We start from the raw sequence: 56035 nt of genomic DNA on the forward strand, positions 1-56035 counted from the left end.
ATCTGGTCGGCGGCGGCGTGCGTGATTTGCTGCTGGAAAAGAAACCCAAAGATTTTGATATCACCACCAACGCCACGCCGGATCAGGTTCGCAAACTGTTCCGCAATTGCCGCCTGGTCGGTCGTCGTTTCCGCCTGGCACACGTGATGTTCGGGCCGGAAATCATTGAAGTCGCGACCTTCCGTGGTCACCATGAACAGCTGGAAGAAGAGCCTGAAGACAAGAACTCCTCCCAGCAGGCCGTTAACGGGATGCTGCTGCGCGACAACATTTTCGGCACTATCGAAGACGATGCCCAGCGCCGCGATTTCACCATCAACAGCCTGTACTACGGCGTTGCCGATTTCACCGTTCGTGATTACACCGGTGGTCTGCGTGATCTGGAGAACGGCATTATCCGCCTGATTGGCGACCCGGAAACCCGCTACCGCGAAGATCCGGTGCGTATGCTGCGCGCCGTGCGTTTCGCCGCAAAACTGGACATGAAAATCAGCCCGGAAACGGCTGAGCCGATCCCGCGTCTGGCGACCCTGTTACAAGAGATCCCGCCCGCCCGTCTGTTTGAAGAGTCGCTGAAATTATTGCAGTCCGGTTATGGTCATCAGACCTACCTGAAACTGTGCGAATACCAGTTGTTCCAGCCGCTGTTCCCGCTGATTGCCAGCCAGTTCACCGAGCAGGGCGACAGCCCGATGGAACGCATTCTGATTCAGGTGCTCAAAAACACTGACTTCCGTCTGCAAAACGATCAGCGCGTCAATCCGGCATTCCTGTTCGCCGCCATGCTGTGGTATCCGGTGATTGAACATGCGCAAAAGCTCGCGCAGGAAGGCGGTCTGACCTATTACGATGCGTTCTCGCTGGCGATGAACGACGTGCTCGACGAGCAGTGCCGCTCACTGGCCATCCCGAAACGTATTACCACGCTGGTGCGTGACATCTGGGCGCTGCAACTGCGTCTGTCCCGCCGTCAGGGTAAACGTGCGCACAAGCTGATGGAACATCCTAAGTTCCGCGCCGCCTTTGATTTACTGGCGCTACGTGCAGAAGTGGAACAGCATCGTGAACTGCAAAGCCTCACCGAATGGTGGAGCGAGTTCCAGGAAGCGACACCGGCGTCGCAGAAAAACATGCTGGGTACGCTGGGCGATGATGTCGCGCCACGCCGCACCCGCACGCGCCGTCCGCGCAAACGGGCCCCCCGTAAGGAAAGCGGCGAATGATCCGGGTCTACATTGCGCTCGGCAGTAATCTTGCTAAGCCTGTAGACCAGGTTAACTGTGCGCTGGAAGCTCTGGCGCACATGCCCCGCACCAAACTGGTGGTCTGTTCCCCGTTTTACCGCAGTAAACCGCTTGGCCCGCAAAACCAACCTGATTTTCTCAACGCCGTGGTCGCGCTCGATACCCAGTTACCTCCAGAAGAGCTGCTCGACGCCACTCAGGCGATTGAACAGAATCAGGGGCGAGTACGTAAGGCTGAACGCTGGGGGCCGCGTACGCTAGATTTAGACATGCTGCTGTACGGCAATCAGGTGATCGCCACCGAACGGTTAACTGTGCCGCATTATGATATGAAGAACCGCGGATTCATGCTTTACCCGCTGGCGGACATTGCTGCGGAACTGGTTTTTCCCGATGGTGAATCCTTACAGGAAATCCTGACCCGCGTCCCCCGCAATGGTCTGGAACGCTGGTAATACCCGCCTTATTCTGCCCGAACTTCTACCTGCAACCCCCCTTCCGCCCGGTTACGATATGCCACGCGAAGCCCGTGCAACTGTGCGATGCGTTTCACAATCGATACTCCCAGCCCGCTGCCGGTCTGCTCCTGGCCCGGCGGACGGTAAAAACGCTCGCCCAGCCTTGCCAGATGTTCATCTGAAATCCCCGGCCCCTGATCTTCAACGTCAATCCCCTGCCCGCTCAGGCGTACGGTCACGACCGAACCTGACGGTGAATAGCGCACCGCGTTGTCCACCAGATTACGCAGCATCAGTGACAACAACAGAGATTGCCCTTCCATCGCGGCTGGTGTGCCGGTCTGTTCAAACCGTAATGCGATGCCTTTGGCGTGGGCGGCGGCATCCTGCGCGCCTAAGGTTTGGGAAATCAGTCCGGCCCAGTCAATGTGTTCCAGCTCATCAAGAATGCCGAAAGATTCAAGCCGGGAGAGTGTCAGAAGCTGATCGACCAGCCGTGTGGCGCGGTCAATGCTGGTTGTGAGATTTTGCAACGCATGTTCGCGCATCTCTGTGTCATCACCGGAAAGCTGCGCCACTTCTGTCTGTACCCGCAGCGCGGCCAGGGGGCTACGCAGTTCATGGGCTGCGTCTGAGGTAAAACGTCGCTCGCGTACCAGCATATCGCCGGTGCGTGTGAACAGAGAGTTAAGGGATTCCACCAGCGGCAGCACTTCGCAGGGCACCCGGTCGGTAGAGATAGGTGAGGCATCTTCTGGCGCACGGCGGTGGAGATCGTCCGCCACACGGCGCAGCGGGCGCAGTTCCAGACCAATAATCACCATCATTGCCAGCAGCAATATTGGCAAACAGCCCAGCCACGGCAGCAGTTGCCCCGAGACCAGATTCCAGGCCATATCGTTGCGGTAATCGTATTCCTGGCCGACGGCAATGCGAAAACGGCCATCGGCGGTGGTCAGCCACAGCAGACGCCATTGGTCGTCGTCGTTATTGATTTGACTGTCGGTAAAACCCTGAATATTTTTATCAAAGCGGATCTTTTTGCTATTTTCGCCGTCGTTAAGCAGCATTTTTCCTTGCAGATCAAAGATGGCAAACGTCAGGGCGTCCTCATCGGTGTGGCCGCGCTCACCTTTACGCACCAGCTTTTTAGTCTCAGGCAGGCGGACTTCATGATTCTGCAGCAGCATATCGCCCACGCCGGTGGCGGCCAGTCGCTTAGCAAACAGCATCTGCTGCGTATCAAAGACTTCGTTGATGTTGTGTCGGGTCTGATGCCAGGCCACGACCGATGCCACCAGCCAGGTGACCAGCGCCAGCATGCCAAACAGCAGGATCAGACGCAGACGCAGGCTGAGACTCCTGAAACGTGGCTTCACGCATTTTCTCCCGCGGCGTTGTCTGTCGCTTCTGTCACGGCGTCCCCCAGCGTATAACCGACGCCGTGCACGGTGCGGATAAAACCGTTGCCCAGCTTTTTACGCAGATGGTGAATATGCACTTCGACGGCGTTGCTGCTGACTTCATCATCCCAGTTATAGAGTTTTTCCTGAATCAGCGGACGCGGTAATACGCGGCCTTTATTGTTGAGGAACAGCTCCAGCACCGTGATTTCACGCGGCGTCAGAACCACAGGCTCGCCGTTGAAGGCTACGCTGCGCAGCGCCGGGTCAAATTCCAGCATACCGTGGGTAATTTTAGGCGTAATTTGCCCGTGACGGCGGCGGATCAGCGCCTGCAAACGTGCTGCCACTTCCACCAGTGCAAAGGGCTTACACAGATAATCATCGGCTCCGGCCTGTAACCCGTCGACCCGCTGCTCAAGGGCATCACGGGCAGTGAGGATCAGTATCGGCGTATCTTTTCCGGCCTGACGCCACTCTTTAAGCAGCTGCATTCCGTCCATTCCGGGCAGGCTGAGATCGAGGATCACGGCATCATAAGGTGCGCTGTCGAGCGCCGCTTTGCCGACCAGTCCGTCGGTGAACCAGTCCAGCGTAAAGCCCAGTTTCCCCAGCCCGGCGCGGATGCCGTCGCCGATCATCTTGTCATCTTCTATCAGCAGAATGCGCATTTTCCCCTCAATATCATCAGATCTTCCATGTCCCTATTATACGCCAGGCTTATTAAGCGGTTCTTAAGATGTTCGGAACTTCGCTACCTGCTTATCAGGTCATACAGTAGAATGTTCGCAAGATATTCACCGTATGAATTGTTCACAGGAAGATCCCATGAAAGCTACCACCCTGAGTCAGTTACGCCAGTGGAAAGAAGACAACCATAAATTCGCGACCCTCACCGCCTACGACTCCAGCTTTGCCCAACTGTTCGCTGAGCAGGGCATCAACGTGATGCTGGTCGGCGATTCACTCGGCATGGTCATGCAGGGCAATGATTCCACCCTGCCGGTGACTGTTGAAGAGATTGCCTACCACACCCGCTCGGTGCGCCGTGGTGCACCGCTGGCGTTGCTGCTGGCTGACCTGCCATTTATGACGTATGCCACGCCTGAGCAGGCTTTTGCCAGCGCCGCCGTGCTGATGCGTGCCGGTGCTAACATGGTAAAACTGGAGGGCGGAAGCTGGCTGTGCGACACGGTGAGAATGCTCACCGAGCGCGCCGTACCGGTGTGCGGCCATCTGGGCCTGACGCCGCAGTCCGTGAACATTTTCGGCGGGTATAAAGTCCAGGGTCGGGACGAAGTCGCCGCTAATCTGTTAGTCAAAGATGCGCTGGCGCTGGAAGAGGCAGGATTGCAGCTTCTGGTACTGGAGTGCGTCCCGGTAGAATTAGCCCGCCGCGTCACAGCAGAGCTGTCGATTCCGGTGATTGGCATCGGTGCCGGTAACGTCACCGACGGCCAGATTTTAGTAATGCAGGATGCGCTGGGTATTACCAGCGGCCATACCGCAAAATTTGTTAAAGATTTTCTTAGCGAAGCCGGTGATATTCGCAGCGCCGTGCGCCTTTATGTCGATCAGGTTGCTCAGGGAATTTATCCGGGCGAAGAACACAGCTTTAAATAAGAAAGGATACTCAGGTGCTTATTATTGAAAACGTTCCGCTGCTGCGCCGTGAAATTCGCTTTTACCGCCAGAACAATAAACGCATTGCACTGGTGCCCACCATGGGCAATTTGCACGAAGGCCACATGACACTGGTGGAAGAAGCCAAAGCCCGCGCTGATGTCGTCGTGGTCAGTATTTTTGTTAACCCAATGCAGTTTGAACGCCCTGACGATCTCGAACGTTATCCGCGCACCCTGCAGGAAGATTGCGAGAAGCTGAATAAACGCGGTGTGGATCTGGTGTTCGCCCCCTCGCCTGCCGATATTTATCCGAAAGGGCTGGCGACACAAACACAGGTCGATGTGCCGGTGATCTCAACCATTCTTGAAGGGGCCAGCCGTCCGGGCCATTTTCGCGGTGTCTCCACCATCGTCAGCAAATTGTTCAATCTGGTGCAGCCCGACGTGGTCTGTTTTGGCCAGAAGGATTTCCAGCAACTGGCGCTGATCCGCACGATGGTCGAAGACATGGGTTATGACCTTGAGATCGTCGGCGTACCAACAGTACGCGCGAAAGACGGTCTGGCGCTGAGCTCACGTAATGGTTATCTGACGCATGATGAGCGTAAAACGGCACCGCAGTTGGCCAAAATCATGAATCAGTTGGCGGAACGTCTGAGCCTGGGCGAGCGTCATACCGAAGAGATGCTGGAAGAGACGGCGCAGAAACTGCGTGACGCCGGTTTCACGCCGGACGAGTTGTTTATCCGCGATGCCAAAACTTTGCAGGATCTCAGCGTCGACAGCACGTCAGCGGTGATCCTGATGGCGGCATGGCTGGGTAAAGCGCGTCTGATCGATAACCAGCAGGTTGATCTGACGCAGTAGACAGCGCAGGTCAAATGGGCAAAGATGTTGGCCGGCCGGAGTTCAGATAATGAGTATCCGGCCCGGCAAGTTCTCAGACTTTTTACGTCAGTAAGGGCAGAAGAAATGGTACGCACAATGTTACAAGGCAAACTGCACCGGGTGCATGTGACCCAGGCGGATTTGCACTATGAAGGCTCCTGCGCCATCGATCAGGATTTCCTCGACGCCTCAGGAATTTTAGAATACGAAGCCATCGATATTTATAACGTTGATAACGGTCAGCGTTTTTCTACCTACGCCATCGCCGCTGAACGCGGTTCGCGTATTATTTCGGTCAACGGCGCAGCAGCGCGTTGTGCCTGCGTTGGCGATTTGCTGATCATCTGCTCTTACGTGCAGATGTCAGACGTCGAAGCCCGTAAGCATCAGCCGAAAGTGGCTTATTTCGAAGGTGAAAACCAGTTGAAACGCACTGCAAAGGCAGTACCGGTTCAGGTGGCTTGATTCCCGATTTAACTCATAAAGAGTCATAAGGAATCCGAATCCCCAAAATCATTCGAGTTGCATCAAGGCGGCAATTGAGTGAATCCCCGGGAGCATACACAAGTATGTGACCGGGGTTCATGAAAGCAGCCAACGCAGAGGCAGCTCGAAGGATGAAGGGGATTAGCTTCTCAAACCGCGCCCGCGCTCGATCAAGTACCATGCCAGCAGGTAGAACACCGCGATAAACGCCACCAGCACGCTCATGGTAAACACCAACGGAACGTCTGAAATCCCTAGGAATCCATAGCGAAAACCACTGATCATATAAACGATCGGATTCAGCTTGGACACGGCCTGCCAGACTGGCGGCAGCAGGGAGAGCGAGTAAAACACCCCGCCCAGATAGGTCAGCGGCGTTAACACGAAAGTCGGGATCAGGCTGATGTCATCAAAGGTGGTCGCGAATACTGCATTCAGGAGACCGCCCAGTGAGAACAGGATCGCCGTCAGCAACAGCGTCAGCGCGATCACCCACCAGGAGTGGATCACCAGCGGTACGAAGAACAACGAAATCGCCGTGACCAGGATCCCCACACAAATCCCGCGCGCCACGCCACCGCCGACGTACCCGGCGATAACGACGTGCGTCGGTACCGGTGCTACCAGCAGCTCTTCGATATTACGCTGGAACTTGGCGCTGAAGAACGACGATGCCACGTTGGCGTAGGAGTTGGTGATCACCGCCATCATGATAAGGCCCGGCACGATAAACTGCATGTACGTGAAGCCGTGCATACTGCCGATTTGCGAACCAATCAGGTTACCGAAGATGATGAAGTAGAGTGTCATGGTGATCACCGGCGGAACCAGCGTCTGGATCCAGATACGTCCAAACCGGTTAATCTCTTTCATCCAGATACTTTTGAGTGCCACCCAATACAGTTGCGACATTATTTCGTTTCCTCACTGCCGTTCACCAGGGTGACAAACAGCTCTTCCAGACGGTTAGCTTTGTTACGCATACTCAACACCTGCACGCCCTGATTGCTCAGCTGGCTGAACAGGGAATTCAAACCCTGCTCGCGCATCACTTCCACTTCCAGCGTGGACGTATCGGTCAGATGACTGCGATATCCCTCAAGCTGTGGCAGTGCGCTTTTCGGTGCTAAATCAAGAATAAAGGTTTCGGATTTCAGCTTGGAAAGCAGCTCCTTCATGCTGGTATTTTCCACCAGCAGGCCGCCCTGAATAATGCCGATATTACGACATAGCATTTCTGCTTCTTCCAGATAGTGCGTGGTCAGGATGATCGTCGTACCCTGCACGTTCAGCTCTTTAAGGAAGCCCCACATGGAGCGGCGCAGTTCGATGTCCACGCCCGCCGTCGGTTCGTCGAGGATCAACAGTTTTGGCTCATGCATCAGCGCACGAGCGATCATCAGACGGCGTTTCATCCCGCCGGAAAGCATGCGCGAACGCTCGTTGCGCTTGCCCCATAAATCCAGCTGCGTGAGGTATTTCTCGGCGCGCTGCAACGCCAGCGGGCGCGGAACGCCGTAATATCCGGCCTGGTTCACCACCACCTGCATGACGGTTTCAAACGGGTTGAAGTTGAACTCCTGCGGCACCAGCCCGAGCTGGCGTTTGGCGTTAACAATATCCTTATCAATGTCGTAACCAAATACCTGCACCTTGCCTGCTGATTTGTTCACCAGTGAGCTGATGATGCCAATAGTAGTGGATTTCCCGGCACCGTTAGGGCCAAGCAGGGCGTAAAAATCGCCTGCTTCCACTTTCAGGTCGATGCCGCGCAAAGCCTGCACGCCACCGGCGTAGGTCTTGGTTAACTTCTCCAGTTCTAATGCGTATGTCATAAGTGGAGCTTACCTTGTGTAGAGAACCTTGTTATAAATTCTGGCGTTAAGATTTGATCATCATTGAAGATGCTGAATCGGTTTTAAAAAGCGTTACGTTGCCCTATATTAACCCATCGCTGTTAGTTGGTTACAGGCTATTAACTTCCATGAACGAGATTGAAACACTTAAAAGTAATAACGCCCTTTGGTCGAAAACCATGGTGGAGGAAGACCCGGGTTTCTTCGCGCGTCTCTCCGAATCGCAAAAACCCCGCTTCCTGTGGATTGGTTGTTCTGACAGCCGCGTTCCTGCCGAGCAGCTGACCGGCCTCGAGCCTGGTGAGCTGTTTGTGCACCGTAACGTGGCGAATCTGGTGATTCACACCGACCTCAACTGCCTGTCCGTTGTGCAATATGCCATCGACGTACTGCAAGTCGAGCACGTGATCATCTGTGGTCACTACGGTTGCGGCGGCGTGCAGGCGGCAGTTGAAAATCCGGAACTCGGGCTTATCAACAACTGGCTGCTACACATTCGTGATATCTGGTACAAACACAGCTCGCTGCTTGGCGAACTCTCTCCGGACCAGCGTCTGAACAAGTTGTGTGAACTGAATGTGGTTGAGCAAATTTACAACCTCGGTCACTCAACGGTGATGCAGTCGGCGTGGAAGCGCGGGCAGAAAGTCTCCCTGCACGGTTGGGTATACGGCATTCAGGACGGGCGTCTGCGCGATCTTGAAGTGACCTCCACCAACCGCGAAACGCTGGAACAGCGTTACCGCCAGGGTGTTTCCGCCCTGCTGCATGGCAATCCGCAGTAACTGTACAAAAGATTAAAAAGCAAAAGGCACATTATGTGCCTTTTTTTGTGCCTTTTTTTCAGGCCATTACAGTGACTTGTAATTAAATCAGTAAGTTAACCAACATTACAAGCCACTATAAGCAGACCAAAACGACTAAGGTGTGGACACTATGTGGACGTTAATCCGGTTTTTCCCTTCAGCGGATTATAAGAAATTGCGTCTTGCAAAAAGTCCGGCGAAAAATGCGCATATGTCATCGTCTGCTGGATGTTTGCATGACCCAAAATCTTTTGCAGGGTAAGGATGTTCCCGCCGTTCATCATAAAATGCGTAGCAAAAGTGTGACGCATTACATGTAGCGCTTGGCCTTTTGGTAGATCTGGTTTTGCTGCTTTGAGCAGTAGCCTAAAACTTGCGTAATCAGCATCAGGAAACAACAATCCAGATTTGCGAGTGGCGACGGTTTTGCATACATCAGCAGAAATAGGAACCGAGCGGATATTTCCGTTTTTGGTTTCAACGAAAGTGACTCGATTGCTAATAATATTCTCCGCTTTTAATACGCTGACCTCTCCCCATCTCGCCCCAGTGCTAAGACTGAGAATGGCGATTTTCTTGTTATCCCCACTTAAAACGTTCAAGAGATTTTCTATCTCATCGGCTGCCATAAATGTCATCGCAGTAGGCAGGCCTTTAAGCCGGTTCATCCCTTGCAGCGGATGCTCACCCTGATATAACCCAGCATCAATGAGGTAGGTGAACAGGCCACTGAGCAGCATTAAATATCTATTCACCGTCGTGGCTTTCACACCCTGCTTAAGCCTTAACGATTTAAATTTAGTCACTAGGAGGCTATCTATTTGTGAAGCACAGGGGCTCTCCATCATCCTATCGACTAGCACTAATTTATTTTTATCCAGCTTTCCGTGCTTTTCATTCTGGCCCTTGTAAAGCCACCACAACTCAATCAGTTCCGACAAAGTACGTTTGTCTGCCGGTTTAGATAGCCATTCTTTATTGTGGTAATTAACCGCTACATACTTTTCATAAGCGACGGCTTCGTGCTTCTTGTTAAATCTACGCCGGATGCGCTTTCCTGCGCGCCCTTGCGGTCTAATGTCCACTTCATAACGACCATCGTCGAGCTTCTTAATAGACATAATGAAGCCCTTCCAATTCGTCGATACTGCTGTAATTACAGAGACTCTTTGATTCTATGAAACAAATAAAATCGTTATGTAGCGTTAGCCAGTCTTTTTGTCGGAGTGGGACGAGATTGTTTCGTCCTGCCCAAAGTGTGCGAGAACCGGCGCGATCTGTCCGGCGTCAGGTGCAATTTGTTCAGTCATAAACCACATAGTGTATTTTGTGAACCTTGGGTGTGCCAAAATTTTCATGGTTACATCGGTCGGAGGAACAGATCTCCCACTTTCGTAATAAGTCAAAGAGCTGTACGGAACCCCTGTCAGCTCTGCAAATTGCCTCCGATTAATCCTTTCAGATTCCCTCATGAGTCCTATCTTCTCAGCTATCGTGCTTGACATGTTTTCAAGATCCTCTAATAATTAGATTCATTAGTTATTTAATCCAATATGATCTAAACAATTGTAAAGGTCGTTAAGCGACTATAAGCAATTGCCGAGATCTTGAGAAAGGTTAGCAGATGAGCAAAGAAATCGTAAGTGTCAGCGCAGCCTTGCCATACCCAGAGTTTGCGCGGGTCATTGGTAAGTCACCAGAAGCGGTAAAAGGAATGATTGAGAAAGGAAAGTTGCCGGTTGTGGAAATGCGGAATCCTGAGAATCCGACCGCACGGTCAGAAAGTTGGGTTTATCTTCCCGCTTGGAACGCTGGCATGAAACAAGCATTTGAGAACCGCCCGAAAGAGATCCGCGACGGCTGGTTAATGTGGCTTGGTTTATAAACTTAGGGAGAGGAAAGATGCAGCAACCAATTTCAATAACGGCGTTTCTTTTTAATCACCAAACAGCACGCAAGCTGGATACCAGAATTACCCACGGTAAAGGTCGCAAAGGCGTGATTATCCGTACCCGTCCTAAAAGTCGCTTTTCACGCATCACAAACGCTTTCTCTCGGGGGCTAAAATGACAGTGATCACCATATCTACCGTAATGAACCAACCCGCAGGTTTGCGCGCTGCCGTGGGTGAGCGTTTGGCTCCGGCTCGTTGGGAAAGCTCATGTGATTTCTACAACAATATGAGTGAGCGTGAACGCTTAACCATCTGTTTTCACGCCCAGTTAAAACAACGCCATTCAGTGATGAAACTGCAAGAAATGAGCGAGTGCGATCGTGAGCGCATCGTGTGCGCTATCGATGAACTGCGCGCCGCCTTTGCCAAGTACCGCAGCCGTGGGATCAGCAAGTCCGGTTTTGTTGGTCGCTTGAGTATTAGCGAACGCCGCACTTTATACTTTCAGGCCGAGCTAAGTGAGAATGAATTTAGTCAGCCCTACTGGCGGATTGATGACAAACACTGCACGTGGCGAGAAGCCCTTTTCCGCGCATTAAAAGAGCTGTTTAGCTTATTTGAAAACGCACCCACGGTATTAACGTCGGTACGACCTGAAACCTATCTGCACTAATTAAACCTGACATCTTTTTTAAAGGCGCTTGATTGCGTCGGGCTTCCTATTATCTGGAGTTTACATGCACATGTATAAAACCGTCGGCCAAGAAATGAAAAATCAGGCTGATAACGACACGCGAAACTGGATGCTAAATAAAGCCAGAACTGAAGCCAAAGCCGATGCGGCTATAAGCTTTTCATCTCGACTGGATTCACTCATCCGCCACGCAACAACCGAACAACTTAACCGAATTGAGATTTTAGAACTGCTTACGCAGGAGTCAATTCAGCTTCACAACGCAGGTTTAAAAGACCGAGGGGTTATCTGATGCCGGATTTAATGGATTCAGTGCAGGAAAGAGCGCTTGAAGTCTTGAGCCTCCAGATCGCCGCTAGCCGTATCACCAGCGGAGTATCTGCTTTTGTCTGTGAAGATTGCGATCTGCCAATTTCTGAGGCTCGCCGTACTGCATTAGTGGGTGTTATGCGCTGCGTTCCTTGTCAGGAAATCACTGAACAACATCAAAAACATTTCAGGAAATAACCATGATCAATATTCCGGTTGGCGATAAGTGGGTTATTACCAGTGACAGCTTGCAGTTTATTTTAAACAAAACAAAAGTGGCCCAGTCAGGAACCAAGAAAGGTCAGGACTATTTAGAGGCGGTAGGTTATTACCCGCGAATGTCTCAGCTCGTCAACGGGCTAATCCACTTTCATATCCGCGATTCAGACGTTAAAAGCATCTCGGCTTTGGCTGAGGAGTTAGAGCGCATTGGCGCAATATGCGGTGATGCATTTGCCGCCGCCGGTGGTCTGAGTGCAGGCTGATTCTCGGGGGCGCAAAGCCCCCACGCCATTAGTGCAATTTAATACCGCTGACAAAGCTCCCTTTGTTGGCGCGTATTCGTGGAATGCCCCGCGTACTGCCATTTCAGTGACAAAAGAGAGACCTCTTACCCGTGATGAATACCGTCAGGGGCAAGATGCCTTACGCAAAATCGATGCTCTGCCTAACTTTCTCGGCGGGATCTTTTCTGGCCGCCATGCGTACCTGCTTAAAACCTCCGGCCTGCTCACTGCTCATCGCTTTCTAATTAACGTTTTTATGCCGCGCATCTGGCCGCGTATTGAAACGGTTAACGCTAAATTCGATTTAACGCTGAGTGGCCGATCCTATGAATTATTCATTGATGAAAACGAGAGCCATCGCCGGTTAGCAGGTATGAATGACAAAGAGCTGAAACAGCTTGCTGTCCGTATTTCCGCGCGTCTCTTTGCCGAGTATGAAAGCCAGAGTGATGAGTATAAGGCTGCACATGGCGGCGAGCAGGAAGCGCTATTCACTGACCGTGCTCAATCAGTTATTTACGGCCATGTTGCCGGTGCTGCGCGTGCTTTCAATATCAAACCTATGCACTGGAAAAAATACAGCAAACGCAGACTGGATATGCGCAGCGCATTTTCCGGCATTGCCCGTCTGGTTAACGATGAGTGGTGGATACGCCAGCTTAAAGCGCAGCGGACACAGTGGCGCGAATCCCTGCTTATTGCTGCCGGTGAAGTGAATTTACAGAAATCAGGCTATGCCAGTAAGCAGGCGATCCGTGAAGTACGCGCCCGTCGTCTGGCAAATATGGAATATCTGAAATCTCGCGAGCTGGAGAACGTCGATACCGGCGAACGTATCGACCTTATCGATAAAGTGCTTGGCAGTATTTCTAATCCTGAAATTCGCCGTATGGAGTTGATGAGCACCATTGCAGGCATTGAAAAATATGCGTCCAGCGTGGGTGATGTGGGGATGTTTCTCACGATCACCACGCCGTCGAAATACCACCCGACGCGCATGGTCGGTAAGAAAGAAGACCGCCGCATTAACTTCAATCACCGCTGGGACGAAGAGGCATTTTCACCCAAAGACGGCCAGCGCTATCTTGTGAAAATCTGGGGCAAAATGCGCACCGCGTTTAAAGACGCAGGGCTAAAAGTCTATGGTATGCGCGTTGTCGAACCTCACCACGATGCCACACCTCACTGGCACATGATGCTTTTCTGTGAGCGGTCTCAGCGTCAGGCTGTTATCGACATTATGCGCAGCTACGCGCTGAAAGAAGACGGCCACGAACGCGGCGCGCAAAATCAGCGCTTTGAGTGCAAGCACCTGAACAAGGGCGGCGCAGCGGGCTACATCGCTAAATACATTGCGAAGAATATCGACGGTTACGCGCTCGACGGCCAGCTCGACCATGAAACCGGTCAAGCCCTGTCTGACACTGCCGCCGCCGTCACTGCGTGGGCGTCGGTCTGGCGCATCCCTCAATTTAAATCTATTGGCGTTCCCACCATGGGCGCTTACCGCGAATGCCGACGCATCCGTGGTGTGAGCCTATCTGCCGACTTTGACGAGCTTGTAGAAGCTGTGAGAGCCGCAGCGGATGCCGGTGATTTTGCGGCATATATGGCGGCACAAGGCGGTGCGAACGTTCCCCGCGATACGCAGACCGTGCGCACGGCCCGCCACGTTATTGACGAGCTCAACGAGTATGACGAGGAAGTGCAGAAGGTTATCGGTATTTTTGCGCCACACCTCGGAGTCGATCACGTCCATGAGACACGCACGACTAAATGGCAAATTGTCGCTAAGTCTGTGGCCGTTGCCCCTCATCCTTTGACTTTAAAAAGCGCCTTCGGCGCGCCTCGGAGTCCTGTCAATAACTGTGGGGAGGTTCAGACAGGACTCGGGCAGAGCTTGCCCCCTACACCTTCTGAGTACGCCACGGCGGTGATGACATTAGTTGAGCGCGGGGATGTTGGGTGGAATGAGCCCGACGTCGCCAAGGTGCTGGGAGACGCTGCAAGACGGCAATCACCAGCAATCAATCGACAGCAACAAAGCTTTAATCCGTCAAAACCCCGTGAGCTAGCCCCATCGGCGCGCCTAACCAAGGCGGAACGGGCCAGAGTGCCGCAGATTTATCGTGAATTAGCGCGGCAAGGCATCACGCCGGAGCGCTGGGAGTTGGAGGTGATGGCGCGCGGGGCAACGGTAGATTTTGGAGATGTACAATTTTCCTATCCGACGGATGGGGAGTGGTGTGACTTTATCTATGGGGAAATTCAGTAAAAAGCCCCTTTGCATAGGGGATCGTTACGCTATAATGCCAAGCAATATAACTTGGAGGTTTAATGCCAACAGTAGTTTCACTCTTCTCCGGTTGCGGAGGGTCAGACGCCGGTGTGGTCAAGGCTGGGTTTGATGTCTTGATGGCCAACGATATCTTGCCATATGCGAGGGACGTATATCTGGCTAACCATCCAGCAACTGATTACGTTTTGGGAAGTGTTGCAAATTTAACCTCATTTCCAAAAGCTGACCTACTGGTGGGCTGCTACCCATGCCAAGGTTTTAGTCAAGGTGGCGTCAGAAAAGCTGATAGAAAAATCAATACACTCTATCTTGAGTTTGCAAGAGCACTAAATCTCATCAAACCTAAAGCTTTTATAGTTGAAAATGTATCAGGAATGGTGAGAAGTAATTTTGAACATTTGCTAAAAGATCAGTTCAAAGTTTTTACTGAGGCTGGTTATAAAGTTAAATCACATGTTTTGAATGCTTCACATTTTGGTGTCCCCCAAGATCGTAAAAGAATTTTTATTGTTGGAATCCATGAAAAATTTGGTTTGGATTATGAGTTTCCAAAACCTACTCATGGGGAAGGCCTTAAGCCATTCACTACGATTCGGGACGCGATAGGTCACCTTCCTGATTGGCCACTCGGTGAGTTCTATGATTCTGATTTCCATTGGTATTATCTTTCGCGGAATCGCCGCCAAGATTGGGGGCAGGTTTCTAAAACTATCGTTGCAAATCCGCGCCACATGCCTTTGCACCCTATAAGTCCTATACTTGAAAAATTAGGGCCAGATGAGTGGCGGTTCATAACTGATTTACCAGCTCGAAGATTTAGTTTTAGAGAAGCTGCTCTTTTACAAGGTTTTGGAGACATAACGTTTCCTGAAACCGAGAATGCTTCCATGAATATGAAATATACTGTGATAGGTAATGCAGTACCGCCTCCGTTATTTGAGGCGGTAGCAAAAGCTTTACCTAATGAAATTTGGTAACTTATTGAAGCACCATTGATGCTAAGTTGGTTTCGAATGTCCTAAACCATTCGAAACCAACAATAATATCGGCATGTGGTGTTTTACTTAGCAAGTGTAAAATGCGATATCTATCCAAAATAAGTACACCCGCACAAGGTGCGGTATCAACCCACTTACCCTGAGATGTTCTAAAAAAGACAGGTGTAAACATGACTGAAGGATGGTCAAAATGTACTTGGTAATAGGTTCTAAGTTTTAAAGAATGTGCTTCTAACGTTTTGGATGGCCATGACTTCCCTTGAGCTCCACATTGGCCCAAAATACCAAAATTACTACTTAGGTCATCCGGAAATTCAACTGTAGCGATAATATCAAACCCACCGTCGCCGGATGAGTGAACTGCATCGCAAGCCTCTTCAATTACCATTGGCATACCAAGATCTTTACCTAACACTCTCAGCGCTTGTTTAAGATTAGTTCCATAATGAGTTCTCCTGTCTGGAGAGTTTGCATCAAAGATTCTTACGTTAGCATGAGCAGGAAGTAATCCCGTCAGAGCATATTTACTTAATTCAGTAAAATGCTTTGCCCAAAGTTGAACGAGACCACCATTGCTACGAAAAGACCAGAGCCTTGAACATACGAGAAGTAATCTATATATTTTCTGATTAGGATTTAGCTCCCGTTTAAGTCTTATGAAATCATCTTCTATTTCAAAAGGATACATTTCACCCAGAAATTCTTCTCTATATTCGAGCTGTTTCCATACATCTTCCATTTGTCTTTCGACTCGGTCGCTTCTTTCAGCATCGCCTCCTGCTGCTTCTGCTTCCTGCTCTTCTTCATCAGCCTCTTCGTTGCTAACATTACTTTGACTACTTAAAGACAGAAGGTCATTTTTATGTAAATCATATCTGCCTGTATAGTTTATTAGTGTTACTAATTCTGCTAAATCAGCAAATAAATGGGGTGTATTGGGTAAAATATCTCCGACTTTAAAATTCATTATCGTCCTTAATATTTTTCTCTGCGATTGCCTTACCAATCATGACTATATTCTTGCTGATACGGCGCGCTACGTCATGAGCATTTTTATCATAATCAATTGTAGCTACCATTCCGGCAGCCTCGATTAATGCAGTTTCTGATTTATAAAGTAGCTCTAAAAAGTCTTTTCTAACATCTGAAGTTAATTGGTAAGCAATATTTAGACTTGCACCGTTTTTAAAGCTTTGCAGTGCTTTATCATTATCGACTACTGCGGCAAGTTCACGTATATTTCGTGACTCACCTATCCTAGTTCTACCTAACTCGTCTTTTTCGAAAAGCCAACGAGTCAGCTCTTCAATTTCAGCTTTGTGCAAATGTCTAGGAGTAATTATTGGATGGCAAGGTACTGCATCACCATATTCATCTGGGATTGAGATTCCGACATATTTACCAATGCGATCATCTGCCAATGCTGTAGAAAGTATTGAGAACTTAATGCTCTCTTCATTCAGATCGTTAATATTATAAAATTCATGCTCTTCCATGAGCTTATAAACAGCTAGTGCATCAAGGCTTCTTTTTATATGATCTTTTCGACTTCCGATCGCCCTAGCAACATTAAAATAACGTTGATCGGGAGTTCCTGATGAGTCCAGAATATCGAAAAGTTGCTCGATATATCTTGCTTTAGCCAAAGGTTCCCATTGTTTCACACCTGTGATATGGCGGAAACCAAGGTAAGGTAAAATTTCTTCGCGAGTTTCTCGCGTGATCACTGGAAGCTCGTTAAGAGTATCTAATTTATGTGCGACACTTTTTGCCAGCTCAAGCATACGGTTACTAGGTCTTTCACAGAGGCTGGGGTTATTCAGTAGTTTAACCGCTGTCAATCTCCTGTTGCCCTCAACAACCACATAGCGACCATTCTCCTCTACTGCTATGAGTGGTTCGCCTGGGAAAAAACCGTTTTCAGCTATAGCACTCATTAAATCCTCTATAGATGTGGTGAGTGCTATATGGTTAACCATCTCTTCTGGTGTTCTACCAACGGAGAGTGGCAACCTAGGGTTTCGCGTATCTAGGTCGAGTAAATCTAGTTTGATTCGAATTATTTCTGATTTGTTCGCCATAAGAATGACCTAATTTAATGATCAACGATTTCCTTGAAGACTATCACTGAGTTACTTTTCATTCTATAGATGGTTGTATGCTAGTCCGCACTATGTTGCATGAAATTGCATGAGTTAAAATCAGTTATTTATACTCAATCAAACTAGTAATGGCGCGGTTTTCATTGGGTCGTGCAACTGCATTAAAACCGACACATAAAGCGGGCAGGCGTGGCGGGGATAGCATTGCGCGCAAAGGGTGTTTTTAGGTATTTATTCCCGCGCCTGAGCGCGCCGTGGTGAGGTTTTCGAATCTCCGCCCGATATCGGCGTGCGTTCAGGCTTTCGCGGCGTGTCGTGCGTCTGGTGGCCTCATGGCGTAGGCGTAAAAAAGCCGCCATATCAGGCGGCTATGTCATATCAGTTCTGGTTTTATAATGCGTAGTCCGTAAAGCGGATCACCTCCTGACCGACCCACTGGTTTAATTCTTTCATTCGCTCCTGTAACGGTACCAACTCGTTACGCACAAATACCTTTGCCGCTTTCTCAACGTCACCAAATCCGCCGGTGTTGCTCGGGATAATCCCCATCATCTGCGGCGGGACGCGGTGCGCGCTGAGCAGGTCGTCGCGGGTGGCGTTCTTGATGTTAAAGAAATCATCTTTGGTTGCCACTTCGCTGAGCGGGATGATTTTAATCGCATCGGGTTTGCCGTTCGGCGCGTGATAAAAAATATTCCTGAAATTCCCGTCACCCTTCGATTTGCTCATCATGTCGCGCAGTGCCGAAATATCCTCTTTGTTCTGCGCGGGGTCGGTCACGTACATCACATAACCCGCGTGCGCGCCGTTCTGGTAATACTTGCGGCGGTATAGCGTAGCCGACTCGTTGAGCCACGCGCTGTTTAACGCGCTGAGGTATTCGGGCAGGCCGTAAAGCTCCTGATTAATGTCCGGCTCCTGCAAATGGAAAATGGCACCCTGCGCGAAAGAATGGGGTGAGACATAATCTTCAACAAACCAGTAAAGCCCATCCTCTACACCGCGACGGGTATATTTTGCCGGTGAGGTTTCCAGTCTTAAGAGCTGGCCGGTGCGACTCTGGCGCTGTTCCATAAACCCGTTGCCAAAGACAATATAATCCAGCGCATAGCGGCTAAACTGCTGCTGTGAAAGCAGCGGGTGCGGGATAAAGGTACTGGCGAGAATATTACGCTTCACGTACATCGGCGAGCTGTGGTGAACGGCGGCGCGCATACTCTTTGCCAGCCCCGAGAAACTGACTGGCGGCTCGTACCACTTCCCGTTATTGATGCACTCCACGTAATTGAGAATGTCGCGGCGATCCATCACCGTGGCAGGTTCGTCAAAGCGGAAAAACTCGCTCTGCTGTACGTTACTGGTCGAGGTGAATTTCTTGGCCTTGCGCGTTTTTTTGCTGGTCATAGTTAGTGCCATTCGATAGTGGATTTATATTGCTTGCCGGAGCCCGCCGTCAGCGGCTCGTTGATGAGCGCGTGCATCGTCGCCCACGCCACGTCGGCGTGGCTGGCTTCTTCGCTGCGGCTTGCCACGTAGGTGGATTTGGCCCCGCTGGCCGTCATGGTTTTGCGAATAGCCATAAACGACGCGGTGATGTCGCTATGACCGGCGTCGTACTGCAAACAGCCGCGATGAATGGTGTTTTTTGCTTTCAGCACCATTTCGGTTTTTAATTCCGCCGTGTATTTAATTTCGCGCGCCGCTGGGAAAAACTGCCTGACGAGCTGGTAAACGCCCTGACCGACGGTAGTCGCATCGATGCCGATATATTCCACGTTGTATTTTTCGGTCAGCGCCTCTATTGCTTTGGCCTGCGCATCAAAATCCATCCCTTGCCACTGGTGGCGCTCAAGAATGCGGAAAATGCCGCCCTGCTGTTCCGGCGGGGCGATCACCACGCAACCGGCGCTGTCGCCGCCGTTGGCCTCGGACGGGTCGTAACCAATCCACACCGGTTTATCCTCAAACGGGTGGAAAGCATAGGGATTGAAATCCGTCCATTCTTCGAGGCTGTCCACCATGCAGCCCTGCAATTCTTCAAACGGAAACACCGACGCCTTATCATCGACAAACTCACACATCAGCAGGTTTTGATATTCCGACGGGCTGTATTCCAGCGAAAGCTGGTTGATGTCAAACAGGTCGCAGCCGCCCGCCAGTGCATCATCAATCGTGACAATCTGCCGCCACTGGCCGTCGGCGCACTGCACACCTTGGGATAAATGGCTGTGGCTAAGGTCGAGCTGAATACGTTCGTCTTTATTGCGTCGGCCTTTGTTAAACAGCTCCCCCGACCAGAACGAATAGGCGCTATGGGTCAGGCTGGAGGGCGTCGAGAAATAGGTGGTGCGCCATTTCTTGTGCAGCGACATCCCCGAGGCCACTTTGCGCAGTTCCTGAAACTTGGGGATCCAGAAATATTCGTCGAGATACAGGTTGCCGGTGTAGCTCTGCGCGGTGCGGATATTGGTACCGAGGAAGAACAGGCGCGCGCCGTTCGGGAGCTGCATCGGGTCGCCTTTCAGGTCAACGTCGACCAGTCGCGCAAAGTCGATGATGTAATTTCTAAAGACGTGCGCCTGTGACTTACTGGCCGAAATAAAGATTTGGTTGCGTCCGGTTTTCAGCGCGTCGAGCAGCGCCTCGCGGGCAAAAAAGAAGGTCGCGCCAATCTGGCGGGACTTGAGAATATTGCGGATTCGGTGCTGTAATCCCGCCTGATGCCAGCCGCGCTGGTACTCAAAGGCATCTTCCATGAAAACGTCGCCGAGTTTGGCGATAGCCTCATCGGTGAAGACGTTCTTCTCGACTTTCTTACGTTCCCCTTTGTTGCGGTTGGCGACCGCCGGATTGAGATCCGCCTCGCTCCCCGTGGACATGTAGCGGTTGACCCGCGCCAGTCGCTCAATCTGTCGGCCTAACAGGTCGATTTCTTTGAAGTCCTGCCCGTCTTTTTTGCTTTTCATCACAAGCTGGACGACGCGCGCCTCGATACTGGTTTCAATACGGGAAATCGGCGCAATGTCGTCCCATTTCTCCCGCTGCTTCCAGCTCTGCACCGTTGGTTTTTTTAGATTCAGCGTTTCGGCAATTTGCGCCACGGAAAACCCCTGCCAGTAAAGCAGGGTGGCCTGTCTGCGCGGGTCGCTGATGATGCTTGTACCGTTGTTGTCGTTCATGCTTTCGCCTTGGTTGGAAAGAATAAACGCCACGCTACGCACCACGGCAACCCTGCGCATTACGGTGCTGTTGTATCAAAGATTGTCAGACGGTCATCGCTGGTCGTCGGGGCGCAAGCTCGGGAAACTGGCCCTCTCAGAAATACCCAACGAGTGGAGTCAGCAACATGGCAAAGAAAGTATCGAAGTGGTTTCGTATCGGCGTCGAGGGTGACACCTGCGACGGCCGCAACATCGAGGCAAGCGACATTCAGCAAATGGGCGCGTCGTTCGACCCGCGCGTTTACGGCTGCCGTATCAATCTGGAGCACATCAAAGGGTTATTGCCGACGGGCGACTTTAAGCGCTTAGGCGACGTCACCGAGGTGAAAGCCGAGCAGATTGATGATGACTCGGTGCTGAATGGTAAGTGGGCGCTGTTTGCCAAAATCGCCCCGACCGACGAGCTGGCCGCGATGGTCAAAGCCGGTCAGAAGATTTACACCTCCATGGAAATTCGCCCGAATTTCGCCAACACCGGTAAAGCCCGTCTGGTCGGTCTGGCGGTCACCGATGACCCCGCAAGCCTCGGCACCGAAATGCTCGAGTTCAGCGCCCGCGCCAAGGTGAACCCGTTTGCCGGTAAGAAAGACCAGCCCGAAGACCTGTTCTCTGTCGCCACGCTTGCCGTGCTGGAATTTGAAGAGTTGCCGGACACGCTGCTGACCAGCTTCGCCGAGAAAATCAAAGGCATGTTCAGCGCCAAGCAAACCACCGACGACGCCCGCTTTACCGACGTGCAGGCTGCGATCACCGTGGTGGCCGAGACCGTACAGGCTGAGGGCGAGAGCACGGCGACGCGCTTCTCCCAGCTTGAACAGCAGATTGTGGGGCTGAAAGGCGACCTGACCGCCGGTAACGAGGCGTTTACCGCCCTGAAAACCTCGCTCGATAGCACCGAGAGTTTCAGCCAGCCGCGCCGCCAGCCGTCGCAGGGTGGCAACGGTGACGCCAGCCACATGACCAACTGCTGACCGGCCAAGGCCGGTAGACATTCCCCACTTTGACAGAGATAAATTATGCGCACGAATACCCGTTTTAAATTTAATGCCTACCTGACCCGCCTCGCTGAACTGAACGGCGTCGATGTGGCGAACTTGTCCAAGAAATTCAGCGTTGAGCCGTCCGTCACGCAGAGCCTAATCACCACCGTGCAGGAGTCGTCCGAATTCCTGAGCAGCATCAATATGGTGCCGGTGGATGACGTTGAGGGTGAGAAAATCGGCCTTGGCGTCACCGGCTCGATTGCCAGCACCACCGACACCGACGGCGGCAAGGCGCGTAAAACCGCCGACTTTATGGCGCTCAAGTCGCGTAAATACAAATGTGAGCAGGTCAATTTCGACTTCCATATTCGCTATAACACCCTCGACCTGTGGGCGCGCTATCAGGACTTCCAAATCCGTTTACGTGACGCCATCGCCAAGCGTCAGGCGCTCGACTACATCATGGCCGGATTTAACGGCGTGATCCGCTCGGACGATTCAGACCGCGCGCAGTATCCGCTGTTGCAGGACTTGGCCGTCGGCTGGCTGCAAAAGCTGCGCAACGAAGCCCCCGAGCGCGTAATGGACGAAATCACCGACGAAGACGGCAAGGTTATTTCGGACAAAGTGCGTATTGGTACGAAGGGCGATTTTGAGAACATCGACGCCGCCGTGATGAACGCCACCGATTTTCTGCTGGACGCGTGGCACTCCGAAGACCCGAGTCTGGTCGTGATTTGTGGCCGCAAAATGCTGTCGGACAAGTATTTCCCCATCATTAACAAAACGCAGGACAACACCGAGAAGCTGGCCGGTGACGTTATCGTCAGCCAGAAACGCATCGGCAACCTGCCAGCGGTGCGCGTGCCGTATTTCCCTGACAACGCGCTGCTGATCACCCGTCTCGATAACCTGTCTATCTACATCATGGACAGCTCGCACCGCCGCCATATTGATGAGGTCGCCAAGCTAGACCGCATCGAAAACTACGAGTCGCTGAAAGTCGATTTCGTGGTCGAGGACTACGGCTGCGCGGCGATGATTGAAAACATCGAGCTCGGTGATTTCACGCCGGTGGTTAAGTCTCTGGCAAATGTCGAGAGCGTTGAGCCGCAGGCCGATAGCGCCGACGACAAAGACGGCAACAAAACCGAAAGCGAGGCGTAAACCATGCTGAGTCCCGCACAGCGTCACATGATGCGGGTCTCTGCACAGCAAACCTCGGCGCAGCGGAAATGTGATCCGCTGCGTTCGGCACTGCCTTACGGCCAGATGCTGGTGAAGCTGCGCGGTGACCGCCTGAAACTGAAATCTATTCGTTCCGTAGAAACCAAAGCCGAGCATAAGCGCGCCATGCTGCCGTCGTATGCGCCGTGGGTGGCGGGCGTGCTGGCCGGTGATGCCGGTGAGCAGGACGATGTGCTGATGACCATGCTCCAGTGGACGCTGGACGCGGGCGACATTTCCGGCTCGTTTGACATGGCCCGCTATGCCCTGAAATACGGCCTAAGCGTGCCGAACAACCAGCGCCCCGTCGGTTATCTGTATGCCGAAGACGTGGCAATGGCCGCCATGCGCGCCTTTAAAACCGGTGAGCCGGTGATGGCCGCCGACCTGCTCACCGTTATCGACATGACCCTCGCCGCCGACATGCCCGACGAGGTGCGCGCCAAGCTGCACAAAATTACCGGTCTGGTGCTGCGCGCCGACCAGCAGCCCGAGCAGGCGCTGGAACACCTCGCCCGCGCGATGCAGCTCGACGTTAACGCCGGTGTGAAAAAAGACATTGAGCGACTGGATAGAGAGATTAAACCGGCACCGGCTGCCGCACCGGTTAAGCCCAAAGTCGCCGCGAGCGTGCGCAAGGCTAAGCCGAAAGCGGCACCGGCCAAGCGCGGACGCCCGCGCAAGGTTTAACCCTCCGGTTGTGAACAGAACGCGCCCCGCGCCGGACGGCACGCAGGCTGATGCAGGTTTTTACCTTGTCTGACGCCTGCGTCCACCGTCCACCTATTGAGGTTTCAAAATGGACATTGTTATGACCGCAGCAGCGGACAGCGCCACGGTGGTGATCCCGCCCGCTCCGGTAACCAGTCCGGTGATTGTGAACACGTTTTTCTTCCCCGACGTTGACCCCGCACAGGTCAGTGAGCGGGTGCGTCTGGGCCACGTCGTCACCGACAAGCGCATGAGAGAGGCCATTAAGTCGGCCATGGCGGAAGTCAACGCCGAGCTGTATCTCTACCGAGAACAGCAGATGCGTGATGGCTATAAGCAGCTTGCAGACGTGCCCGCCGAGGTGCTCGACGGCGAAAGCGTGAAGTGTTTCCACTACCTGAGCGCGGTCTGCGCGATGACCACCGCCGTGATTTTTGAGCGCTACCGCAGCTATGACTCCAGCGCCAAGGGCGACAAAAAGGCCGACGTGCTGGAGGTCTCAGTCGATGACCAGTGGCGGGACATGCGCTGGCACCTGTCGCGGTTGCAGGGTCAGGCGCGCGGCATGGTGAGCCAGCTCTGATGCAGGTTATCGCACAGCAGGGGGACACGCTCGACGCGCTGTGTTACCGGCACTACGGGCGCACCGAGGGCGTGGTCGAATCGGTGCTGGACGCTAATTTCGGGCTGGCCGAGCTTGGCGACATTTTGCCGCACGGTACCGCCGTCGAGCTCCCCGACGTAGACAGTGCCGCCACTTCTGAAACCGTTCAGCTATGGGACTGACGATGGAAAAAATCACTTCTTCGGTGGCCTACGTCATCGCCGCCTGTCTGGCTTTCCTCGGCGCGCTGACGCCGCAGGATATTGCCTTTTTGGTGGGTGCCGCCGTGGCCGTGGGCACCTTCTTTTTAAACTGGTACTACCGCCGAAAAAGCTACAAGTTGCTGGAGCGTAACGGCCTGACCCGAGGGGTTTACGATGAACTCAATCGTTAGAAAGTGCAGCGTGGCTGTGGTGCTGGCGCTGGCCTTGTTGTTGCCTGACCACCAAGCAGTCAAAACCTCCGACGCAGGGCTCGCGCTGCTCACCAATCTGGAAGGGTGCCGCCTCAATCCCTATCAGGATTGCGGCGGTGTCTGGACGTCGGGCATCGGCCACACCGCCGGAGTCAAACCCGCGCAGGCGATCACCGAGCATATTGCGGCGCAAAACCTGATTAGCGACGTACTGATGACCGAGCGGGCCGTCGATAAATGTATGCCCGTCACTATGCCGCAGCCGGTCTATGACGCGGTGGTCAGCTTCGCGTTTAACGTTGGTACCGGCGCGGCCTGCCGCTCGACGCTGGCGTTTTTCATCAACAAAGGCGAATGGGGCAAAGCCTGCCAGCAGCTCCCGCGCTGGGTGTTTGTCAACGGCGTGAAAAATAACGGCTTAATCAACCGCCGCACCGCCGAGCTGAACCACTGCCTTAAGGGGGCGTCATGAGAGTGGCGGTGATTTTCCTGCTGGTCTCGCTGCTTCTGCTGGCCGTGGCCCTGACCGGCTTGCAGTCGGTGAGAAACAAGCTGGCGGCGGCAAATGACAGTATTGCCGCGCTCAGGCGTGACCTGAAAACCAGCGGTCAGGCGCTGGATGAGTTAACGGCCAGCACCGAGCGCAACGAGCGCGCGCAGGTGGTTTTACGCGGGCAAATTAGCGCGGCGCACCAGTTGGCAACGCGCCGCAACCAGACCATTACAAGGCTACTCAATGAAAATGAAACCCTGCGCCGCTGGTATCAGTCTGCTCTGCCTGATGACGTTGCAAGGCTGCACGCCCGCCCCGAGTTCGCCACCCCCGACGGTTATTTACGCTGGCTGTCCGAAAGTCAGCAGTTGCCCGATACCGGCCAGCCAGCCGAAAACTAACGGCGACCTGAGCGCCGATATCCGCCAGCTTGAGGGCGCGCTCGTAAGCTGTGCGCTGCAAGTTGAAACTGTGAAACAGTGTCAGGAAAACCACGATGTTAAAACCGGCCAGCCTCAAAAAAGCGCTTTTTAAGTCCGTGCCGCTGCTGCGCCAGAACCCCGACATGCTGCGCCTTTTTGTTGATAACGGCGCGATTGACGGGACGTTGGCCGCCTCGCTGTCGTTCGAGAATCGTTACTCGCTGGACGTCACGGTGACGGATTACACCGGTGACATGAATATGCTGCTGGTGCCGGTGAGTGCGTGGCTGCGTGAGAACCAGCCCGACATCATGACAACCGAGGCGGGAAAAAAGCACGGGTTTACCTACGTGGCTGATATTAATAACGATGACAGTATCGACCTGCGTATTTCACTGAGCCTGACTGAGCGCACGCTGGTGAAAGAGGAGAACGGCGCGCTGCACGTGACGCAGCTCGGAGAGCCGCCGGAGCCTGAGCCGGTGATCCGCCCGACGATGCTTTACATCAAAGGCGAGCTGGTGAGTCAGTGGGATGAGTGATTTTAAAGCCTTTGACGACAAGCTGGCCGCGCTGCTTGCAAGCCTGTCACCGACGAGCCGCCGCCAGATGGCCGCCGAGATTGCCAAGCGGTTACGCGCCAGTCAGCAGCAGCGTATCAAGCGCCAGCAGGCACCGGACGGCTCCCCGTATGAGGGCCGAAAACGCCAGCCCATCAAAGGCAAAAGGGGGCGGGTAAAGCGGGAAATGTTCGCCAAGATGCGCACCGCCCGATACCTCAAGACCAAAGGCTCGACCGAGGCGGCGACGGTGGAGTTTGCGGGCAAGGTTCAACGCATTGCGCGCATTCACCAAGAGGGGCTAAAAGACAGGCCAAACCGGCACAGCCAGCCGGTGCAGTATGAGGCGCGTCCGCTGCTGGGATTTAGTGCCGCAGACCGGAAGGTTGTGGAGGATGTGATCCTTTTCGGACTCATTGAATAAAGAGCACTAAGAAAATTAAATTGTATGAGCTATAGCTCGAACTGGGTGATAATGTTGTAAACACTATTTAACTTGATAGTGGGTTTAAAGGTGAAAAGATGATATGGGGGAGTTGCATTTTTTAACTTAAAGATACCGGTGTATCAAACAGAGTCTCAGTTTAATTATGGTGTGATATACATAATGTCTTGACATAAAATTTAAATATTATTAATTTTATAAATCTTATGGAGAAACTATCTCATTTTTCATCCCGCAGGTAATTTTTAGGAGCATAAATGCAATTAGATTCAACTGAAGCTATTCGCTTAGGTTACGTGAGGGATAGCCATGGGAAGCTATTAAAACCTGAAGCTTATAGCAAGGCTTCAAGTATTGACATTACGATCGGCGAAGTCTTATATAAGGATAAAAATGAAAAGATTATACCGGGAATAGCTGCCACTCTCAAACCTCAACAGTCTCTAGTAATCATTTCAGATGAGATAATTCATGTTCCATCTGATCATGTCGCATATGTTTTTTTAAAGAATAGGTTAAGTCAAAAAGGACTCTTGGCATTAAATACGGGAATAATAGATGCTGGTTATGTGGGGCCAATTTCTACAGTTATTATAAATTTCTCCAATGTGGATGCGGCTATTCCATTGGGAAAGACAAAAGAAGAAAAAGAGTTTTTTAGGGTTGTTTTCCATAAGTTAGATTCTATAGCGACACCTTCTATAGCCTCCAGTCCGACGCCGGTGCTTGAATATGACGTTAAGAATTATGAACTTTATAAAAATAATAAATTAGAAGACTTGAAGAATTTGCCAAAGACATTTTTAGAACCAAAGGTTTTAAAAGAGCAAATTCAAGGTGAGCTCTATAATAAAATTTCAGAGTTTTCAATTGTAAGGGTCGGCCTTACAATTGCGGTGCTTGGTTTATTTTTCACCGTACTGCCAATGGGTAGGGACTATTTTTTTAATTGGCAGTATGACGTTAAAGAAACTGCTCTCAAACAGAAAACAAATGAGATTAAAATCGACATTCTTTCAAGTGAAGTTAACACACTTAAAGAACAGATACAAAAATTAGAGTTGCAGTTGGATAATAGGAATAAGCGCAGATAGATCTGGTTTTTTTTGTTTTATCGAAAAGGTTGATACATCAATTAGCTCTTTTTGAGCATTGAAGGCAATAGATGTGCCAACCTCTCTTGCTAAATGAACATCATTTTTTCCATCTCCTACAAATATACAATCGCTCAAGTTTACTGCATACTCTTCTGCTAAATGTTTCATAAAAACAAGCTTGCCTATTTCATCAGTGGGTAGTAGGTTAAAATGTTCCACTTTGCCATTCTCATCAAAGAAGTATTCACAAGCACTATATGCATGATCAATGTGTAATTTAACCTGTGCCAGATCGGCTAAATGTTTAAATCCGCCGGAAATAAGTGCAGTTATAATATTTTCTTCTCTAAGGAAGTTGAATAAAACATCTGCACCATCGTGAAATTTTGTAGCGTCAATTATTTTAGTTAGATGATGTTTTCGCATCCCATGCTTTATGTGAATCCTGATGGTATCTCTCATCCATTCAGTATAGCTACTATATTTATTCTGTAACCATAGGTCTTTAGTAAACTCTTCTTCTTGATAACAGTCTTCGCTAATTTCCTTTGCTAACGCAGTCCATGCGCTAGGCGCAACTTTTCCATTATCCAGAGAGATGTTTTTCTCTAAGATGGTTCCTTCCATGTCAATAAAGCAAATAATCATATCTAAACCCTATAGTCAGTTACATAGATGAGATAACTAAAAATCAACCAAATAACTCATTTTATCAAAAAATGCTATGTTGTGCTTTCTTTGAATCACTATCATAGTAATAAACTGTATCGAAGTCGTCATTCATCTCTCTCCTATCCGCTCATACGTCGCTGGGCTGGCAATATTTTCTTCTAGCATAAAGACAACTATTAGATTTATCTCGGCTCAGCGACAGTGTCAGATAAAATATGACTCCACACAATTGAGTAACTTCAAAAAACTCATAATTCTTAATTAGACTGTTCGATTAACTACCCTACTGTTGTACCACCGATAGTCCTACGCCCGCACATTGTCGCCGGATCCCTCCGGCGGCATCCTTTCCCTCATGAATACACTCGAAAACTTCGCAGAACTGGCCCGCGCGGTGCGCGACCTCATCCGTATTGGTGCGGTATCCGAGATTGATACCGAGCAGGGGCTTTGCCGTGTGCAGACCGGCGAGCTGATGACCGACTGGCTGCACTGGCTGACGCCTCGCGCCGGTGCTGCGCGCGCGTGGTGGGCTCCGTCAGTGGGTGAGCAGGTATTAATCCTGTCGCTCGGAGGCGAGCTCGATACCGCCTTTGTGCTGCCCGCCATCTACAGCGACGAATTCCCCGCGCCGTCCGTCTCAGCGCAGGCGTACCACGTCCAGTTTTCTGACGGTGCCGTGTTGGAGTACGAGCCCGAAACAGGCGCGCTTTCTGTCACCGGCATTAAAACGGCCAGCGTCGTGGCGTCAACGTCGGTCAGCGTCACCGCGCCAAATGTGGCGGTCACGGCCAGCCAAAAAATCACGCTCGATACGCCGGAAGTGGTTTGCACCAACAAGCTGACCACCGGCTCGCTGGAGGTGAAACAGGGCGGCAAGATGAACGGCAATATCAGCCATTCCGGCGGAAGCCTGACCTCAAACGGCATCGTATTACATACCCATAAACACGGCGGCGTGCAGACCGGCGGCGGACAAACGCAGGGGCCACAATGACAAACGCGAAATATCTCGGCATGGCCCGCGAGTCAGGGCGCGCCATTGACGACATGGCGCATATTCGCCAGTCGGTCAGCGATATTTTGCTGACGCCTGCCGGTTCTCGGGTGATGCGCCGTGAGTACGGTTCGCTGCTTTTCCAGCTTATTGACCGCCCGCAAAACGCCGCGCTGCGCCTGCAAATTATGGCCGCCTGCTACGGTGCGATCCTCAAGTGGGAGCCGCGAGTCATGCTGACCGGCATCACCGTTGATACAACGGCGGACGGCAAAACAGTGGTGAATATTAACGGCGTCCGCAGCGACACCGGCGTCGATTTCTCTCTTAACATTCCAGTGAGCTGACACCATGGCAACCATCGACCTGAGCCAGTTACCCGCCCCGACCGTTGTCGAGGTAATGGATTACGAAGTGCTGTTAGCCGAGCGCAAAGCGACGCTGGTGTCGCTCTATCCGCCCGAGCAGCAGGCCGCTATCGCCCGCACCCTGACGCTGGAGTCAGAGCCCATCATCAAGCTGTTACAGGAGAACGCCTACCGTGAGGTGATTTTGCGCCAGCGGGTTAACGAGGCGGCGCAGGGCGTTATGCTGGCGTATGCCACAGGTAGCGATCTGGATAACATCGCCGCCCGCTATGACGTCCAGCGCCTGACCGTGACGCCTGCCGATATCTCTGCCATGCCGGTGACGGCGGCAGTGATGGAAACTGACGCTGATTTGCGTATTCGTGTGCAGCAGGCGTTTGAAGGGCTGAGCGTGGCGGGGCCGGTGGGCGCGTATGAGTTTCACGGACGCTCTGCCGACGGGCGCGTGGCCGATATTTCGGTGATCAGCCCGTCGCCCGCCTGCGTCACCGTGTCCGTGCTGGCGCAGACCGGCGACGGTTCCGCCCCCGCTGACCTGCTGGCCGTGGTTCAGGCCGCGCTCAACGATGAGAACGTGCGCCCCGTGGCTGACCGCGTGACGGTGCAGTCGGCCAGCATCGTCAATTATGAAATCGAAGCCGAGTTGTACCTCTTTTCCGGCCCCGAAGCGGAACCCATCAAGCAGGCCGCCGAGGCCAAGTTAAAAAGCTATGTCAGCGCACAGCACCGGTTAGGGCGTGATATTCGCCTGTCAGCTATTTACGCCGCCCTGCACGTTGAGGGCGTCCAGCGCGTCGAGCTGGCAAAGCCCGCCGCCGACCTTGAGCTCGATAAAACGCAGGCGTCATTTTGCACCGCCTACGCGCTGACCATCGGGGGCTACGATGAGTAGCCGCCTGCTGCCGGTCGGTTCTTCCCCGCTGGAAGTCGCCGCCGCCGCTGCGTGCGCCAAGCTGGAAACCGTGCCGGTACCGCTGCGTGAGCTGTGGGATCCGCTTGCCTGCCCGCTGGTGTTTTTGCCCTATCTGGCGTGGGCGCTGTCGGTTGACCGGTGGGATGAGAACTGGCCGGAGTCCACCAAGCGCCGCGTCATTCAGTCCGCGTGGTTTATTCACAGCCACAAAGGGACGATTGGCGCTATCCGCCGCGTGGTTGAGCCGCTCGGGTACCTGATTAAAGTGACGGAATGGTGGGAAACCCATGACGAGGCGGGCACGTTTCGCCTCGATGTCGGCGTGCTTGAAACCGGCATTACCGAAGAAATGTATTTAGAAATGGAGCGGCTCATCGCCGACGCCAAGCCCGCCAGCCGCCATCTTATCGGGCTGACCATCACGCAGGACATCACCGGCGAGGTGTATCTCGCGGCGGTGTCCTTTGACGCCGAAATCTTAACTGTTTATCCGGGGTAATTATTCATGGCGACGTTTAAATCGGTCGTGACCGCGCTCGGTCAGGCGCGTATTGCCGAGGCGCTCCAGTCCGGCAAAGGCATCAATATTATTGATATGGCGATTGGTGACGGTGGCGGCAAGCCTGTGCAGCCGAGCGCCGCGCAGAAAAAACTGGTCAATGAGGTTTACCGCACCCCGCTCAACTCGTTAAAGCTCGACGCCAAAAATGCCAACTGGGTGATTGCCGAGGCGATTATTTCCGCCAGCGTCGGCGGCTTCTGGATGCGCGAAATGGGGCTGTACGCTGACGACGGCGCGCTGATTGCCGTCTGTAATATGGCCGACACCTACAAGCCGACGTTAGAAGAGGGCTCGGGCCGCACGCAAACCCTGCGCATGGTGATCACCGTAACTGACACCAGCGCGGTGAGCCTGACCATCGACGACACGCTGATCATCGCCACCGAAGAATATGCCAATGATCTGATGGCGGGGCATGAGAAAAGCCGCAACCACCCCGACGGCACGCTGACCGAGAAAGGTTTTGTGCAGCTAAATAGTGAGCTGAACAGCACCAGCGAAACGCAGGCCGCCACGCCGAAAGCGGTCAAGGCGGCGAATGATAACGCCAATACGCGCGTACCGGTCACCCGCAAAATTAACGCTATGCCTCTCGATGCTGATATCACGCTGGCAGCGGCGGACGTAGGCGCATGGTCTGCGACGGAAAGTGAAGAAAACGCCAAGGGGCTGGCTGACCAGATTGCCACCGTCGCCGAGGAGCTGACGGATAAAATTACGACGGGCGGGACGTTTCCTGTCGGTGCGCCCATTCCGTGGCCCTCAGATACGGTGCCGTCTGGCTTCACGCTCATGACCGGACAGACGTTTGATAAAAAGGTGTATACGCAGCTCGCCATCGCCTATCCCGCCGGTGTTATTCCCGATATGCGCGGGCAGACGATTAAGGGTAAACCGGCATCGGGGCGCGCGGTGCTGTCCTATGAGCAGGACGCCGTTAAATTGCATGACCATACCGGCAGCGTGTCGCAGACCGACCTCGGCGCGCCGTACACCACCGGTTTTGATTACGGCTCTAAAGGCACCGAAGGTTTTGATTACGGTAGCAAACTGGCTGACGAAAACGGCTGGCATGACCACGGAATTAAAGCCCGTGAATCCAATATCTCTCTTAATGGTGGCGGCTCTACCCGCAGGCTCATTGATGTTAACCAAGGTTACGCCTCTGAGGGGGTGATTGCCGGTGGTGGTAATCACCAGCACTGGACGTATATCGGTGCGCACGCCCATATGGTTTATATCGGCGGTCACGCGCATCAGGTTCCACTCGGGCCACACGGTCACACCATTACCATCAACGCGACGGGCAGCGCAGAAAACACCGTCAAAAACATCGCATTTAACTACCTTGTGAGGCTCGCATAATGTTTGAATTAGCATCTAAAGACCGCGTGATTAAAGTCTTCAACTACAGTCCGCTGAACAATGAACTGATTGGGCCGTCCGATGCGTGGGTGGTGGCGCATACCGGTTTACCGGCCTATTGCACGCTCGACGCGCCGCCGCTGAAAAGAAAGGGTAAGGCCGTTGTGTACACGGATACCGGCTGGCAGCAGGTCGAAGATAATCGCGGTGCCGCAGTTTACGACACCCTGACCGGTGGCGGCTCGCTGTTGACTGAGCTGGGGCCGTTGCCGGAGGGGAAAACCCTGCTGGCTCCGGCGTCCGAGTTTGACGTGTGGAACGGCAAGGCGTGGGTGAAAAACGCCGAGGCCGAGAAAAATGCGCTATTCATTCAGGCCCAGCAGGATAAAAAAGACCGCATGGCTTTAGCTACGGAAAGCATCAGTATCTTGTCGTTTGCTAAAGACAGCGGGCAGGCCACCGACGACGAGCTGGACGCCCTCGAACGCTGGCAGAATTACCGGCTGCAACTCAGCCGCGTTGACCTGTCAAAAGTGACAGGTATCATTTGGCCTGACGCCGTATAACGCCCCCTTGCCGAGCCCCTGAGTCAGGGGCTTTTTTGTGTCTGTTGTGCCTCCCTGCTTACATCACCCACGCCTCGCCCTGACTCGCCTGAAATAACACAATAACCTTGCAAATCCATAACGGAGTTAACCCGATGAGTGAATTTCACCACGGCGTGCAGGTTGTTGAAATCAGCGACGGCACGCGCGTTATTTCCACCGTTTCCACGGCCATTATTGGCATGGTCTGCACGGCCAACGATGCCGACGCGAAAACCTTTCCGCTGAATACGCCGGTACTTATCACCGATGTGATTGCCGCCCAAGGCAAGGCCGGTAAAAAAGGCACGCTGGCCGCCGCCTTGGCGGGCATTGCTGACCAGTGCAAGCCGGTGACCATCGTCGTGCGCGTGGCCGAGTCTGAAAAGACTGACCCCGATGAGGCGCAGGCTGAAACTCTGTCTAACATCCTCGGCGGCGCGGATGAAAACGGCAGCTACACCGGCATGAAAGCGCTGTTAACCGCCGAGGCCGTCACCGGCGTGAAGCCGCGCATTCTCGGCGTGCCTGCGCTGGACTCGCTGGAGGTTGCCACGGCACTTGCCAGCATCTGCCAGTCGCTGCGCGCATTCGGTTATATCAGCGCGTGGGAATGCCGGACGATTTCTGATGCGGTCAAGTACCGAGACAATTTCAGCCAGCGTGAACTGATGATCATCTGGCCGGATTTCCTCGCATGGGACACCACCACAAAAACCAGCAAAAAAGCCTACGCCACCGCCCGCGCGCTGGGGCTGCGCGCCAAGATTGATCAGGACACCGGCTGGCATAAAACCCTGTCAAACGTCGGCGTCAATGGCGTGACCGGTATCGATGCCTCGGTGTTCTGGGATTTGCAGGCGTCCGGTACCGATGCCGACCTGCTCAACGAGGCGGGAGTGACCACGCTTATCCGCAAAAACGGTTTTCGTTTCTGGGGAAACCGCACCTGTTCCGATGACCCGTTATTCCTGTTTGAGAACTACACCCGCACCGCGCAGGTGCTGGCCGACACGATGGCCGAGGCGCATATGTGGGCAGTGGACAAGCCGATGACCGCCTCGCTTATCCGCGACATTATCGACGGCATCAACGCCAAGTTCCGCGAGCTGAAATCGAACGGCTACATCATCGACGGCAAGTGCTGGTTTGACGAGTCGGCCAACGATAAAGAGACCCTGAAAGACGGAAAGCTCTATATCGATTACGACTACACGCCGGTGCCGCCGCTGGAGAGCCTGACCCTGCGCCAGCGCATCACCGACACCTATCTGGTCAATCTGGCCGCCTCCATTAACAGCTAAGGACACCTGAGACATGGCACTCCCTCGCAAACTGAAATACCTCAACCTGTTTAACGACGGTCTGAGCTACATGGGCGTGGTGCAGTCAGTCACGTTGCCCAAGCTCACCCGCAAGCTGGAGAACTATCGCGGCGGCGGGATGAACGGCTCGGCGGCGGTGGACTTGGGGCTGGACGACGACGCGCTGACCGTCGAGTGGTCACTCGGTGGCCTGCCTGACGAAACGCTGTGGGCGCAGTACGCCGCCGCCAGCAGTGCCGCCGTGCCGCTGCGCTTTGCCGGTTCATTCCAGCGCGATGACACCGGCGACGTGTCCGCCGTTGAGATTGTGCTGCGTGGCCGTCATAAGGAAATCGACCTCGGCGACATGAAGCAGGGCGAAAACACCGAGAGCAAAATCTCGACCCAGTGCACCTATTACAAGCTGACGATTGACGGCAAAAACCTGATTGAAATCGACACCGTGAACATGGTCGAAAGCGTCAACGGCGTGGACATGCTCGAACAGCATCGCCGCAATCTCGGCCTGTAATATTTTGGCGGTCAGCCATGCTGGCCGCTCACTCCCTTAACGACCTGAAAGAGCTAAAAAAATGAAACAAGAAAACGCACAGACCACCACCGAAAACGCCAACGTCGTGACGCTGGAGACCCCGATTAAACGCGGTGACACGGTGATTGAATCCGTCACCATGATCCGCCCGAACGCGGGGACGCTGCGCGGCGTCAGTCTGGCCGATGTGGCAAGTTCGAACGTTGACGCATTAATCACGGTATTGCCGCGCATTATCTATCCGAGCCTAACCAAAGAAGAGTGTGCCGCGCTGGAGTTGCCGGACTTTATTACGCTCGCCAGCAAGGTGATCGGTTTTTTAACGCCGAATTCGGGCCAATAACCTACCCGCCAAAATTGGGGGTTGATGACCTGATGGCCGACGTGGCGGCGGTCTTTCACTGGCCGCCGTCAGAACTCTATCCGATGAGCCTGACCGAGCTCGTCAACTGGCGCGAAAAGGCGCTCGAACGAAGTGGACACGCCAATGAGTAACAACGTGACGTTGCAGGTATTACTCAAAGCCGTTGACCAAGCCAGCCGCCCGTTTAAATCCGTCCAGACGGCGAGTAAATCGCTGTCTGAGGACATTCGCAAAACCCAAACCTCCATCAAAGAGCTGAACGCTCAGGCCGGACGTATTGAGGGTTTTCGTAAAACCAGCGCGCAGCTCGCCGTCACCGGTAAATCTCTGAAAGACGCCAAGCAGGAGGCCGCACAGCTCGCTATCCAGTTTAAAAATACCGAGAACCCGACACGCGCACAGGCGCAGGCGATGGACGCGGCCAAGCGCTCGGCCTCCGAACTGCAAACCAAGTACAACGGTCTGCGCCAGTCGGTGCAGCGCCAGCGGCTTGAGCTGTCACAGGCGGGTATCAACACCCGCACGCTGTCCGAATCCGAGCGCCGCCTCAAAGCTTCCCTGAGTGAAACCAACGGCCAGCTTGAACGCCAGCGCGCCTCGCTTGCACGCGTCAGTGCGCAGCAGTCCCGACTCAATGGCATAAAGAACCGCTATCAGTCAGGTAAACAGCTTGCCGGAAGCGTCACCGCCGCCGGTGCCGTCGGGGTTGGGGTTGCTACCGGTGGTGTGGTTGCCGGTAGTTCGCTGCTCAAATCCGGCTATGACTTCGCACAGAAAAACTCTGAATTGCAGGCGGTGCTCGGTCTGAAAAAAGACTCGGCGGACATGCAAAGCCTGAGAAAGCAGGCGCGCCTGCTCGGGGATAATACTGCGGCCAGCGCCGATGACGCGGCGTCTGCGCAAATCATCGTGGCAAAATCCGGCGCGGACAAAGACGGCATTCTGGCGGCCACGCCGACCATCCTGAATCTGTCGCTGGCGAACCAGCGCAGCATGGAGGAGAACGCCACGCTGCTGATGGGCGTGAAATCTGCGTTTGGCATGAGTAACGATAAGGCGGCGCACATTGGTGATGTGATCTCGACGGCCATGAACAAATCGGCGGCCACGTTCGACGGCCTGAGCGACGCCATGACCTACGCCGCGCCGGTGGCGAAAAATGCCGGTATTAGCGTCGAGCAAACCGCCGCGATGGCTGGCGCGCTGGCCGACGCAAAAATCACCGGCTCGATGGCCGGTACCGGCAGCCGTGCAGTCATCACCCGACTACAGGCACCGACCGGTACCGCCGCCGCTGCACTCAGTGAGTTACGGGTCAAGACGGCGGACAGCAAGGGCAACATGCGCCCGCTGTTTGTCATTCTGAAAGAGATGCAAAAGAGCTTTGAGAAAAACAAGCTCGGCACCTCGCAGCGCGCGCAGTACATGAAAGCCATCTTTGGCGAAGAGGCCAGCTCGGCGGCGGCGGTGCTGATGACCGATGCCAGCTCGGGGAAGCTCGATGCACTGACCAAGGCACTGCAAACCTCTGACGGCAAAACCGCCGAGCTGGTTGAGACCATGCAGGACAACCTCGGCGGTGACTTTAAGGAATTTCAGTCAGCCTATGAGGCGGTGGGTACCGACCTGTTTGACCAGCAGGAGGGATCGCTGCGCCATCTGGTGCAGACCGCGACAAAGTACGTGCTCAAGCTCGATAAGTGGATTGTGAATAACAAAGAGCTGGCGGCCACTATCGGCAAGCTGGCCGGTGGTGCGTTGATAGTTGTCGGTGCGCTGGGGCTGATTGGTCTGGTTGTCGGGCCGGTGCTCGGCGGGATTAACGCCATCATCATGGCGGCCAGTTTCCTGTGGTCAGGTTTAACCGCCGTGGGCAGCGCCATCGTGGGCGTGATTGGCGGGCTGACGTGGCCGATTGTGGCCGTCGGCGTGGCTATCGTCGCCGGTGCGCTGCTCATCCGTAAATATTGGGATCCGATTAGCGCCTTTTTCAGCGGCGTGATTGAGGGGTTGGGAGCCGCATTCGCGCCGGTGAAAGAGCTGTTTGCGCCGCTTAAGCCGGTGTTTGACTGGCTCGGCGAGAAACTTCAAGCCGTCTGGCAGTGGTTTAAAAACCTGATTGAGCCGGTGAAGTCCACGCAGGAAACGCTCGACGGCTGCAAAGATGCGGGCGTGATGTTCGGCAAAGCCATTGCCGATGCGCTGACCGCGCCGCTGCGCGCGTTCAACAAACTGCGTGAGGGTGTGGACTGGCTGCTGCAAAAGATGGGGCTTATCAAAGATGAATCGGCGGACATCGATAAAAATGCCGACAAGGCGCGGGGTATCGATAAGAACGGCGGGGGCAATCTGACAACCCCACCCGCTGGCGGATTGCTCGGCGGCGGTTACGTGCCGGTGTCGGCAGGCGGTGGCCGTAATTATCAGGATAACAGCACGCACAATTACCAGATTGTGAGCGACGGCGGCGGGCGGGACGGTGGCCGAGATATCCGCGAACAGCTAGAAGCGCGCGACCGCCAGCGCCGCGCCGAAACGCGCTCACAAATGGGCCACGACTAAGGAGAATTCAGGATGATGTTAACACTCGGCTTTTTTGTCTTTCAGCTACAAACCGTGCCGTATCAAAGCCTGCAACGGAGCGTGGATTATCGCTGGCCGTCAAACAGCCGTATCGGTCAGCGCCCGACGGTGCAGTTTCTCGGGGTCAGCGAGGAGAAGATCACCCTGTCCGGCGTGCTGATGCCGGAAATCACCGGTGGCCGCCTGTCGCTGCTGGCACTCAATATCATGGCCGACCAAGGCATGGCGTGGCCGCTGATTGAGGGGAGCGGCACCATTTACGGCATGTTTGTGGTGAACAGTATCAGTGAAACCCGTACCGAGTTTTTCAGCGACGGCAGCGCCCGCAAAATTGAATTTACGCTGACGCTCACCCGTGTGGATGAATCGCTGACGGCCATGTTTGGCGATCTTAAGGCGCAGGCGGGCGACCTGCTGACTAATGCCGGTGACTACGCGAAAGGGCTATTGTCATGATAACGGGAATGACGCTCGACGCGGGGGCCAAGATTGCACCCGCCTTTATGCTGACGCTGGGCGGCAGTGACATAACGCGCGATATCAGCAATCGCCTGCTGTCGCTGACGCTGACCGACAATCGCGGGTTCGTGGCTGACCAGCTCGACATCGAGCTCGACGACGCCGACGGGCTGGTCGCGATGCCGCCGCGCGGCGCGGTGCTGACCCTGTTTCTCGGCTGGCAGGGATCGGCGCTGATTGGCAAAGGCGACTTTACGGTCGATGAGGTTGAACATCGGGGCGCGCCGGACACGCTGACCATTCGGGCGCGCAGTGCGGATTTTCGCGGTACGCTGAATTCCCGCCGCGAGGTGTCCTACCACAACACCACGCTCGGGCAGGTGGTCGCACAGATTGCGGCGCGCAACAAGCTGACGGCCAGCGTTGCCGGTCAGCTTGGGGCAATCAACGTGCCGCACATCGACCAGTCGCAGGAGTCTGACGCCAAATTCCTGACGCGGCTTGCCACGCGCAACGGGGCGGAAGTGTCGGTTAAAGCCGGTATGCTGCTCTTTCTGAAGGCGGGCAACGGCACCACGGCCAGCGGCAAACCCATCCCCGCGATGACCATCGAGCGCAGCGACGGCGACCGACACCAGTTCGCCATTGCTGACCGTGGGGCCTACACCGGCGTGACGGCCAAGTGGCTGCATACCAAAGACCCGAAGCCGAAGCAAAAAACGCAGAAGGTGAAAATTCAGCGCAAACCCAAAGAGCAGTTTTTGCGCGCACTCCAGCACCCGAAAGCCAAGCCCGCGCCAAAAGCAAAGGCAAAAGCCCCGACCAAAACGCCCGAGGAAAAAGAGGGCGAATACATGGCCGGAGAGGCCGATAACGTGTTTGCCATCACCACCATTTACGCCAGCAAGGCGCAGGCAGTGCGCGCCGCAGCGGCCAAGTGGGACAAGCTTCAACGCGGCGTGGCGGAATTCTCCATCACGCTGGCAATGGGGCGGGCGGATTTATACCCTGAGACGCCGGTAAGCGTCAGCGGGTTTAAGCACGTCATAGACGAGCAGAAGTGGATTATCACTAAAGTGACGCACTCACTCAGCAATAACGGCTACACGACGGCCCTAGAGCTTGAGGTAAAGCTTTCTGACGTGGAGTACGAGACCGAAGATTAATTTATCAATAAATATCATAACTGTTTGTTTTAAATGATTTAAATGGCTAAAATCACTTCATCAAAAGGCGACTGACTGAGGTGATCATCATGTTCCATTGTCCTATCTGCAAAAATGCTGCACATACCCGCTCAAGCCGCTACCTGAGCGAGAACACGAAAGAGCGTTACAACCAGTGCCAGAACATAAATTGCGGGCATACGTTCAAGACAATGGAGTCATTCGACGGCTCAATCGTGAAGCCGAGCCTCATCTGCGCGGTGATGCCTCACCCGACCTCACACGGTCAGCAAACCTTCCTGATGTAAGGGCACAAAAAAAGCCTCGTTATCCGAGGCTTTTTGCTATGATTTTTCTCAACGTGGTCAATGCGTGGACATCGATAGAAATAAATCCTTTTATTTCAGTTGGTTGAAGAGATTTTCTAGGCACATTATGTGCCTTTTTTTGTGCCTTTTTTCAGGCGGTCCGCTCTGTCATAGCGCGGGAAGACGGCGACTGATCACTCGTCGAGCATGACCACTTTACCGACATACGGCAGATGACGGTAACGCTGGGCATAGTCGATGCCGTAACCGACAACGAACTCGTCAGGAATGGCGAAACCCACGTATTCGACTTTCACGTCCACTTCACGGCGCTGAGGTTTATCCAGCAGCGTACAGATAGCCAGTGATTTCGGACCGCGCAGTTGCAGCAGTTCACGCACTTTGCTCAGGGTGTTGCCGGAGTCGATGATATCTTCAACGATCAGCACATCTTTGCCACGGATATCTTCGTCGAGATCTTTGAGAATTTTGACATCACGGGTGGTGGACATGCCGTTGCCGTAGCTGGACGCGGTCATGAAATCCACTTCGTGGGAGACGTCAATGGTACGACACAGGTCAGCCATAAACATGAATGAGCCGCGCAGCAGCCCGACCAGCACCATCTCGCTGCCGCTATCGCGGTAGTGTTCGGTGATTTCACGGCCTAATTCGGCGATGCGGGTTTTGACTTCCTGCTCGGAAATCATGACGTCTACTCTGTGTTTCATATAAAGCCTAACCACCTGAATTTGAGATATTTATCGCCATTAAACCGGGTAATGGCGACCTTGAAGCGGAAAGGATTATAACAAAGAACCCGGTAATGGGTAACGCCGGAGCGTCAACCAATCCCTGCCTGATGTAAATCATGCAGATTTATCGCCCCGACCAGCACGCCATCGCTGTCCACAACCGGGGCCGCGCTGATGTTTTGCTGGTGCAACGCTTCGAGCGCTTCACCGGCGCGCCACTGGGCTGGCAGCAGATATCCGGGACGCGTCATGGCGTTGTTGAGCGGCTCATTCAGGCTGTGCCCTTTCACCAGCCAGCGGCGCAGGTCGCCGTCAGTAAAGACACCCGCAACGTGGTGCTCAGCATCACACACGGCAATCAGGCCAAGACCAGTGCGGCTCAGTTCCAGCATCGCGTTCATCACGCTCTCGTCGATACTAATCACCGGCAGGCGGTCGCCGGTGCGCATCAGGTGATGCACGCGCGTCAGTAAACGGGCTCCCAGACTGCCGCCGGGATGGGAGCGGGCAAAATCTTCCGCACCAAAACCACGGTGACGCATCAACGCCATCGCCAGCGCATCACCCATCATCAGCGTGTTTACGGCGCTGGAGGTGGGTGCCAGCCCCATCGGGCAGGCCTCACGCTCAACGCTCACGTCAATGACAGCATCGGCTGCATGGGCCAGCGGAGAGTTCGTACCGCCTGTGATGGCGATAAGTTTGGTGTTATTTTCTGCCAGCAGCGGCAACAGCATATCCAGCTCTTTGGCACGACCCGAATAGGAGATGAAAATCAACACGTCCTGACTACCAATCATGCCTAAGTCACCGTGCAGCGCTTCGGCCGGGTGCACAAAGAAGGCCGGCGTGCCGGTACTGGCGAGCGAGGCGGCAATTTTTTTGCCGATGTGCCCGGATTTCCCCATCCCTGACACCACGGCTTTACCGGTGCAATTTAGCAGCAGCTGGCAGGCGCGGACAAAATTGTCATCCAGACGGGTCAGCAAGCGCTGTGCCTCTTCAATTTCTATTTCCAGCGTTTCGCGTGCAAAATCCAGCAGCGATTTGTTCATCTTCTTCTCTCCTGAGCATGAGGTGATTACGTTGTTTTTCGACCGGCTCAGGCCGACACGGTGAAGCCCAGCATCATGCCGGTATCTTCGTGCTCCAGAAGGTGACAGTGCGCCATATAGGCCTGCTGCTTATCCGCCAGATGGTTGAAACGCACCAGCACTTCACTGCGTGCGCCTTCAACCCGAACGATATCTTTCCAGCCCGAGCGATGGGCTGCGACCGGCTGACCATTTTCAGAAAGAATACGGAACTGTGTGCCGTGGATATGGAAAGGATGCAGCATCATGTCGCCCTCCCCTGAAAGGGTCCACTTTTCGTACTGGCCCTGTTTGACGTCAAACGCAGGTGTATTCATATCATAGGCTTTGCCGTTGATTTTATTGCCACTCATGAAGTCAAATTTACCGGCGCTTTTCGACATATCCATACCGGCCATGCCGCCGTGAGCGTCGTGGGACATGCCCGGCATCGACGCCATGTCATTGCTTTTCCCTGCATCGCCGTGGTCCATACTCATGCCCGCCATCGCCTCATGGCCAAAGCGTTCCATCAGAGCCGCCATGCCCTGCTGGTCAAGCAGAGGGTCCATCGACAGTTGCAGCCAGCGGGTCGGCAGGCCATCGGCGGAAACCAGCTCAGGCATTTGCACCAGCGTGTCCGGTATCGACTGTGCACCCAGCGTCATTGTCGGCTGAATACGCAGCACCGGCAGCGGCTGATCAAACGGTGCCAGTGTCATGCCCATCTGTTTGACCGGTAAGGTGACGAGGTCAAAAGACTGTGTGCCCTGGCACTCCACCAACACTTCGAAGCGTTCGCCCATCAGCATAGGGAGTTCAGTGACTTTTACCGGTTCAGCGAGGAAACCACCGTCGCTGGCGATCACATACAGCGGGCGTCCGTCGCTGGCGGCAATATTGAGCGAACGGGCGTTACAGCCGTTCAGCATGCGCAGACGCACCCATCCGCGCGATACACCGTGCTGTGGATAAACCGCGCCGTTAGTCAGCATGTGGTTACCAAACCAGCCAATGGCAGCAGTCATGACGTCCATCTGGTAATCGATTTGTCCTGCGTCGTTGAGGCGTTTGTCCTGAAAGATCAGCGGAATATCATCCACGCCCCAACGGGTGGGAAGTTGCAGCTTATTGCTCTCTGCATCTTCAATCAGCACCAGCCCCGCCAGCCCCATTGCGACCTGATACCCGCTAGTTTGATGCGGATGGGGATGGAACCAGCAGGTCGACGCCGGTTGATCGAGCTGAAACTCCACGGTGCGACTGGCGCCGGGGGCAATCACGCCCTGCGGCCCGCCATCGATATCGCCGGGAATTTCCAGCCCGTGCCAGTGCACAGTACTGGCGACATCAAGATGATTATTAATTGTGACCTTCACCGGTTCACCACGCTTTATCCGCAGCGCTGGCCCAAGCAGATTGCCGTTCACACCCCAGGTTTCAGTATTGACGCCGGGTAAAAACTGGCTCTGCCCGCGCTGTAAATTGAGGCTATAGCTACCGTCAAAATTCGCCCTGAGGATCGACGGAACCGGCAAAACCGGACGATCGGCGGCGAACGCCAGCCGGCTCCACCCAGGCAACGTAGTGGCTGCGCCCATCAGAGTGGTCCATTTGATAAAGTCGCGACGATGCATGTTCAGATCCTTTTGGCGGTTGGCGGGCAATGTAAGAGTGTCAGCCTAAACCCTCCACCAAGGGTAAGGTCAAGCCGCTGAGCGGATAAAAGAAATTTAGTGTGACTCAGGGCAAATATGTTAACGTCTTTTAATTCTCAAAGAGCCGATTTTTCCTATTAAAAGAACAATGCAATGAAAAGAACTACGCTGACTTTGCTGTTGCTGACCCTGCTCGGTTTCTCCTCTGCCAGTCAGGCATTAAGTGAATCTGAAGCCGAAGATTTAGCGGATCTGACCGCGGTCTTCGTTTATCTGAAAAATAACTGCGGCTATGACCAGTTACCCAACGCGCAAATCAAACGCGCCATTGTGTTCTTCGCACAGCAGAATCGCTGGGATCTGACCAACTACAATAGCTTCAATATGCAGGCCATGGGCGAAGACAGCTACCGTGACCTGAGCGGTATTGCGGTCGCCACGCCGACCAAGTGCAAATCTCTGGCACGCGACTCCCTTAGCCTGCTGGCTTATTCGAACTGATTGCCGTTTTCCCGGCGAGGACGATGTCCAATGCCGGGTCTCCCCCTCCTATTTCTTCCCTCAACTACACTTAACACCAGCTAACTCCGGCCTGCAAACAATGTCATCTGGATGAAATTCAACCGTGCATAGCAGGGTAATGTTGGCTATTATGTTGCCCCCATTTTTCAAGGCTGTGAATACTCAGGAGAAGATCGCAACATGTCCCAGGATCACTCACAAAAGCGGTTACAGAAAGAAATGTGGTTTGAGACACTGCATGCCCATTTTGGTCAGTATTTCAGTGTCGAAAAAGAGCTGTACCGTGACAAAACAGAACATCAGGATCTGGTGATTTTTGAAAACGCCGCGCTCGGGCGCGTGATGGCCCTCGACGGCGTGGTGCAAACCACTGAACGTGATGAATTCATTTATCACGAGATGATGACCCATGTGCCGCTGCTGGCCCACGGCAACGCCAAAAAAGTGCTGATCATCGGCGGTGGCGACGGCGGAATGCTGCGTGAAGTGTGCCGTCACAAAGGTGTGGAATCAGTCACGATGGTGGAGATTGATGCCGGTGTGGTGGAATTCTGCCGCCAGTATCTGCCCAACCACAGCGCTGGATCTTATGACGACGCCCGCTTTAAGCTGGTGATCGAAGACGGCGTGAACTTCGTCAATCAGACCACTGACACGTTCGATGTGATCATCTCTGACTGCACCGATCCTATCGGTCCCGGCGAGAGCCTGTTTACGTCGGCGTTTTACGAAGGCTGCGCACGCTGCCTGAAACCGGGCGGAATTTTCGTCGCGCAAAACGGCGTCTGCTTCCTCCAGCAGGATGAAGCGGTCAACAGCCACACCAAGCTGAGCCACTATTTCAGTGACGCCAGTTTCTATCAGGCCGCGATCCCGACCTATTACGGCGGCATCATGACCTTTGCCTGGGCAACCAACAGCCCGGAATATCGCCAGATTGACAGCAAAACCTTGCAGGCGCGTTTCGGCGCTGCGGGTATTACTTGCCGTTATTACAATCCGGCCATCCATCACGGCAGCTTTGCCCTGCCACAGTATTTACTGAATGCCCTGTCGGCCGCGCGCTGATACTGCATCCATAAGGGGGTGAACTAAATTGCAAAAGCTGAAACTGCATGGCTTCAATAACCTGACCAAAAGCCTGAGTTTTTGTATCTACGATATCTGTTATGCCAAGACGGCTGACGATCGTGATGGCTATATCGCCTACATTGACAAAGAATATAACGCCAACCGTTTAACGGAGATTCTCACCGAAACCTGCTCGATCATCGGTGCGAATGTACTTAACGTGGCACGACAAGATTACGAACCGCAGGGCGCCAGCGTCACGATTTTAGTGAGCGAAGAACCGATGGATCCGCGCGATGTGGATACGACCGAGCATCCCGGCCCGTTGCCAAACTCGGTGGTTGCTCACCTGGATAAGAGCCATATCTGCGTTCATACCTACCCGGAAAGCCACCCGGAGGGCGGGCTTTGTACGTTCCGCGCTGATATCGAAGTCTCCACCTGTGGGGTTATTTCCCCGCTTAAAGCACTGAACTACTTAATTCACCAGCTGGAATCTGACATTGTCACCATTGATTACCGCGTGCGCGGCTTCACCCGCGACGTGAATGGCGTCAAACATTACATCGATCACTCGATTAACTCGATTCAGAATTTCATGTCGAAAGACATGAAAGCGCTGTACGACATGATGGATGTCAATGTGTATCAAGAAAATATTTTCCACACCAAGATGATGCTCAAAGAGTTCGATCTGAAACATTATCTGTTTAATGCTAAACCTGATGAACTGAGTGCGGCAGAACATAAAGAGATCACCGATCTGCTGTACAAAGAGATGCAGGAGATTTATTACGGGCGCAATTTGCCGTCGGTGTAAATTTCACGCTAAATAAACATCGCTGAAAGGCCGGGCATGAAAGTGCGCGGCCTTTTTAATTTAACTTAGTGGCGAAAGACGCTACGTTTAATTCTTGCAGAACCCTCACCTTTCATCAGAAAAATCGCCCTAAGCCTCATTTTATAAAACCTTAACTCAAATTGATCGGAAAACGATCTGCGCAATAAGACAAATTATAAGAATAAATAAAACCCATTAACTCAAATAGATCTGAAAAATCACCTTTAATTGCACTTATTACTTTTCTATTGATCTTATTTGAACAGAAAATGAATAGAGCCTTCTTTATCTCTCTTATCCTGCGTTAACATCCCGCCGCTGTTTTTAAAATCACCACTCCTAATCACCTGCACACAGAAATAATAAAATGACTATCTGTAAATTAAAGACCGTATCCAGTCTGCTGGCCGCGAGTTCTTTATTGGCATCCGGGGTTTCCTGGGCCGGGGAAAGTTTGTTCAGCAATAATACCGACGGAACGCGCCACTATGTCAGCTATGGGGCGGAATATTATAAATGGGATGAGTCCGTCGATAATATGGACGGAAAATATGTTGCGGAGCACGGCCCCCGCCTGCGGGTAAACTTCGGTGCCAATAACTATCTCGACGCCCCCAGCGGGTTACTCAAAGCCTGGGACATGAGCCTGATGTTTGGCATCGTCAGCTATAAAGGCAGCACCCTTGATGATAAAGGCAACGTGCCCGATGGCTCGCTGAAGGGTAAAACCTACTACACCGGTTACAGTGCAGATATAACGCGCGGCTACCGTTACCGCGCGTCGGACAGCCTCTCTTTCGATGCCAAAGGCAGCGCAGGCGGTCAGGTCTGGCTGCGCAATATCCGCTCCGACGATGTTTACATCGCTTCAGAAAACCGCACTCAGCAATACAGCGCACTGGAGGTGTCATTGCAGCCTTATGCCAAAGCGGCGCTGGGGGCAAACTGGCAGATGACGTCCGACTCCAGGTTAAGTCTTGAAGGCGGTGCGCTTTACCCTATCGCGACCTGGACACACAGCAATCAGGGCGGCGTCTGGCTGCAACCGAAATCGCGCCTGTCGCCGTTCACCAGCCTGACCTGGAATATCAATAAAGATCTGTTTGTTAAAGCGTCCTATATTCATCAGAAATACGGTAAGTCTGATGAGAAACGGGGACAACTGAACGGGCGTGACGTCGGCTATTATCAGCCCGCCACCACCACATCGAGCCTCGGCCTGGAGTTTGGTTTTTACTTCTGATGTGTATAAATAAGGAGATTGTTCCGGTGTAATTTATCGGGACAATCGCTTATCTTTAAAGCCTTCTTCTTTAGAGGCTTACCTTTCAGATGGATCGTTTTGCAACGCTGTTTGGTGTTATCGCCATTTTGCTGTGGAGTATGAGCGTGGCGCTCACGCGCAGTCTGGCAGAAGCGCTTGGGCCTTTCGGCGCGGCGGCCTCTATTTATACGGTCAGCGGTATCATGGTGTGGATGGCCAGCGGCAGGCCGACGCTGCGGGGACAATCCCCTGCTTATCTCATTGTCTGCGGTTTGCTGTTTGTGTTCTATATGGTGGCGTTTTCGCTGGCCATTGGTTTGGCGCACAGCCGTCAACAGACGCTGGAACTGGGGCTCATCAACTATTTATGGCCCAGCCTGACGCTGCTGTTTGCGGTGCCCCTTTTGAAACTCAAGGTACGCTGGTGGATGTGGCCCGGAGCCGTGCTGGCATTTGCCGGCGTACTGTGGGCAATCAGCGGCGGCCACGGGCTGGATGTACACCAAATGATGCGCAATGTGCACAGTAATCCGGTGGCTTACGGGCTGGCCTTGGGTGCGGCGATTGCGTGGGCGCTCTATTCCAATCTGGTGCGGATATTCAGTAAAGGCGCTGGCGTGTTGCCGCTGTTCCTGCTGGCAACCGGGGCGGTGCTGTGGGCGCTCTATTTTACCTACTCAACCACTCGCATCAGTATGACGTGGCGTGCGATGACCGAACTACTGGCGATGGGTGCCGTTACGGCCATTTCATACCAGTGCTGGGATATCGCAATGAAAAAAGGCAATGCCACGCTGGTCGCAGCGCTGTCGTATTTCACCCCGCTGTCCGCTATTTTTATTGCCGGTTTGTGGCTCAATACGTTACCGGGCGCCAGCTTCTGGCCCGGCGTGGGTATGGTGGTGGCCGGGTCGCTGCTGTGCTGGACGGCATCACGCGGTAAATAGCAGATTATTTATAGGTGGTCACGAAGGTGCGGTATTTCGCGAGGACTTGCAGAAAGTCCTCCACGCCGCAAAACGCCAGGCTCTCTTCGTCGTAGTAGCTTAGGCCTTCTTCCATTTCATCACCTTCGAAGCCCAGCTGATTGGCGCGGATCATCACTTCATCATCGCCGAGCAGCAGGGTGTATTCGTGACCGATCAATTCCCACTGACGCTCGCTGCCTTTCACATCCGCTATCGCCGCTTCAACCTTATCGAGCACGCTGAAATCGCCCTTCACTTCTTCGTTAATCCAATGCCCAACCACTTCATGGCCCATTGAGAAACGCACTTTGACCTCACCGGTGATGTCGCGTAAGAAGTCGTAGTCCATGATGTCATCCTCTGGAAAGGGTCCCGAAAAGGGAAATAAAAAAGGAGGCCGAAGCCTCCTTTCATCAATGCGGCAAATATAACGATTTACACTGCGGTTTGGAAGATCACGCCGTCAGCTTTGTCGGTGTATTCACTCAGCTTGTCGAAGTTCAGGTAGCGGTAAGTATCCACTGCCGTCTTGTCGACCTGTTCCATGTAACCCAGATACTCCGCTGGCGTCGGTAAGCGACCCAGCAGGGACGCTACGGCGGCCAGTTCTGCGGAGGCCAGATAGACGTTAGCGCCGTTACCCAGACGGTTCGGGAAGTTACGGGTTGAGGTGGAAACCACCGTCGCGCCGTCAGCAACACGCGCCTGGTTACCCATGCACAGTGAACAGCCCGGAATTTCAACCCGCGCACCGCTCTTACCGAAGATGCTGTAGTAGCCCTCTTCGGTCAGCTGGGCGGCATCCATTTTGGTCGGTGGTGCAACCCACAGACGGGTTGGCAACGTGCCTTTATGGCTGTCGAGCAACTTTCCTGCCGCACGGAAGTGACCAATGTTGGTCATACAGGAACCGATAAAGACTTCATCAATTTTGCTGTTCTGCACGTCAGAGAGCAGGCGCGCATCATCCGGATCGTTCGGCGCACAAAGAATAGGCTCTTTGATATCAGCCAGATCGATTTCGATCACGGCCGCGTACTCGGCGTCAGTGTCGGCTTCGAGCAGGCTTGGGTTCGCCAGCCACTCTTCCATGCCTTTAATACGGCGCTCAATGGTACGGCGATCGCCGTAACCTTCAGAGATCATCCACTTCAACAACACGATGTTGGAGCTGAGGTACTCTTTGATCGGCGCCTGATCCAGTTTGATGGTGCAACCGGCCGCTGAACGCTCTGCGGACGCATCCGCCAGTTCGAACGCCTGTTCCACTTTCAGTTCCGGCAGACCTTCGATTTCCAGAATACGCCCAGAGAAGAGGTTTTTCTTACCCTTCTTCTCAACGGTCAGATGACCTTCTTGGATCGCGTAATAAGGGATGGCATGAACCAGGTCACGCAGGGTGATCCCCGGTTGCATTTTGCCCTTGAAACGCACCAGTACGGACTCTGGCATATCAAGAGGCATTACGCCGGTCGCTGCTGCAAAGGCCACCAAACCAGAACCTGCCGGGAAGGAAATGCCGATAGGGAAACGGGTATGCGAGTCACCACCGGTGCCGACGGTGTCAGGCAACAGCATACGGTTCAGCCACGAGTGGATAATACCGTCGCCAGGGCGCAGTGAAACACCGCCGCGGTTCATGATGAAGTCCGGCAGCGTGTGGTGAGTGGTCACATCAACCGGCTTCGGATAAGCCGCGGTATGACAGAATGACTGCATCACCAGATCAGCCGAGAAGCCCAGACAGGCCAGATCTTTCAGCTCATCACGGGTCATCGGGCCGGTGGTATCCTGAGAACCCACAGATGCCATCTTAGGTTCGCAATATTCGCCTGGGCGAATACCGGCAACGCCACAGGCGCGGCCAACCATTTTCTGCGCCAGCGAGAAGCCTTTGTTGCTGGCAGCAACAGGCTTGGCAATGCGGAACACATCGCTCTGAGGCAGTTTCAGCGATTCACGGGCTTTGGTGGTTAAACCACGGCCGATGATCAACGGGATACGGCCACCGGCACGAACTTCATCGAGAAGCACGTCGGTTTTCAGCTCGAAGGTGGTAACAATAGCGCCGGTCTCGTGGTTACGCACTTCGCCGAGGTACGGGAAAATGTCGATCACATCGCCCATATTCAGGTCAGAAACATCCACTTCAATTGGCAATGCGCCGGCATCTTCCATGGTATTGAAGAAGATTGGTGCAATTTTGCTGCCCAGTACTACACCGCCACCGCGCTTGTTCGGCACGTGTGGGATGTCGTCCCCCATAAACCACAGCACCGAGTTGGTGGCGGATTTACGCGAAGACCCGGTACCGACAACGTCACCGACATACGCCAGCGGGAAGCCTTTTTTATTCAGTTCGTTAATTTGTTTGATTGGACCCACGCTGCCCGGCGCGTCAGGCACAATGCCTTCACGTTCGTTTTTCAGCATTGCCAACGCATGCAGAGGAATATCTGGACGGGACCAGGCATCCTGAGCAGGAGACAAATCATCGGTGTTCGTTTCGCCGGTCACCTTGAATACGGTCACGGTGATTTTTTCGGCCAGCGGTGAGCGTGACAAATACCATTCGGCATCGGCCCACGACTGTAGAATTTTTTTCGCGTGTTCGTTACCTGCGTGCGCTTTCTCTTCCACGTCGTAGAAGTTATCGAACATCAGCAAGGTATGGGATAACGCTTTTGCTGCGATAGGAGCCAGTGTCTCATCATCCAGCGCGTCGATCAGCGGATGAATATTGTAGCCACCCTGCATGGTGCCCAGCAGTTCAACGGCTTTTTCACGGGTAACCAAGGGGGAGGTGGTTTCACCTTTCACGACGGCAGCCAGGAACCCGGCTTTTACATAGGCGGCTTCATCAACGCCTGGCGGAACACGATTACTCAGCAGGTCTAACAGAGTGTCTTCTTCGCCTTTTGGCGGATTCTTCAGGGACTCGACCAGCGCTGCCATCTGTGCAGCATCAAGTGGCTTGGGGACGATGCCCTCAGCAGCACGCTCGGCTACGTGCTTACGGTATTCTTCTAGCACGACTTTCTCCTCGCTCTCATTGTCATTTATTATGCCTGGCTTCCATCATCAGACTGGCGTCATGCCTGTAGGGACAGGGGCTTTCAAACGGTCTGACGAGTCGGGACACTGCGGGTATGCTTGTTTCTTTGACTACTTTATCAGGTAAAGCTGTCACGTCCTGAACCTAAGCACAGTGGCCCTTTGCGGCTTGGGCAGCATAGCAGGATTTCACCTGCTTGTTAATTCGTTCACATAAAAGCAACATTAAATCTTTGCTGAATCGTTGAGCGCAGAAGGATCGGCTGCACGCAGTGATATCGCTCATTAGATCAGCATAATAGACACAGTTTAACAAGGGTTTAAAAGCAGAATTGCGGAGGAGTTTAGGCACAAAAAAAGCGGCCCCTTTCGGCGCCGCTTCTTAAACTTTTAAGCCAGAATTATTTCTTCTTCGCTTTCGGGTTAGGCAGGTCAGTAATGCTGCCTTCGTAGATCTCTGCTGCCAGACCCACTGACTCGTGCAATGTCGGGTGAGCATGGATGGTCAACGCGATATCTTCGGCATCACAACCCATTTCAATAGCCAAACCGATTTCACCCAAAAGCTCGCCACCGTTAGTACCGACAATCGCACCACCGATAACACGGTGAGTTTCTTTGTCGAAGATCAGTTTGGTCATGCCATCTGCGCAGTCGGAAGCGATAGCACGGCCGGAAGCTGCCCACGGGAAGGTGGCGGTTTCGTAGCTGATGCCTTTTTCTTTCGCTTCTTTCTCGGTCAGGCCAACCCAGGCAACTTCTGGCTCAGTGTAGGCAATCGATGGAATGACTTTCGGGTCGAAGTAATGCTTCTTACCGGAGATCACTTCAGCGGCTACGTGACCTTCATGTACACCTTTGTGTGCCAGCATTGGCTGGCCGACGATGTCGCCGATAGCAAAGATGTTTGGCACGTTGGTACGCATCTGTTTGTCGACGTGGATGAAACCACGGTCGTCAACTTCCACACCAGCAGCGCCCGCTTCCAGCAATTTACCGTTAGGAACGCGGCCGATAGCCACCAGCACGGCGTCGTAACGCTGTGGTTCGGCTGGCGCTTTTTTGCCTTCCATCGTCACGTAAATGCCGTCTTCTTTAGCTTCAACGGCGGTGACTTTGGTTTCCAGCATCAGGTTGAATTGCTTGCTGATTTTCTTAGTAAAGACTTTAACAACATCTTTGTCAGCGGCAGGAATAACCTGGTCAAACATTTCCACTACGTCGATTTTAGAACCGAGAGCATGGTAAACGGTGCCCATTTCCAGACCGATGATACCGCCACCCATGACCAGCAGACGCTCCGGGACGCTTTTCAGCTCCAGCGCATCCGTTGAGTCCCAAACGCGTGGGTCATCATGTGGAATGAATGGCAGTTTGATTGGACGGGAACCCGCCGCAATGATGGCATTGTCGAAAGTGATGGTCGTTGGACCATTTTCGCCTTCAACAACCAGAGTATTCGCGCCAGTAAATTTGCCCTGGCCGGTGACAACTTTCACTTTACGGCCTTTCGCCATACCTGCCAGACCACCGGTCAGCTGGTTGATGACTTTTTCTTTCCAGACACGCACTTTGTCGATGTCTGTTTTCGGCTCACCGAAAATAATGCCGTGCTCTTCCAGAGCTTTCGCTTCGGAGATGACTTTCGCCACATGCAACAGGGCTTTGGAAGGGATACAGCCGACATTCAGGCATACGCCACCGAGGGTGGAATAACGCTCAACCAGAATGGTTTCAAGACCTAAATCAGCGCAACGAAAAGCAGCAGAGTAACCTGCAGGGCCTGCCCCAAGTACCACGACCTGAGTTTTAATTTCAGTACTCATCATGACCTCTTAATTTATTTCCGGCGGGTCTGACGTCATTTTTGTATCGTAACGCCCATCATCCACCGGGTCGTTCTATCCGCCCGCAGTTTACAAAATTGTTAACAAATTTGAAACAACAAACGGCAAACGATTTGAGTTGGCACCTGATAATCCCAAACAGCATGAAGAGATTACCAGAAAAAAGCCGGCCGTTTGGCCGGCTTTTTGGCTTACATAACCAGACGGCGAATGTCAGACAGTACGTTGTTGATGATGGTGATAAAGCGCGCACCATCAGCACCGTCAATTACACGGTGGTCGAAGGAGAGCGACATTGGCATCATCAGACGCGGCACGAACTCTTTACCGTTCCAGACTGGCTCCATCGCGGACTTGGAAACACCCAGGATAGCCACTTCCGGCGCATTCACGATTGGCGCGAAGTGGGTCGTCCCGATACCGCCAAGGCTGGAGATAGTAAAGCAACCGCCCTGCATTTCAGCAGCAGTCAGCTTACCGTCACGCGCTTTCTTGGAGATCGCCATCAGTTCACGGGACAGCTCAGCGATGCCTTTCTTGTTCACGTCTTTGAAGACCGGAACAACCAGACCGTTTGGCGTATCAACCGCCACACCGACGTTGATGTATTTTTTCAGCGTCAGTTTCTGGCCATCTTCAGACAGTGAACTGTTGAAGCGTGGCATCTGCTCAAGCGCAGCGGCAACGGCTTTCATGATGAAGACGACCGGTGTGAATTTCACGTCCAGCTTGCGTTTAGCGGCTTCATCGTTCTGCTGTTTACGGAACGCTTCCAGCTCAGTGATATCGGTTTTATCGAAGTGCGTAACGTGCGGGATCATTACCCAGTTACGGCTCAGGTTTGCACCAGAAATTTTCTGGATACGGCCCAGCTCCACTTCTTCGATCTCACCAAACTTGCTGAAGTCGACTTTCGGCCAAGGCAGCATGCCCGGAATACCGCCGCCAGTGGCAGCAGCCGGAGCAGCTTCAGCACGTTTAACCGCGTCTTTCACGTAAGTCTGAACGTCTTCGCGCAGGATGCGACCCTTACGGCCAGTCCCTTTGACTTTCGCCAAATTTACGCCGAATTCACGGGCCAGACGGCGGATAACCGGCGTGGCATGAACGTAAGCATCGTTCTCAGCGAAGTCGCTTTTACCTGCGGCAGCAGCAGCAGGCGCAGCCGCTTTCTGTTCCTGTTTGGCAGGTGCAGCCGCGTCTTCTTTCTTAGCGGCCGGAGCTGGAGCAGCGCCTTCCACTTCGAAGACCATGATCAGGGAGCCGGTGCTGACTTTGTCGCCCGCAGCGATCTTGATCTCTTTCACGGTGCCCGCGAACGGCGCCGGAACTTCCATTGACGCTTTGTCGCCTTCAACGGTGATCAGAGATTGCTCAGCGGTGACTTTGTCGCCCACTTTGACCATGATTTCAGTGACTTCAACTTCGTCGCCGCCGATATCAGGCACGTTAACTTCTTTGCTGCCGGAAGCCGCTGCAGCAGCCGGAGCCGCTTCTGCTTTAGCTTCTTCTTTCGCCGGAGCAGCAGCGCCGGAGCCTGCAACTTCAAACACCATGATCAAAGAACCGGTGCTGATTTTATCGCCTGCAGCGATTTTGATCTCTTTCACGACACCTGCGAACGGTGCCGGAACTTCCATTGAGGCTTTATCGCCTTCAACGGTGATCAGAGACTGCTCAGCGGTAACCGTGTCGCCTACTTTGACCATGATCTCGGTGACTTCAACTTCGTCACCGCCGATGTCTGGCACATTCACTTCTTTGCTTTCGCTGGAAGCCGATGCGGTAGCAGGAGCTTTCTCTTCTGCTTTCGCTTCCTGTTTCGCAGGGGCTGCATCAGCAGCACCGTCGGCGGAATCAAAAATCATGATCAGTTTGCCGGTTTCGATGGTATCGCCCACCGCCACTTTGATCTCTTTTACAACGCCTGCTTGTGGAGAAGGCACTTCCATAGAAGCTTTGTCGCCTTCAACGGTGATCAGCGACTGTTCAACGGAAACGGTATCGCCCACCTTCACCATAATTTCGGTGACTTCCACTGCATCTGCACCGATGTCCGGTACGTTAATTTCAATAGCCATCTGTCTTTACCTCTTATGCCAGACGCGGGTTAACTTTGTCAGCATCGATGCCGAATTTGGTAATGGCTTCAGCCACTACTTTCACATCGATCTCGCCACGTTTGGCCAGTTCGCCCAGCGCTGCAACCACGACGTAGGAAGCATCAATTTCGAAGTGGTGACGCAGGTTTTCGCGGCTGTCAGAACGGCCGAAACCGTCGGTACCCAGTACGCGGAAATCGCTGGCAGGAACGAAGTTACGGATCTGCTCGGCAAACAATTTCATGTAGTCGGTTGAAGCAACAACCGGTGTATCGTTCATCACCTGAGCCACATAAGGTACGCGTGGCGTTTCTGCCGGGTGCAGCATGTTCCAGCGCTCACAATCCTGACCGTCACGGGCCAGCTCGGTGAACGAGGTTACGCTGTAAACGTCAGAGCCTACGCCGTAGTCTTTGGACAGGATCTGAGCGGCTTCACGTACGTGACGCAGAATTGAACCGGAGCTCATCAGCTGCACTTTACCTTTGCTACCTTCCACGGTTTCTAACTTGTAGATACCTTTACGGATGCCTTCTTCCGCGCCTTCCGGCATGGCTGGCATGTGGTAGTTTTCGTTCAGCGTCGTGATGTAGTAATAGATATTTTCCTGCGCTTCGCCGTACATACGAACCAGACCGTCATGCATGATGACTGCCACTTCGTAGGCATACGCCGGATCGTAAGAAATACAGTTCGGGATAGTCAGCGACTGAATGTGGCTGTGACCATCTTCGTGCTGCAAACCTTCGCCGTTCAATGTTGTACGACCTGAAGTACCACCGACCAGGAAGCCACGCGCCTGTTGGTCACCCGCTGCCCAGCACAGGTCGCCGATACGCTGGAAACCGAACATGGAGTAGTAGATGTAGAACGGGATCATTGGCAGATCGTTGGTGCTATAAGAAGTCGCTGCGGCAAGCCATGAAGACGCGGCGC

At 53.4% G+C, this 56035-nt stretch carries 64 protein-coding genes (2 of these 64 only partly in view); 45 read left to right on the plus strand and 19 right to left on the minus strand.

From position 1 onward, the window contains the following. On the plus strand, positions 1-1223 hold the 3' portion of the coding sequence (gene pcnB, locus ACZRKO_RS12780) for a polynucleotide adenylyltransferase PcnB (protein WP_463738093.1). Its footprint begins 103 nt before the window's first position; only the last 1223 of its 1326 coding nucleotides appear in the window; the start codon falls outside the window, past its left edge; its stop codon occupies positions 1221-1223. Beyond that, entirely contained in the window at positions 1220-1699 is a 480-nt protein-coding gene (folK, locus tag ACZRKO_RS12785; protein ID WP_463737641.1) for a 2-amino-4-hydroxy-6-hydroxymethyldihydropteridine diphosphokinase, read from the plus strand. The genes pcnB and folK overlap by 4 nt, the downstream gene beginning before the upstream one ends. An 8-nt stretch (positions 1700-1707) precedes the next feature. Here the strand turns inward: folK and qseC are convergent, their stop codons facing one another. Beyond that, positions 1708-3081, minus strand: coding sequence for a quorum sensing histidine kinase QseC (gene qseC / locus ACZRKO_RS12790; protein WP_463737642.1), 1374 nt, complete (start codon positions 3079-3081; stop codon positions 1708-1710). Next, positions 3078-3776 (minus strand): quorum sensing response regulator transcription factor QseB, encoded by a 699-nt coding sequence (gene qseB, locus ACZRKO_RS12795; protein WP_463737643.1) that lies wholly within the window; start codon positions 3774-3776, stop codon positions 3078-3080. Before qseB ends, qseC begins: the two co-directional genes overlap by 4 nt. A 157-nt stretch (positions 3777-3933) precedes the next feature. On the opposite strand from qseB, the gene panB reads away from it, so the two are divergent. The 3 genes from panB to panD all read left to right on the plus strand — a co-directional run bounded on the left by panB (position 3934) and on the right by panD (position 6083). Further along, a complete protein-coding gene (gene panB / locus ACZRKO_RS12800) occupies positions 3934-4728 on the plus strand; it encodes a 3-methyl-2-oxobutanoate hydroxymethyltransferase (protein WP_463737644.1) in 795 nt (264 codons plus the stop codon). A 14-nt stretch (positions 4729-4742) separates the two neighbouring features. After that, complete coding sequence (gene panC, locus ACZRKO_RS12805) at positions 4743-5597, plus strand: pantoate--beta-alanine ligase (RefSeq protein WP_463737645.1); 855 nt, start codon at positions 4743-4745, stop codon at positions 5595-5597. Between the two features lie 105 nt (positions 5598-5702). After that, positions 5703-6083, plus strand: a complete 381-nt coding sequence (gene panD / locus ACZRKO_RS12810) for an aspartate 1-decarboxylase (RefSeq protein WP_463737646.1) — start codon at positions 5703-5705, stop codon at positions 6081-6083. 162 nt (positions 6084-6245) lie between these two features. On the opposite strand, the gene ACZRKO_RS12815 is transcribed toward panD, so the two are convergent. Next, positions 6246-7016, minus strand: coding sequence for an ABC transporter permease (locus tag ACZRKO_RS12815; protein WP_463737647.1), 771 nt, complete (start codon positions 7014-7016; stop codon positions 6246-6248). Beyond that, positions 7016-7939, minus strand: coding sequence for an ABC transporter ATP-binding protein (locus tag ACZRKO_RS12820; RefSeq protein ID WP_463737648.1), 924 nt, complete (start codon positions 7937-7939; stop codon positions 7016-7018). The genes ACZRKO_RS12815 and ACZRKO_RS12820 overlap by 1 nt, the downstream gene beginning before the upstream one ends. 149 nt (positions 7940-8088) lie before the next feature. Here ACZRKO_RS12820 and can point away from each other — a divergent pair, with 149 nt between their 5' ends. Then, positions 8089-8745, plus strand: a complete 657-nt coding sequence (can, locus tag ACZRKO_RS12825) for a carbonate dehydratase (protein ID WP_463737649.1) — start codon at positions 8089-8091, stop codon at positions 8743-8745. 149 nt (positions 8746-8894) lie between these two features. On the opposite strand, the gene ACZRKO_RS12830 is transcribed toward can, so the two are convergent. Continuing rightward, positions 8895-9887, minus strand: a complete 993-nt coding sequence (locus ACZRKO_RS12830) for a phage integrase (protein ID WP_463737650.1) — start codon at positions 9885-9887, stop codon at positions 8895-8897. 84 nt (positions 9888-9971) lie between these two features. Then, on the minus strand, positions 9972-10271 hold the full coding sequence (locus tag ACZRKO_RS12835) for a helix-turn-helix domain-containing protein (protein WP_463737651.1): 300 nt from the start codon (positions 10269-10271) through the stop codon (positions 9972-9974). Between the two features lie 119 nt (positions 10272-10390). Between ACZRKO_RS12835 and ACZRKO_RS12840 the strand changes: the two genes are divergently transcribed. From ACZRKO_RS12840 to ACZRKO_RS12875, 8 genes are all read left to right on the plus strand, one after another. Next, positions 10391-10651, plus strand: a complete 261-nt coding sequence (locus ACZRKO_RS12840; RefSeq protein ID WP_463737652.1) for a Cox family DNA-binding protein — start codon at positions 10391-10393, stop codon at positions 10649-10651. Positions 10652-10668: 17 nt separating this feature from the next. Then, a complete protein-coding gene (locus ACZRKO_RS12845) occupies positions 10669-10836 on the plus strand; it encodes a hypothetical protein (protein ID WP_463737653.1) in 168 nt (55 codons plus the stop codon). Further along, complete coding sequence (locus tag ACZRKO_RS12850) at positions 10833-11333, plus strand: replication protein B (RefSeq protein ID WP_463737654.1); 501 nt, start codon at positions 10833-10835, stop codon at positions 11331-11333. The genes ACZRKO_RS12845 and ACZRKO_RS12850 overlap by 4 nt, the downstream gene beginning before the upstream one ends. 70 nt (positions 11334-11403) lie before the next feature. Next, a complete protein-coding gene (locus ACZRKO_RS12855) occupies positions 11404-11646 on the plus strand; it encodes a DUF2732 family protein (protein WP_463737655.1) in 243 nt (80 codons plus the stop codon). After that, on the plus strand, positions 11646-11861 hold the full coding sequence (locus ACZRKO_RS12860; RefSeq protein WP_463737656.1) for a TraR/DksA C4-type zinc finger protein: 216 nt from the start codon (positions 11646-11648) through the stop codon (positions 11859-11861). The genes ACZRKO_RS12855 and ACZRKO_RS12860 overlap by 1 nt, the downstream gene beginning before the upstream one ends. Before the next feature lie 2 nt (positions 11862-11863). Next, positions 11864-12148, plus strand: coding sequence for a DUF5405 family protein (locus ACZRKO_RS12865; RefSeq protein ID WP_463737657.1), 285 nt, complete (start codon positions 11864-11866; stop codon positions 12146-12148). Beyond that, a complete protein-coding gene (locus ACZRKO_RS12870) occupies positions 12138-14444 on the plus strand; it encodes a replication endonuclease (RefSeq protein WP_463737658.1) in 2307 nt (768 codons plus the stop codon). The genes ACZRKO_RS12865 and ACZRKO_RS12870 overlap by 11 nt, the downstream gene beginning before the upstream one ends. Positions 14445-14506: 62 nt before the next feature. Continuing rightward, on the plus strand, positions 14507-15445 hold the full coding sequence (locus tag ACZRKO_RS12875; protein WP_463737659.1) for a DNA cytosine methyltransferase: 939 nt from the start codon (positions 14507-14509) through the stop codon (positions 15443-15445). 1 nt (position 15446) lies between these two features. Here the strand turns inward: ACZRKO_RS12875 and ACZRKO_RS12880 are convergent, their stop codons facing one another. The 4 genes from ACZRKO_RS12880 to ACZRKO_RS12895 all read right to left on the minus strand — a co-directional run bounded on the left by ACZRKO_RS12880 (position 15447) and on the right by ACZRKO_RS12895 (position 20747). After that, entirely contained in the window at positions 15447-16433 is a 987-nt protein-coding gene (locus tag ACZRKO_RS12880; RefSeq protein ID WP_463737660.1) for a hypothetical protein, read from the minus strand. After that, positions 16423-17547 (minus strand): ParB N-terminal domain-containing protein, encoded by a 1125-nt coding sequence (locus ACZRKO_RS12885; RefSeq protein WP_463737661.1) that lies wholly within the window; start codon positions 17545-17547, stop codon positions 16423-16425. The genes ACZRKO_RS12880 and ACZRKO_RS12885 overlap by 11 nt, the downstream gene beginning before the upstream one ends. Positions 17548-17958: 411 nt before the next feature. Next, positions 17959-18972 (minus strand): phage portal protein, encoded by a 1014-nt coding sequence (locus ACZRKO_RS12890; RefSeq protein WP_463737662.1) that lies wholly within the window; start codon positions 18970-18972, stop codon positions 17959-17961. Between the two features lie 2 nt (positions 18973-18974). Next, positions 18975-20747 carry a terminase ATPase subunit family protein gene (locus ACZRKO_RS12895; protein WP_463737663.1) on the minus strand — a complete coding sequence of 591 codons (1773 nt, stop codon included), beginning with the start codon at positions 20745-20747 and terminating at the stop codon, positions 18975-18977. A gap of 167 nt (positions 20748-20914) precedes the next feature. Between ACZRKO_RS12895 and ACZRKO_RS12900 the strand changes: the two genes are divergently transcribed. From ACZRKO_RS12900 to ACZRKO_RS12955, 12 genes are all read left to right on the plus strand, one after another. Next, on the plus strand, positions 20915-21760 hold the full coding sequence (locus ACZRKO_RS12900; protein WP_463737664.1) for a GPO family capsid scaffolding protein: 846 nt from the start codon (positions 20915-20917) through the stop codon (positions 21758-21760). A 45-nt stretch (positions 21761-21805) separates the two neighbouring features. Then, positions 21806-22939, plus strand: coding sequence for a phage major capsid protein, P2 family (locus tag ACZRKO_RS12905; protein ID WP_463737665.1), 1134 nt, complete (start codon positions 21806-21808; stop codon positions 22937-22939). A gap of 3 nt (positions 22940-22942) precedes the next feature. Then, the gene (gene gpM / locus ACZRKO_RS12910; protein WP_463737666.1) at positions 22943-23689 is read left to right on the plus strand and encodes a phage terminase small subunit; all 747 of its coding nucleotides are present in this window, start codon (positions 22943-22945) and stop codon (positions 23687-23689) included. Between the two features lie 109 nt (positions 23690-23798). Continuing rightward, a complete protein-coding gene (locus ACZRKO_RS12915; protein WP_463737667.1) occupies positions 23799-24293 on the plus strand; it encodes a head completion/stabilization protein in 495 nt (164 codons plus the stop codon). Beyond that, positions 24293-24496, plus strand: coding sequence for a tail protein X (locus ACZRKO_RS12920; protein WP_463738094.1), 204 nt, complete (start codon positions 24293-24295; stop codon positions 24494-24496). The genes ACZRKO_RS12915 and ACZRKO_RS12920 overlap by 1 nt, the downstream gene beginning before the upstream one ends. Before the next feature lie 2 nt (positions 24497-24498). After that, entirely contained in the window at positions 24499-24708 is a 210-nt protein-coding gene (locus tag ACZRKO_RS12925) for an HP1 family phage holin (protein WP_463737668.1), read from the plus strand. After that, the gene (locus ACZRKO_RS12930; protein WP_463737669.1) at positions 24692-25201 is read left to right on the plus strand and encodes a lysozyme; all 510 of its coding nucleotides are present in this window, start codon (positions 24692-24694) and stop codon (positions 25199-25201) included. The genes ACZRKO_RS12925 and ACZRKO_RS12930 overlap by 17 nt, the downstream gene beginning before the upstream one ends. Next, complete coding sequence (gene lysB, locus ACZRKO_RS12935) at positions 25198-25623, plus strand: Rz-like lysis system protein LysB (protein WP_463737670.1); 426 nt, start codon at positions 25198-25200, stop codon at positions 25621-25623. The genes ACZRKO_RS12930 and lysB overlap by 4 nt, the downstream gene beginning before the upstream one ends. Beyond that, entirely contained in the window at positions 25511-25756 is a 246-nt protein-coding gene (gene lysC, locus ACZRKO_RS12940) for an Rz1-like lysis system protein LysC (protein ID WP_463737671.1), read from the plus strand. The genes lysB and lysC overlap by 113 nt, the downstream gene beginning before the upstream one ends. Continuing rightward, on the plus strand, positions 25719-26186 hold the full coding sequence (locus ACZRKO_RS12945) for a phage tail protein (protein WP_463737672.1): 468 nt from the start codon (positions 25719-25721) through the stop codon (positions 26184-26186). Before lysC ends, ACZRKO_RS12945 begins: the two co-directional genes overlap by 38 nt. Then, the gene (locus ACZRKO_RS12950) at positions 26179-26628 is read left to right on the plus strand and encodes a phage virion morphogenesis protein (RefSeq protein WP_463737673.1); all 450 of its coding nucleotides are present in this window, start codon (positions 26179-26181) and stop codon (positions 26626-26628) included. Before ACZRKO_RS12945 ends, ACZRKO_RS12950 begins: the two co-directional genes overlap by 8 nt. Positions 26629-26906: 278 nt before the next feature. Next, positions 26907-27743, plus strand: coding sequence for a dCTP deaminase domain-containing protein (locus tag ACZRKO_RS12955; RefSeq protein ID WP_463737674.1), 837 nt, complete (start codon positions 26907-26909; stop codon positions 27741-27743). On the opposite strand, the gene ACZRKO_RS12960 is transcribed toward ACZRKO_RS12955, so the two are convergent. Beyond that, the gene (locus tag ACZRKO_RS12960) at positions 27705-28394 is read right to left on the minus strand and encodes an HAD family hydrolase (RefSeq protein ID WP_463737675.1); all 690 of its coding nucleotides are present in this window, start codon (positions 28392-28394) and stop codon (positions 27705-27707) included. The two genes, ACZRKO_RS12955 and ACZRKO_RS12960, sit on opposite strands and share 39 nt — an antisense overlap. A 379-nt stretch (positions 28395-28773) precedes the next feature. Between ACZRKO_RS12960 and ACZRKO_RS12965 the strand changes: the two genes are divergently transcribed. From ACZRKO_RS12965 to ACZRKO_RS13030, 14 genes are all read left to right on the plus strand, one after another. Next, on the plus strand, positions 28774-29415 hold the full coding sequence (locus ACZRKO_RS12965; RefSeq protein WP_463737676.1) for a phage baseplate assembly protein V: 642 nt from the start codon (positions 28774-28776) through the stop codon (positions 29413-29415). Next, positions 29412-29762: a GPW/gp25 family protein gene (locus ACZRKO_RS12970; protein ID WP_463737677.1), complete on the plus strand. Its 351-nt coding sequence runs from the start codon at positions 29412-29414 to the stop codon at positions 29760-29762. The genes ACZRKO_RS12965 and ACZRKO_RS12970 overlap by 4 nt, the downstream gene beginning before the upstream one ends. Before the next feature lie 4 nt (positions 29763-29766). Next, positions 29767-30675 carry a baseplate assembly protein gene (locus tag ACZRKO_RS12975; RefSeq protein WP_463737678.1) on the plus strand — a complete coding sequence of 303 codons (909 nt, stop codon included), beginning with the start codon at positions 29767-29769 and terminating at the stop codon, positions 30673-30675. Continuing rightward, the gene (locus ACZRKO_RS12980; protein ID WP_463737679.1) at positions 30668-31195 is read left to right on the plus strand and encodes a phage tail protein I; all 528 of its coding nucleotides are present in this window, start codon (positions 30668-30670) and stop codon (positions 31193-31195) included. Before ACZRKO_RS12975 ends, ACZRKO_RS12980 begins: the two co-directional genes overlap by 8 nt. 6 nt (positions 31196-31201) lie before the next feature. After that, positions 31202-32623 (plus strand): phage tail-collar fiber domain-containing protein, encoded by a 1422-nt coding sequence (locus ACZRKO_RS12985; RefSeq protein ID WP_463737680.1) that lies wholly within the window; start codon positions 31202-31204, stop codon positions 32621-32623. Beyond that, positions 32623-33189: a tail fiber assembly protein gene (locus ACZRKO_RS12990; RefSeq protein ID WP_463737681.1), complete on the plus strand. Its 567-nt coding sequence runs from the start codon at positions 32623-32625 to the stop codon at positions 33187-33189. The genes ACZRKO_RS12985 and ACZRKO_RS12990 overlap by 1 nt, the downstream gene beginning before the upstream one ends. 134 nt (positions 33190-33323) lie before the next feature. After that, positions 33324-34511: a phage tail sheath protein gene (locus ACZRKO_RS12995; RefSeq protein ID WP_463737682.1), complete on the plus strand. Its 1188-nt coding sequence runs from the start codon at positions 33324-33326 to the stop codon at positions 34509-34511. 13 nt (positions 34512-34524) lie between these two features. Beyond that, on the plus strand, positions 34525-35043 hold the full coding sequence (locus tag ACZRKO_RS13000; protein ID WP_463737683.1) for a phage major tail tube protein: 519 nt from the start codon (positions 34525-34527) through the stop codon (positions 35041-35043). A gap of 61 nt (positions 35044-35104) precedes the next feature. Further along, positions 35105-35407: a phage tail assembly protein gene (locus tag ACZRKO_RS13005; RefSeq protein ID WP_463737684.1), complete on the plus strand. Its 303-nt coding sequence runs from the start codon at positions 35105-35107 to the stop codon at positions 35405-35407. Between the two features lie 32 nt (positions 35408-35439). After that, the gene (locus ACZRKO_RS13010; protein WP_441656038.1) at positions 35440-35559 is read left to right on the plus strand and encodes a GpE family phage tail protein; all 120 of its coding nucleotides are present in this window, start codon (positions 35440-35442) and stop codon (positions 35557-35559) included. Beyond that, complete coding sequence (locus ACZRKO_RS13015) at positions 35552-37990, plus strand: phage tail tape measure protein (protein WP_463737685.1); 2439 nt, start codon at positions 35552-35554, stop codon at positions 37988-37990. Before ACZRKO_RS13010 ends, ACZRKO_RS13015 begins: the two co-directional genes overlap by 8 nt. 12 nt (positions 37991-38002) lie before the next feature. After that, the gene (locus tag ACZRKO_RS13020) at positions 38003-38467 is read left to right on the plus strand and encodes a phage tail protein (protein ID WP_463737686.1); all 465 of its coding nucleotides are present in this window, start codon (positions 38003-38005) and stop codon (positions 38465-38467) included. After that, entirely contained in the window at positions 38464-39636 is a 1173-nt protein-coding gene (locus ACZRKO_RS13025) for a phage late control D family protein (protein ID WP_463737687.1), read from the plus strand. Before ACZRKO_RS13020 ends, ACZRKO_RS13025 begins: the two co-directional genes overlap by 4 nt. 89 nt (positions 39637-39725) lie before the next feature. After that, positions 39726-39944, plus strand: a complete 219-nt coding sequence (locus ACZRKO_RS13030; RefSeq protein ID WP_100937583.1) for an ogr/Delta-like zinc finger family protein — start codon at positions 39726-39728, stop codon at positions 39942-39944. 194 nt (positions 39945-40138) lie between these two features. On the opposite strand, the gene hpt is transcribed toward ACZRKO_RS13030, so the two are convergent. From hpt to cueO, 3 genes are all read right to left on the minus strand, one after another. Beyond that, the gene (gene hpt, locus ACZRKO_RS13035) at positions 40139-40675 is read right to left on the minus strand and encodes a hypoxanthine phosphoribosyltransferase (protein WP_140472861.1); all 537 of its coding nucleotides are present in this window, start codon (positions 40673-40675) and stop codon (positions 40139-40141) included. A gap of 113 nt (positions 40676-40788) precedes the next feature. Continuing rightward, a complete protein-coding gene (gene gutQ / locus ACZRKO_RS13040; RefSeq protein ID WP_463737688.1) occupies positions 40789-41754 on the minus strand; it encodes an arabinose-5-phosphate isomerase GutQ in 966 nt (321 codons plus the stop codon). 47 nt (positions 41755-41801) lie between these two features. Continuing rightward, positions 41802-43409, minus strand: a complete 1608-nt coding sequence (gene cueO / locus ACZRKO_RS13045; RefSeq protein WP_463737689.1) for a multicopper oxidase CueO — start codon at positions 43407-43409, stop codon at positions 41802-41804. 174 nt (positions 43410-43583) lie between these two features. Here cueO and ACZRKO_RS13050 point away from each other — a divergent pair, with 174 nt between their 5' ends. The 5 genes from ACZRKO_RS13050 to yddG all read left to right on the plus strand — a co-directional run bounded on the left by ACZRKO_RS13050 (position 43584) and on the right by yddG (position 48075). Then, positions 43584-43931 (plus strand): YacC family pilotin-like protein, encoded by a 348-nt coding sequence (locus tag ACZRKO_RS13050; protein ID WP_463737690.1) that lies wholly within the window; start codon positions 43584-43586, stop codon positions 43929-43931. A 201-nt stretch (positions 43932-44132) separates the two neighbouring features. Then, positions 44133-45020, plus strand: coding sequence for a polyamine aminopropyltransferase (gene speE, locus ACZRKO_RS13055; protein ID WP_463737691.1), 888 nt, complete (start codon positions 44133-44135; stop codon positions 45018-45020). Between the two features lie 28 nt (positions 45021-45048). Further along, complete coding sequence (gene speD / locus ACZRKO_RS13060; RefSeq protein WP_463737692.1) at positions 45049-45843, plus strand: adenosylmethionine decarboxylase; 795 nt, start codon at positions 45049-45051, stop codon at positions 45841-45843. Between the two features lie 388 nt (positions 45844-46231). Then, complete coding sequence (locus tag ACZRKO_RS13065; protein ID WP_463737693.1) at positions 46232-47107, plus strand: hypothetical protein; 876 nt, start codon at positions 46232-46234, stop codon at positions 47105-47107. Positions 47108-47196: 89 nt separating this feature from the next. Then, positions 47197-48075, plus strand: coding sequence for an aromatic amino acid DMT transporter YddG (yddG, locus tag ACZRKO_RS13070; RefSeq protein WP_463737694.1), 879 nt, complete (start codon positions 47197-47199; stop codon positions 48073-48075). A gap of 4 nt (positions 48076-48079) precedes the next feature. On the opposite strand, the gene yacL is transcribed toward yddG, so the two are convergent. The 5 genes from yacL to aceE all read right to left on the minus strand — a co-directional run. Then, complete coding sequence (gene yacL, locus ACZRKO_RS13075; protein ID WP_463737695.1) at positions 48080-48445, minus strand: protein YacL; 366 nt, start codon at positions 48443-48445, stop codon at positions 48080-48082. Between the two features lie 86 nt (positions 48446-48531). Further along, entirely contained in the window at positions 48532-51129 is a 2598-nt protein-coding gene (gene acnB / locus ACZRKO_RS13080; protein ID WP_463737696.1) for a bifunctional aconitate hydratase 2/2-methylisocitrate dehydratase, read from the minus strand. Between the two features lie 422 nt (positions 51130-51551). Then, on the minus strand, positions 51552-52976 hold the full coding sequence (gene lpdA / locus ACZRKO_RS13085) for a dihydrolipoyl dehydrogenase (RefSeq protein ID WP_463737697.1): 1425 nt from the start codon (positions 52974-52976) through the stop codon (positions 51552-51554). A 212-nt stretch (positions 52977-53188) separates the two neighbouring features. After that, positions 53189-55078 carry a pyruvate dehydrogenase complex dihydrolipoyllysine-residue acetyltransferase gene (gene aceF / locus ACZRKO_RS13090; RefSeq protein WP_463737698.1) on the minus strand — a complete coding sequence of 630 codons (1890 nt, stop codon included), beginning with the start codon at positions 55076-55078 and terminating at the stop codon, positions 53189-53191. Between the two features lie 13 nt (positions 55079-55091). Then, positions 55092-56035: the 3' end of a pyruvate dehydrogenase (acetyl-transferring), homodimeric type gene (gene aceE / locus ACZRKO_RS13095; RefSeq protein WP_463737699.1), read on the minus strand. It continues 1720 nt past the right edge of the window; only the last 944 of its 2664 coding nucleotides appear in the window; the start codon falls outside the window, past its right edge; its stop codon occupies positions 55092-55094.

The sequence above is a fragment of the Ewingella sp. C233 genome (assembly GCF_055407225.1).

Coding starts and splice junctions, on each gene's coding strand:
- folK (WP_463737641.1), top strand. CDS start 1,220: ATGATCCGGGTCTACATTGCGCTCGGCAGTAATCTTGCTAAGCCTGTA.
- qseB (WP_463737643.1), bottom strand. CDS start 3,776: ATGCGCATTCTGCTGATAGAAGATGACAAGATGATCGGCGACGGCATC.
- panB (WP_463737644.1), top strand. CDS start 3,934: ATGAAAGCTACCACCCTGAGTCAGTTACGCCAGTGGAAAGAAGACAAC.
- panD (WP_463737646.1), top strand. CDS start 5,703: ATGGTACGCACAATGTTACAAGGCAAACTGCACCGGGTGCATGTGACC.
- ACZRKO_RS12815 (WP_463737647.1), bottom strand. CDS start 7,016: ATGTCGCAACTGTATTGGGTGGCACTCAAAAGTATCTGGATGAAAGAG.
- ACZRKO_RS12820 (WP_463737648.1), bottom strand. CDS start 7,939: ATGACATACGCATTAGAACTGGAGAAGTTAACCAAGACCTACGCCGGT.
- can (WP_463737649.1), top strand. CDS start 8,089: ATGAACGAGATTGAAACACTTAAAAGTAATAACGCCCTTTGGTCGAAA.
- ACZRKO_RS12830 (WP_463737650.1), bottom strand. CDS start 9,887: ATGTCTATTAAGAAGCTCGACGATGGTCGTTATGAAGTGGACATTAGA.
- ACZRKO_RS12835 (WP_463737651.1), bottom strand. CDS start 10,271: ATGTCAAGCACGATAGCTGAGAAGATAGGACTCATGAGGGAATCTGAA.
- ACZRKO_RS12840 (WP_463737652.1), top strand. CDS start 10,391: ATGAGCAAAGAAATCGTAAGTGTCAGCGCAGCCTTGCCATACCCAGAG.
- ACZRKO_RS12845 (WP_463737653.1), top strand. CDS start 10,669: ATGCAGCAACCAATTTCAATAACGGCGTTTCTTTTTAATCACCAAACA.
- ACZRKO_RS12850 (WP_463737654.1), top strand. CDS start 10,833: ATGACAGTGATCACCATATCTACCGTAATGAACCAACCCGCAGGTTTG.
- ACZRKO_RS12855 (WP_463737655.1), top strand. CDS start 11,404: ATGTATAAAACCGTCGGCCAAGAAATGAAAAATCAGGCTGATAACGAC.
- ACZRKO_RS12860 (WP_463737656.1), top strand. CDS start 11,646: ATGCCGGATTTAATGGATTCAGTGCAGGAAAGAGCGCTTGAAGTCTTG.
- ACZRKO_RS12865 (WP_463737657.1), top strand. CDS start 11,864: ATGATCAATATTCCGGTTGGCGATAAGTGGGTTATTACCAGTGACAGC.
- ACZRKO_RS12875 (WP_463737659.1), top strand. CDS start 14,507: ATGCCAACAGTAGTTTCACTCTTCTCCGGTTGCGGAGGGTCAGACGCC.
- ACZRKO_RS12880 (WP_463737660.1), bottom strand. CDS start 16,433: ATGAATTTTAAAGTCGGAGATATTTTACCCAATACACCCCATTTATTT.
- ACZRKO_RS12885 (WP_463737661.1), bottom strand. CDS start 17,547: ATGGCGAACAAATCAGAAATAATTCGAATCAAACTAGATTTACTCGAC.
- ACZRKO_RS12890 (WP_463737662.1), bottom strand. CDS start 18,972: ATGACCAGCAAAAAAACGCGCAAGGCCAAGAAATTCACCTCGACCAGT.
- ACZRKO_RS12895 (WP_463737663.1), bottom strand. CDS start 20,747: ATGAACGACAACAACGGTACAAGCATCATCAGCGACCCGCGCAGACAG.
- ACZRKO_RS12900 (WP_463737664.1), top strand. CDS start 20,915: ATGGCAAAGAAAGTATCGAAGTGGTTTCGTATCGGCGTCGAGGGTGAC.
- ACZRKO_RS12905 (WP_463737665.1), top strand. CDS start 21,806: ATGCGCACGAATACCCGTTTTAAATTTAATGCCTACCTGACCCGCCTC.
- gpM (WP_463737666.1), top strand. CDS start 22,943: ATGCTGAGTCCCGCACAGCGTCACATGATGCGGGTCTCTGCACAGCAA.
- ACZRKO_RS12915 (WP_463737667.1), top strand. CDS start 23,799: ATGGACATTGTTATGACCGCAGCAGCGGACAGCGCCACGGTGGTGATC.
- ACZRKO_RS12920 (WP_463738094.1), top strand. CDS start 24,293: ATGCAGGTTATCGCACAGCAGGGGGACACGCTCGACGCGCTGTGTTAC.
- ACZRKO_RS12925 (WP_463737668.1), top strand. CDS start 24,499: ATGGAAAAAATCACTTCTTCGGTGGCCTACGTCATCGCCGCCTGTCTG.
- ACZRKO_RS12930 (WP_463737669.1), top strand. CDS start 24,692: ATGAACTCAATCGTTAGAAAGTGCAGCGTGGCTGTGGTGCTGGCGCTG.
- lysB (WP_463737670.1), top strand. CDS start 25,198: ATGAGAGTGGCGGTGATTTTCCTGCTGGTCTCGCTGCTTCTGCTGGCC.
- lysC (WP_463737671.1), top strand. CDS start 25,511: ATGACGTTGCAAGGCTGCACGCCCGCCCCGAGTTCGCCACCCCCGACG.
- ACZRKO_RS12945 (WP_463737672.1), top strand. CDS start 25,719: ATGTTAAAACCGGCCAGCCTCAAAAAAGCGCTTTTTAAGTCCGTGCCG.
- ACZRKO_RS12950 (WP_463737673.1), top strand. CDS start 26,179: ATGAGTGATTTTAAAGCCTTTGACGACAAGCTGGCCGCGCTGCTTGCA.
- ACZRKO_RS12955 (WP_463737674.1), top strand. CDS start 26,907: ATGCAATTAGATTCAACTGAAGCTATTCGCTTAGGTTACGTGAGGGAT.
- ACZRKO_RS12960 (WP_463737675.1), bottom strand. CDS start 28,394: ATGATTATTTGCTTTATTGACATGGAAGGAACCATCTTAGAGAAAAAC.
- ACZRKO_RS12965 (WP_463737676.1), top strand. CDS start 28,774: ATGAATACACTCGAAAACTTCGCAGAACTGGCCCGCGCGGTGCGCGAC.
- ACZRKO_RS12970 (WP_463737677.1), top strand. CDS start 29,412: ATGACAAACGCGAAATATCTCGGCATGGCCCGCGAGTCAGGGCGCGCC.
- ACZRKO_RS12975 (WP_463737678.1), top strand. CDS start 29,767: ATGGCAACCATCGACCTGAGCCAGTTACCCGCCCCGACCGTTGTCGAG.
- ACZRKO_RS12980 (WP_463737679.1), top strand. CDS start 30,668: ATGAGTAGCCGCCTGCTGCCGGTCGGTTCTTCCCCGCTGGAAGTCGCC.
- ACZRKO_RS12985 (WP_463737680.1), top strand. CDS start 31,202: ATGGCGACGTTTAAATCGGTCGTGACCGCGCTCGGTCAGGCGCGTATT.
- ACZRKO_RS12990 (WP_463737681.1), top strand. CDS start 32,623: ATGTTTGAATTAGCATCTAAAGACCGCGTGATTAAAGTCTTCAACTAC.
- ACZRKO_RS12995 (WP_463737682.1), top strand. CDS start 33,324: ATGAGTGAATTTCACCACGGCGTGCAGGTTGTTGAAATCAGCGACGGC.
- ACZRKO_RS13000 (WP_463737683.1), top strand. CDS start 34,525: ATGGCACTCCCTCGCAAACTGAAATACCTCAACCTGTTTAACGACGGT.
- ACZRKO_RS13005 (WP_463737684.1), top strand. CDS start 35,105: ATGAAACAAGAAAACGCACAGACCACCACCGAAAACGCCAACGTCGTG.
- ACZRKO_RS13010 (WP_441656038.1), top strand. CDS start 35,440: ATGGCCGACGTGGCGGCGGTCTTTCACTGGCCGCCGTCAGAACTCTAT.
- ACZRKO_RS13015 (WP_463737685.1), top strand. CDS start 35,552: ATGAGTAACAACGTGACGTTGCAGGTATTACTCAAAGCCGTTGACCAA.
- ACZRKO_RS13020 (WP_463737686.1), top strand. CDS start 38,003: ATGATGTTAACACTCGGCTTTTTTGTCTTTCAGCTACAAACCGTGCCG.
- ACZRKO_RS13025 (WP_463737687.1), top strand. CDS start 38,464: ATGATAACGGGAATGACGCTCGACGCGGGGGCCAAGATTGCACCCGCC.
- ACZRKO_RS13030 (WP_100937583.1), top strand. CDS start 39,726: ATGTTCCATTGTCCTATCTGCAAAAATGCTGCACATACCCGCTCAAGC.
- hpt (WP_140472861.1), bottom strand. CDS start 40,675: ATGAAACACAGAGTAGACGTCATGATTTCCGAGCAGGAAGTCAAAACC.
- gutQ (WP_463737688.1), bottom strand. CDS start 41,754: ATGAACAAATCGCTGCTGGATTTTGCACGCGAAACGCTGGAAATAGAA.
- cueO (WP_463737689.1), bottom strand. CDS start 43,409: ATGCATCGTCGCGACTTTATCAAATGGACCACTCTGATGGGCGCAGCC.
- ACZRKO_RS13050 (WP_463737690.1), top strand. CDS start 43,584: ATGAAAAGAACTACGCTGACTTTGCTGTTGCTGACCCTGCTCGGTTTC.
- speE (WP_463737691.1), top strand. CDS start 44,133: ATGTCCCAGGATCACTCACAAAAGCGGTTACAGAAAGAAATGTGGTTT.
- ACZRKO_RS13065 (WP_463737693.1), top strand. CDS start 46,232: ATGACTATCTGTAAATTAAAGACCGTATCCAGTCTGCTGGCCGCGAGT.
- yddG (WP_463737694.1), top strand. CDS start 47,197: ATGGATCGTTTTGCAACGCTGTTTGGTGTTATCGCCATTTTGCTGTGG.
- yacL (WP_463737695.1), bottom strand. CDS start 48,445: ATGGACTACGACTTCTTACGCGACATCACCGGTGAGGTCAAAGTGCGT.
- lpdA (WP_463737697.1), bottom strand. CDS start 52,976: ATGAGTACTGAAATTAAAACTCAGGTCGTGGTACTTGGGGCAGGCCCT.
- aceF (WP_463737698.1), bottom strand. CDS start 55,078: ATGGCTATTGAAATTAACGTACCGGACATCGGTGCAGATGCAGTGGAA.